This window comes from Nostoc sp. JL34, assembly GCF_017114945.1.
In the GTDB taxonomy this organism is placed as follows: Bacteria; Cyanobacteriota; Cyanobacteriia; order Cyanobacteriales; family Nostocaceae; genus Nostoc.
Map to the genome: position 1 here is coordinate 1 of NZ_JABXKQ010000022.1, position 57,671 is coordinate 57,671.

42 protein-coding genes (1 of these 42 running past the window's edge) are annotated in these 57,671 nt (G+C 42.0%); 21 read left to right on the forward strand and 21 right to left on the reverse strand.

Annotation, left to right across the window (positions count from 1 at the left end; translation table 11 throughout):
* Window positions 1-162 precede the first annotated feature (162 nt).
* Together HWQ44_RS03345 and HWQ44_RS03350 are read right to left on the reverse strand one after the other, a co-directional pair.
* Window positions 163-3,285, reverse strand: coding sequence for an efflux RND transporter permease subunit (locus HWQ44_RS03345; protein ID WP_292714774.1), 3,123 nt, complete (start codon window positions 3,283-3,285; stop codon window positions 163-165).
* A gap of 79 nt (window positions 3,286-3,364) precedes the next feature.
* Window positions 3,365-4,822 carry an efflux RND transporter periplasmic adaptor subunit gene (locus HWQ44_RS03350; protein WP_292714778.1) on the reverse strand — a complete coding sequence of 486 codons (1,458 nt, stop codon included), beginning with the start codon at window positions 4,820-4,822 and terminating at the stop codon, window positions 3,365-3,367.
* 558 nt (window positions 4,823-5,380) lie between these two features.
* Here HWQ44_RS03350 and HWQ44_RS03355 point away from each other — a divergent pair.
* Together HWQ44_RS03355 and HWQ44_RS03360 are read left to right on the forward strand one after the other, a co-directional pair.
* A complete protein-coding gene (locus HWQ44_RS03355) occupies window positions 5,381-6,262 on the forward strand; it encodes an Npun_R2479 family HD domain-containing metalloprotein (protein WP_292714781.1) in 882 nt (293 codons plus the stop codon).
* Window positions 6,263-6,417: 155 nt separating this feature from the next.
* A complete protein-coding gene (locus HWQ44_RS03360) occupies window positions 6,418-7,533 on the forward strand; it encodes an ABC transporter permease (protein ID WP_292714784.1) in 1,116 nt (371 codons plus the stop codon).
* A 359-nt stretch (window positions 7,534-7,892) separates the two neighbouring features.
* Here HWQ44_RS03360 and HWQ44_RS03365 read toward each other — a convergent pair whose 3' ends face one another.
* Both HWQ44_RS03365 and HWQ44_RS03370 read right to left on the reverse strand, forming a co-directional pair.
* Window positions 7,893-9,668 carry an ATP-binding protein gene (locus tag HWQ44_RS03365; RefSeq protein ID WP_292714786.1) on the reverse strand — a complete coding sequence of 592 codons (1,776 nt, stop codon included), beginning with the start codon at window positions 9,666-9,668 and terminating at the stop codon, window positions 7,893-7,895.
* Window positions 9,669-10,552: 884 nt separating this feature from the next.
* Window positions 10,553-11,620, reverse strand: a complete 1,068-nt coding sequence (locus HWQ44_RS03370; protein WP_292714789.1) for an ATP-binding protein — start codon at window positions 11,618-11,620, stop codon at window positions 10,553-10,555.
* 191 nt (window positions 11,621-11,811) lie between these two features.
* Between HWQ44_RS03370 and HWQ44_RS03375 the strand changes: the two genes are divergently transcribed.
* On the forward strand, window positions 11,812-12,354 hold the full coding sequence (locus tag HWQ44_RS03375; RefSeq protein ID WP_292714791.1) for a hypothetical protein: 543 nt from the start codon (window positions 11,812-11,814) through the stop codon (window positions 12,352-12,354).
* A gap of 41 nt (window positions 12,355-12,395) precedes the next feature.
* On the forward strand, window positions 12,396-13,001 hold the full coding sequence (locus tag HWQ44_RS03380) for a hypothetical protein (protein WP_292714794.1): 606 nt from the start codon (window positions 12,396-12,398) through the stop codon (window positions 12,999-13,001).
* Between the two features lie 16 nt (window positions 13,002-13,017).
* Here the strand turns inward: HWQ44_RS03380 and HWQ44_RS03385 are convergent, their stop codons facing one another.
* Both HWQ44_RS03385 and HWQ44_RS03390 read right to left on the reverse strand, forming a co-directional pair.
* Window positions 13,018-14,043: an ABC transporter permease gene (locus HWQ44_RS03385; protein WP_292714796.1), complete on the reverse strand. Its 1,026-nt coding sequence runs from the start codon at window positions 14,041-14,043 to the stop codon at window positions 13,018-13,020.
* A 142-nt stretch (window positions 14,044-14,185) separates the two neighbouring features.
* Window positions 14,186-15,838 carry an ABC transporter substrate-binding protein gene (locus HWQ44_RS03390; RefSeq protein WP_292714798.1) on the reverse strand — a complete coding sequence of 551 codons (1,653 nt, stop codon included), beginning with the start codon at window positions 15,836-15,838 and terminating at the stop codon, window positions 14,186-14,188.
* Between the two features lie 615 nt (window positions 15,839-16,453).
* On the opposite strand from HWQ44_RS03390, the gene HWQ44_RS03395 reads away from it, so the two are divergent.
* The 5 genes from HWQ44_RS03395 (at window position 16,454) to HWQ44_RS03415 (ending at window position 21,341) form a co-directional block, all read left to right on the forward strand.
* Window positions 16,454-16,780 carry a hypothetical protein gene (locus HWQ44_RS03395; protein ID WP_292714801.1) on the forward strand — a complete coding sequence of 109 codons (327 nt, stop codon included), beginning with the start codon at window positions 16,454-16,456 and terminating at the stop codon, window positions 16,778-16,780.
* 494 nt (window positions 16,781-17,274) lie between these two features.
* Window positions 17,275-18,804: a photosystem II chlorophyll-binding protein CP47 gene (gene psbB, locus HWQ44_RS03400; RefSeq protein ID WP_292714805.1), complete on the forward strand. Its 1,530-nt coding sequence runs from the start codon at window positions 17,275-17,277 to the stop codon at window positions 18,802-18,804.
* Window positions 18,805-18,910: 106 nt separating this feature from the next.
* On the forward strand, window positions 18,911-19,018 hold the full coding sequence (locus tag HWQ44_RS03405; RefSeq protein ID WP_084227385.1) for a photosystem II reaction center protein T: 108 nt from the start codon (window positions 18,911-18,913) through the stop codon (window positions 19,016-19,018).
* A gap of 299 nt (window positions 19,019-19,317) precedes the next feature.
* On the forward strand, window positions 19,318-20,475 hold the full coding sequence (locus HWQ44_RS03410) for a S1 RNA-binding domain-containing protein (RefSeq protein WP_292714808.1): 1,158 nt from the start codon (window positions 19,318-19,320) through the stop codon (window positions 20,473-20,475).
* Between the two features lie 131 nt (window positions 20,476-20,606).
* Window positions 20,607-21,341: an HAD family hydrolase gene (locus HWQ44_RS03415; protein ID WP_292714811.1), complete on the forward strand. Its 735-nt coding sequence runs from the start codon at window positions 20,607-20,609 to the stop codon at window positions 21,339-21,341.
* 595 nt (window positions 21,342-21,936) lie between these two features.
* Here the strand turns inward: HWQ44_RS03415 and HWQ44_RS03420 are convergent.
* The 5 genes from HWQ44_RS03420 to HWQ44_RS03440 form a co-directional block, all read right to left on the reverse strand.
* Complete coding sequence (locus HWQ44_RS03420; protein WP_292714813.1) at window positions 21,937-22,539, reverse strand: DUF4231 domain-containing protein; 603 nt, start codon at window positions 22,537-22,539, stop codon at window positions 21,937-21,939.
* 9 nt (window positions 22,540-22,548) lie between these two features.
* On the reverse strand, window positions 22,549-23,295 hold the full coding sequence (locus tag HWQ44_RS03425) for a hypothetical protein (RefSeq protein WP_292714816.1): 747 nt from the start codon (window positions 23,293-23,295) through the stop codon (window positions 22,549-22,551).
* Between the two features lie 386 nt (window positions 23,296-23,681).
* Window positions 23,682-24,785: an AI-2E family transporter gene (locus tag HWQ44_RS03430; protein ID WP_292714819.1), complete on the reverse strand. Its 1,104-nt coding sequence runs from the start codon at window positions 24,783-24,785 to the stop codon at window positions 23,682-23,684.
* A gap of 154 nt (window positions 24,786-24,939) precedes the next feature.
* Window positions 24,940-25,374, reverse strand: coding sequence for an NUDIX hydrolase (locus tag HWQ44_RS03435; protein ID WP_292714821.1), 435 nt, complete (start codon window positions 25,372-25,374; stop codon window positions 24,940-24,942).
* 21 nt (window positions 25,375-25,395) lie between these two features.
* Window positions 25,396-25,812 (reverse strand): hypothetical protein, encoded by a 417-nt coding sequence (locus tag HWQ44_RS03440; RefSeq protein WP_292714824.1) that lies wholly within the window; start codon window positions 25,810-25,812, stop codon window positions 25,396-25,398.
* A gap of 314 nt (window positions 25,813-26,126) precedes the next feature.
* Here HWQ44_RS03440 and folD point away from each other — a divergent pair, with 314 nt between their 5' ends.
* From folD to HWQ44_RS03455, 3 genes are all read left to right on the forward strand, one after another.
* Window positions 26,127-27,005: a bifunctional methylenetetrahydrofolate dehydrogenase/methenyltetrahydrofolate cyclohydrolase FolD gene (gene folD / locus HWQ44_RS03445; RefSeq protein ID WP_292714827.1), complete on the forward strand. Its 879-nt coding sequence runs from the start codon at window positions 26,127-26,129 to the stop codon at window positions 27,003-27,005.
* A 139-nt stretch (window positions 27,006-27,144) separates the two neighbouring features.
* Window positions 27,145-28,077 (forward strand): geranylgeranyl diphosphate synthase CrtE, encoded by a 933-nt coding sequence (crtE, locus tag HWQ44_RS03450; protein ID WP_292714830.1) that lies wholly within the window; start codon window positions 27,145-27,147, stop codon window positions 28,075-28,077.
* Window positions 28,078-28,349: 272 nt separating this feature from the next.
* Window positions 28,350-28,805: a divergent PAP2 family protein gene (locus HWQ44_RS03455; RefSeq protein ID WP_292714833.1), complete on the forward strand. Its 456-nt coding sequence runs from the start codon at window positions 28,350-28,352 to the stop codon at window positions 28,803-28,805.
* Between the two features lie 57 nt (window positions 28,806-28,862).
* On the opposite strand, the gene HWQ44_RS03460 is transcribed toward HWQ44_RS03455, so the two are convergent.
* The 4 genes from HWQ44_RS03460 to HWQ44_RS03475 all read right to left on the reverse strand — a co-directional run bounded on the left by HWQ44_RS03460 (window position 28,863) and on the right by HWQ44_RS03475 (window position 31,916).
* Entirely contained in the window at window positions 28,863-29,543 is a 681-nt protein-coding gene (locus tag HWQ44_RS03460; RefSeq protein WP_292714836.1) for a hypothetical protein, read from the reverse strand.
* 354 nt (window positions 29,544-29,897) lie between these two features.
* Window positions 29,898-30,227 (reverse strand): MgPME-cyclase complex family protein, encoded by a 330-nt coding sequence (locus HWQ44_RS03465; RefSeq protein WP_292714839.1) that lies wholly within the window; start codon window positions 30,225-30,227, stop codon window positions 29,898-29,900.
* A gap of 61 nt (window positions 30,228-30,288) precedes the next feature.
* Window positions 30,289-31,008: a SnoaL-like polyketide cyclase gene (locus tag HWQ44_RS03470; RefSeq protein WP_292714842.1), complete on the reverse strand. Its 720-nt coding sequence runs from the start codon at window positions 31,006-31,008 to the stop codon at window positions 30,289-30,291.
* A 188-nt stretch (window positions 31,009-31,196) separates the two neighbouring features.
* Window positions 31,197-31,916: a pyridoxine 5'-phosphate synthase gene (locus HWQ44_RS03475; RefSeq protein WP_292714845.1), complete on the reverse strand. Its 720-nt coding sequence runs from the start codon at window positions 31,914-31,916 to the stop codon at window positions 31,197-31,199.
* A 212-nt stretch (window positions 31,917-32,128) separates the two neighbouring features.
* Here HWQ44_RS03475 and HWQ44_RS03480 point away from each other — a divergent pair, with 212 nt between their 5' ends.
* Together HWQ44_RS03480 and HWQ44_RS03485 are read left to right on the forward strand one after the other, a co-directional pair.
* Window positions 32,129-37,993, forward strand: coding sequence for an AAA family ATPase (locus HWQ44_RS03480; RefSeq protein ID WP_292714847.1), 5,865 nt, complete (start codon window positions 32,129-32,131; stop codon window positions 37,991-37,993).
* Between the two features lie 213 nt (window positions 37,994-38,206).
* Window positions 38,207-40,126 carry an ATP-binding protein gene (locus HWQ44_RS03485; RefSeq protein ID WP_292714849.1) on the forward strand — a complete coding sequence of 640 codons (1,920 nt, stop codon included), beginning with the start codon at window positions 38,207-38,209 and terminating at the stop codon, window positions 40,124-40,126.
* Window positions 40,127-40,267: 141 nt separating this feature from the next.
* Here the strand turns inward: HWQ44_RS03485 and HWQ44_RS03490 are convergent, their stop codons facing one another.
* The gene (locus HWQ44_RS03490; RefSeq protein ID WP_292714851.1) at window positions 40,268-41,284 is read right to left on the reverse strand and encodes a TrkA family potassium uptake protein; all 1,017 of its coding nucleotides are present in this window, start codon (window positions 41,282-41,284) and stop codon (window positions 40,268-40,270) included.
* A 603-nt stretch (window positions 41,285-41,887) separates the two neighbouring features.
* Here HWQ44_RS03490 and HWQ44_RS03495 point away from each other — a divergent pair.
* From HWQ44_RS03495 to HWQ44_RS03510, 4 genes are all read left to right on the forward strand, one after another.
* The gene (locus HWQ44_RS03495) at window positions 41,888-42,169 is read left to right on the forward strand and encodes a hypothetical protein (RefSeq protein ID WP_292714853.1); all 282 of its coding nucleotides are present in this window, start codon (window positions 41,888-41,890) and stop codon (window positions 42,167-42,169) included.
* A gap of 104 nt (window positions 42,170-42,273) precedes the next feature.
* Complete coding sequence (locus tag HWQ44_RS03500) at window positions 42,274-43,461, forward strand: TRC40/GET3/ArsA family transport-energizing ATPase (RefSeq protein ID WP_292714855.1); 1,188 nt, start codon at window positions 42,274-42,276, stop codon at window positions 43,459-43,461.
* 258 nt (window positions 43,462-43,719) lie between these two features.
* On the forward strand, window positions 43,720-47,025 hold the full coding sequence (locus tag HWQ44_RS03505; RefSeq protein ID WP_292714858.1) for a GAF domain-containing protein: 3,306 nt from the start codon (window positions 43,720-43,722) through the stop codon (window positions 47,023-47,025).
* A gap of 204 nt (window positions 47,026-47,229) precedes the next feature.
* Window positions 47,230-47,553 (forward strand): hypothetical protein, encoded by a 324-nt coding sequence (locus HWQ44_RS03510; protein ID WP_292714861.1) that lies wholly within the window; start codon window positions 47,230-47,232, stop codon window positions 47,551-47,553.
* A gap of 70 nt (window positions 47,554-47,623) precedes the next feature.
* On the opposite strand, the gene dnaN is transcribed toward HWQ44_RS03510, so the two are convergent.
* Entirely contained in the window at window positions 47,624-48,787 is a 1,164-nt protein-coding gene (gene dnaN / locus HWQ44_RS03515; RefSeq protein WP_292714864.1) for a DNA polymerase III subunit beta, read from the reverse strand.
* A 550-nt stretch (window positions 48,788-49,337) separates the two neighbouring features.
* On the opposite strand from dnaN, the gene HWQ44_RS03520 reads away from it, so the two are divergent.
* Window positions 49,338-49,778, forward strand: a complete 441-nt coding sequence (locus HWQ44_RS03520) for a hypothetical protein (RefSeq protein WP_292714867.1) — start codon at window positions 49,338-49,340, stop codon at window positions 49,776-49,778.
* A gap of 117 nt (window positions 49,779-49,895) precedes the next feature.
* Here HWQ44_RS03520 and HWQ44_RS03525 read toward each other — a convergent pair whose 3' ends face one another.
* The 3 genes from HWQ44_RS03525 to dnaA all read right to left on the reverse strand — a co-directional run bounded on the left by HWQ44_RS03525 (window position 49,896) and on the right by dnaA (window position 54,528).
* The gene (locus tag HWQ44_RS03525; protein ID WP_292714871.1) at window positions 49,896-51,371 is read right to left on the reverse strand and encodes a hypothetical protein; all 1,476 of its coding nucleotides are present in this window, start codon (window positions 51,369-51,371) and stop codon (window positions 49,896-49,898) included.
* The gene (locus HWQ44_RS03530; protein ID WP_292714874.1) at window positions 51,361-52,722 is read right to left on the reverse strand and encodes a DUF4365 domain-containing protein; all 1,362 of its coding nucleotides are present in this window, start codon (window positions 52,720-52,722) and stop codon (window positions 51,361-51,363) included. The genes HWQ44_RS03525 and HWQ44_RS03530 overlap by 11 nt, the downstream gene beginning before the upstream one ends.
* Before the next feature lie 423 nt (window positions 52,723-53,145).
* Complete coding sequence (gene dnaA, locus HWQ44_RS03535) at window positions 53,146-54,528, reverse strand: chromosomal replication initiator protein DnaA (protein ID WP_292714877.1); 1,383 nt, start codon at window positions 54,526-54,528, stop codon at window positions 53,146-53,148.
* Window positions 54,529-54,844: 316 nt separating this feature from the next.
* On the opposite strand from dnaA, the gene HWQ44_RS03540 reads away from it, so the two are divergent.
* Window positions 54,845-56,107, forward strand: coding sequence for an HhoA/HhoB/HtrA family serine endopeptidase (locus HWQ44_RS03540; RefSeq protein ID WP_292714879.1), 1,263 nt, complete (start codon window positions 54,845-54,847; stop codon window positions 56,105-56,107).
* Between the two features lie 75 nt (window positions 56,108-56,182).
* A complete protein-coding gene (def, locus tag HWQ44_RS03545) occupies window positions 56,183-56,713 on the forward strand; it encodes a peptide deformylase (protein ID WP_292714883.1) in 531 nt (176 codons plus the stop codon).
* A 208-nt stretch (window positions 56,714-56,921) separates the two neighbouring features.
* On the opposite strand, the gene HWQ44_RS03550 is transcribed toward def, so the two are convergent.
* Window positions 56,922-57,671, reverse strand: partial view of an NAD-binding protein gene (locus HWQ44_RS03550; protein ID WP_292714886.1) — the 3' end only. The gene runs 945 nt beyond the window's last position; 750 of the gene's 1,695 nt are visible here — the last part of the coding sequence; its start codon lies off the right edge, out of view; its stop codon occupies window positions 56,922-56,924.

Genomic DNA, 57,671 nt, shown 5'->3' on the forward strand with positions numbered 1-57,671 from the left:
TGGCGCTCGGTGCGGCTGCGCCGCACCATCGCTTGTGACAGTTGCGTAAGTCCTGTGTTTGTTATGATTCCCACTGGTAAATGCGATCGCACAATAGGCACAGAGGCACAAGCAATACGGTTCGGTTAAGGAGACGCGATAAATCGCCGTCTCTACAATTATTTATTGGCGCGATGGTTTCTTACCAAAGCCATAACGCAATGTATGCATAATCCAAGTTTGGAAATTGTCGATGTAGCTAAATATCACTGGCACTACCACCAGTGTCAACAGAGTAGAAGTTGTGAAACCGCCCATAATGGCAATTCCCATTGGTTGGCGAACTTCAGATCCCGCGCCAATTCCTAATGCTAAAGGTAGAGTCCCTGCGATCGTTGCTAGAGAAGTCATTAAAATCGGGCGCAGACGTGACACACCCGATTCTACGAGGGCCTGACGTTGGGTTTTGCCTTCTTGCATGTTGATGATTGTATAGTCAACTAACAGAATCGAGTTTTTGGTGACAATCCCCAACAGCAACACCACACCAATTAGGGCATATAGTCCCAAGGGCTTTTGGGCAACCATCAACGCTACCAATGCGCCGCCTAAACAAAAGGGCAAGGCTGCCATAATCGATAATGGATGGAGGAAGTTGTTATACAGCAGCACCAGAATTGCATAGATACACATTAATGCCAGCCCTAATGCACCGCCAAAGCGACCGAAAATCTCTTGCATAATTTTGGCACTGCCTGAAGGTTGCTGTACTACTCCCGGTGGTAAGTTTTGCATCACAGGTAGTTTGTTGATCGTTTCTACGGCCTGTCCCAAAGAAAGCCCTTGCAAATTGGCTTCTACGGCAACTTGACGGGCGCGATCGTAGCGGTTAATGGTAGCAGGACCACTGCCAAAGCGGATATCTGCCACTGCCACAAGGGGAATCAATCTACCATTTTGACTGGGGACTTGGAGATTGGTGATTGTATTAATGTCAACTCGCGCTTTCGGATCGATTTGCACACGAATGGGGATTTGGCGATCGCTTAAATTAAATTTTGCCAAGTTGGCCTCATTATCGCCGATGGTGGCAAGAGAAGCAGTCCGAGCGATCGCTTGCACTGTCACCCCCAAATCTGCTGCCCGTTGCAGGTTGGGAATTACCAAAATCTCTGGTTTGACTAAACTCGCAGTAGAAGACACTTCTACTAATCCAGCTATGGATCGCATCTGCTTTTCTAGAGCATCAGCAGCTTGATTCAATGCTTGGGGATTTTCACTTCTGAGGACAATTGACAAACCTTTGCCAGTGTCACCAGGCGACTGACTTTTGAAACTAATTCTAGCTCCTGGTATTTGCCCAAAGTCAGGCCGCACTTGTTCCTCAAACTGTTTTTGGGAAATATTCCGTTCTTCTCTGGGTTTGAGATTAATGGTAAGGGTTGCAGAATTGATCTCTTCCGTTGCTAATACACGTTCAACTAGTGGGTTTTGGCGGATGATGTCAGTGGTTTGTGTGACTACCTTGTTAACGTCTGCCAAAGTGGAACCAGGAGGTAATTCTATAGATACGTTGGAAATCCCAAAGTCGCCATCATCAACGAAACCCTTGGGAATTAAGGGAACCAGCGTCAGACTAGCAATAAAAAAAGCTAAAGCGATCGCCATTGTGGTCAATCTATGGCGTAACGCCCACTCTAAGAGCGATCTATAAGGTTGAAAACCCCGACGCTTTTCAGTTGTGAGTTTTCTACTTCCGTTCCCGCTACCTGGAAGTGTAAATTTGAAATTAAATAATTTTATTACTCCCCCTGCCCCTCTATTCTGCTCCTGTAAAAGATACGCCCCCATCATCGGCGTAACCATCCGCGCGACAAGAGTTGAGAAAATTGTGGAAACGGCAACGGTAACACCAAATGGTTGGAAAAACTGCCCCGGAATTCCACCCATGAAGGCAACGGGCAGAAACACTGCAATAATCGTCGCTGAACTGGCGATTACCGCTAATCCTACTTCGTCGGAAGAGTCAAAAGCAGCTTCCCAAGCTGATTTGCCCATAGCCATATGCCGTTCCATGTTTTCAATTTCCACAACGGCATCATCTACCAAGTTGCCCACCGCCAGCGCTAATGCCAACAAAGTCATGTTGTTGAGGGTGTAACCAAGGGCTTGCTGCACTGCAAAAGTGGGAATTATTGATAGGGGTAAGGCAACAGCGGTAATTAATGTTGCTCGCCAGTCCCGCAAAAACACTAAAATAACGATGACCGCCAGCACCGAAGCTTGAATCAATTCATCAATGGTGCTTTGGTAGGATTGACGGACAATATCGGCTCTAGTAAAAATTAAATCTAGCTTGACATCTGCGGGAAGTGTTTTTTCCAGTTGTTTGATTGCTGCTTTCACTCCTTCTTCCACTGTCACCAGAACGCTACCAGTACTACGCAACACTTGGAAAGCTACCACGGGTTGATTATTCAAACTGGCGGATTGACGCACGTCGCCAAATTTATCTTCTACGGTTCCCAAGCTGGATAAGGGTACGGAACCACCTTGTGGTAAGAGGATTTCGTAGGTTTTCAAAATATCCACACTGGTAGCACTTCCAAGTGTGCGGATACTTTGTTCGCTACCACCAACTTCGGCGCGTCCGCCAGGTAAGTTAATGTTCAAAGCGCGGATTTGGTCGTTTACCTGGGTGGCGGTGATCGCTAGAGCTTGTAAGCGGTCTGGATTAAGATTAATCCGAATTTCTCGGTCAACTCCACCCACGCGCTGAATTTGTGCCACACCACGGACTCCCAATAAGGCGCGGCTAATGGTTTGGTCTACGAGATTGCTTAATTCTTCTACAGAACGCTGATCTGATTTAACTGCGTAGGTAATCACCGGGCCGCCGGAAAATTCCAGACGTTCCACAATGGGGTCGTTGATATCTTGGGGTAAATCTTGGCGAATTTGAGCGATCGCATTTCTCACATCATTGGTAGCGCGATCGGTATCTGTACCCAAAACAAAGTTGATTGTTGTCTTAGAATTCCCATCACTGACGGTGGAAATCATAAAATCGATATTGCCCAACCCTGCGACGGCATCTTCAATTTTTTTCGTCACTTGGGATTCTAGTTCTGCTGGGCCTGCACCCGGTTGGGTGACTTTGATCAAAACTGTTGGTACATCAATATTTGGGTTAGTATCAATCCCCAAGGATATAAAGGAGAACCAACCCACAACCGTCAAAATTAAAAATAAAACTATCGTGGGAACAGGTTTTTTAATCGACCAGGCTGAGATATTAAAAGACATTGGGAAATTTTAGATTTTAGATTTTGGATTTGTCATTGGTCATTGGTCATTTGTCATTGGTTATTTTTCCCCACTTTCTTCAATTTGCGACTCGAACCTTATCGCCATCTTTGAGATATCCGGCACCATCAACTACGACGCGATCGCCTAACTCCAACCCACTTTTAATTTCCACTGTGTCGTCATTACCAGGATCTCCTAACTCTACTTTCTGGCTGCGGACTACATCTCCACTCGATAAGGTAAATACAATTACACTTGCGTCTGCTTGGGACTGCACTGCTTTTTGCGGCACCACCATTCTCATCCCTGAGTTTGTAGTAATTGCAGCACTAGCAAACATCCCTGGTTTGAGTAAAGTTGTTGGTGGTAAGTCAATTTTTACTGTAGCCTCACGTCTTTGATCGTTTACTTGTGGTTGGATGTCTCTGACTCGTCCCTGCGATCGCACGCGCTTATCCACATCTGAAGTAATTTGCACGGATGCGCCAATTTTCACTTGAGTTAGTTGAGTTTCGGGCACTTTCGCCTGAAGTTCTAGCTTTTCATCTCGGATGATAGAAAATAGCTTTTGTGTGCCACCAATCACAGTTCCCACCTGGGTTTGCGGCGGCACACCAGTGACATCACCGACTCTGGCCAGTTTTTCAGCGATGACTCCAGAAACCGGCGCACGCACCACAGTTTGTCCTAACTGAGTTTGCAGTTGTTGCACCTTAGCAGCACTGCTGCGGACATCGGCTTTGGCTTTGTTGATAATAGCTTGGGCGTTACCAATATTAGCTTGGGCACTGCCGATATTAGCCTGGGCACTACGCACATTTTCTTGGGACAGGTTCACAACTTGGATGGCAGTTTTCACATTGTAGGAACGAGTATCGAGTTCCTGCTTACTAATCGTTCCAGAGTCAGCAAGTTGTTGATAGCGCTGATAATTCTTGCCTGCTTCCTCTAGCTTTGCCTTAGCTTGAGCTAAATCGGCTTGTTTTTGCTGGACTATTGCTTTATTAGATGCCAAATCGGCTTGTTTCGATACCAAATCTGCTTGTTTAGATTCCACATCTGCTTGTTTAGATTCCACATCTGCTTTTGCTTGACTAATTTGGCTTTGCAGTATGGAACCATCCAACACCGCCAACACTTGACCTTGTTTGACAAAAGCTCCTTCTTTGATATTTTCGGGGATGCTTTTGATTAGTAAGCCGTTTGTCTGCGGTAGCACCGGAATTAAATCACGCGCTGCTACAGTCCCAGTGGTTTTGAGGGTACGGACAACGCGAGCGGTTTCTACAGTGGCGATGGTGACTGTCATCGCTGGGTTCACTTTTTTATCCGCTACTGCACTTTGTTGACGGGATGGAAGACGACTGAATACACCCATCCCAGCAAAGGCGATCGCGATTCCTAAACCAGCACCCAACAATAATGGTTTCAACCATACCCTGGTTGGTTTTTGATCTGATTTGCTCAAAAAGCTAGCATCTTCAGAGGTTACAGGTTTTTTCACCTCGACTTCTGAAACACTTTCATCGCTCACAGTCCCACCTCCACTTTCTGTCTATGCATACCAATCTTGGTATTTTCTTAAGAAAACTTGAAATTTATTTACTTCATATCAACTATGACGCATTTCGTAGTAAATGTCTTTCCTGAGCAACAGTATATAACAGAACAATCTTACTAAGAGAAATTACTAACAAGAAATGCTTAAGAATTTTATCTAGATTAAGCTACTCTAGGTCACACACCAGATGTATTTAGATCACCGCCAACCAAGGCTTAGATATGAAAAACTAATGAAGTGAATCAAGATTTATCTAATTAAAATCTGAAATATTTATGTATCTTGGTACACTAGTAAATTCTTTATTCTACGCAACCCATAATTCCTCTAAAGCCTTTGTGTTGCTAGGAAGCCATCTACTACCATCTAATCCAGGCATAGGTTAAGCTAGCGTCCACAGCTACACGTGAGTTACAAAGGAGCAAACAAACTCCATTGCCCTAAATTCCAGCAAGGGTGGCCCTGATTATGGAGTTTGGAAGTCAATCAATCAAATCAATAAATAATTGGTATTTACCAGAGTAACCAGATATGTTCAATGCCACTGAAATTTTAATTGATGCCTTTGTAGATGAAATTCGAGAAGGTTACCGTCGCACTTATGGCTGCTTCAAAAATGATTATCAGGACATTATCGCCTGGGCTGGTAACATGGCTTTGGAAAACATTGCCAATAGCGATGCTCTTTATCACAATGTTGAACACACTGTCCTAGTCGCCCTGGTGGGGCAAGAAATTTTACGTGGTAAACACATCAGGGAAGGCGGTGTTTCCAGTGAAGACTGGTTGCATTGTATTATTTCTTTAGTGTGTCATGATATTGGCTACGTTAAGGGAGTTTGTCGGCAAGACCGAGAAACAGCAAACTTATATGCCACAGGTAAAAATGGCAGAATGATTTCTGTGGCTGCTGGCGCTTCTGATGCTAGTCTGACGCCCTATCATGTTGATCGAGCCAAGCTTTTTATTGATGAGCGTTTTGGAGGTCACAAGTTAATAGATGCTGAGGCAATTAAGAGCAATATTGAATTGACTAGATTTCCCGTACCTGCGGCAGAAGATCATCAAGATACAAAGTGCTTTGCAGGATTAGTCCGTGCTGCTGATTTAATTGGTCAACTCAGCGATCCGCGTTACTTGAAAAAAATTACTTCTTTATTTTACGAGTTTGAAGAAACTGGTGTAAATAAAGTTTTGGGCTATAAAACCCCTGCCGATTTACGTAATAACTACGCTAAGTTTTACTGGAATGGCGTCTATCCCTATATTCAAGAAGGGCTGCATTACCTATCATTGACACAACAGGGAAAACAAATTCTTGCTAATCTCTACTCAAATGTGTTTGTTGTAGAACATGAAAAACAACAGGAAGAACAGCAGCGATATTTAGAGAAGTTAGCAGTTGGGAGTTAGGAGTTATTCAATTTGGGATTTTAGATTTTTCCTTGAATCTAAAATTCAAAATCCCAAATTGGCAGAGTTGGGAGTTAAGAATTATTAATGATGAATTATGAATTAAGATAAAAGCTTAATAACTCATAACTCCTAACTTATAACTCCTAACTATTATGGATTGGTGGCGACGACTGAAGAAAAATCCTTTGGCACGATTTGGGGCAATTTTGCTGTTAATTTTCTACATAGGAGTAATTGCAGCGGATTTCGTAGCTCCTTATGACCCCTATGCTTCACAGCCTAATGGTTCACTACTGCCACCAACTAAGATCCACTGGGTTTCTCAATCAGGGCAGTTTATCGGGCCTTATGTTTATCCAACGACTCAGGGAGATACGAATTTAGAAACAGGCGATCGCAAACTTATTGTAGACTCGAAAAAGCCCTCACCCCTGCGTCTATTTGTCTCTGGGCCAGAATACCGCTTGTTGCAGATGAGTTTGCCATTACCTCCGAAATGGGATGAAGTCACAATCTTTCCTGGTATCCCCTTAAATTGGCATTTATTTGGCACAACAAGTGGCACAAAAGTCAATATTTTGGGCACTGACGACCAAGGCCGCGACCAATTTAGTCGCCTGCTGCATGGCGGTCGCATCAGTATGTTTATCGGGATTTTTGGCATTATCATTACCTATCCCCTCGGTTTGCTCATCGGGGGAATTTCCGGCTATTTCGGCGGTGTGACTGATAGCGTCATTATGCGCTTGGCAGAAGTGCTAATGACTTTCCCTAGTATTTATCTTTTGGTGACATTGGGCGCAGTCTTACCAGCAGGTTTAAGTAGTACCCAGCGCTTTTTGCTGATTGTGGTGATTACTTCAGTTATTAGCTGGGCTGGTTTAGCACGGGTCATTCGGGGACAAGTACTATCACTTAAAGAGCGAGAATTTGTCCAAGCAGCGCGGGCAATGGGTGCAAACCCACTTTATATTATCCTCCGCCACGTTTTGCCGCAAACGGCTAGTTATGTAGTTATCTCTGCAACTCTTGCAATTCCCAGCTTTATTGGTGCAGAGGCGATACTGAGTCTCATCGGCTTAGGAATTCAACAACCAGACCCCTCTTGGGGAAATATGCTTTCTCTGGCTAGCAATGCTTCAATTTTGGTGTTGCAACCTTGGTTAATCTGGCCGCCTGCTGTGCTGATTATCCTCACAGTGCTGGCATTCAACTTACTCGGTGATGGGCTGAGAGATGCACTTGACCCGCGCAGTTTAAGAAGATAAGCCTTCAATAATAGCAAATGCGAACGCTGAAATAACAAATGCGTACTCCGAAATAACAAATGCGAACCCCGAAATAGCAAATGCGAACGCCGAAATAGCAAATGCGATCGCCGAAATAACAAATGCGTACTCTGAAATAGCAAATGCGAACACCAAAGTAACAAATGCGAACGCTGAAATAGCAAATGCGATCGCCGAAATAACAAATGCGATCGCCGAAATAGCAAATGCGAACGCTGAAGTAACTAATGGAGTCGCCGAAGTAACAAATGCGAACGCCAAAGTAACAAATGCGAACGCCGATATAGCAAACAAATGCCAAATGCGTAGACGTAGCCAGCCGTAGGCATTGCTCTACTCTACTGCTGCAAAACCCAACGGCGAAACAGTTCTACGATAATCCGCCAGCTTCCCTGAGTTTCTTCAACAACATCATGACGCTTCAGAGTATTCAGCGCTTCCTGTAAATCGGCGTTGTTCATATTTGTAGATTGAGCTAAGGCATCCAAACTTAACCCCTCCGTGTGAGGTGCAAGTACCCGTAGAATTGCTTGTTGACCCTCAACACTCCGTGCTGCCTGACCCCAAACCCCAGTAAAATAGTAGCGTCCCTGCTTGAAAAACCCAGGTTCATTGATAACTACTTCCACATCTTCTAGCGTGAAAACTGAGTCACGGGGTCTTCCTTGCTCAAAAACAAAGTTATTGTAGCGGCGCACTAGCTGAAAACCCAGCAGTTGTACTAAATATGGTTGACCGTGTGTTAGGGCGTAGATTTCATCTAAAGCTTCTAAAGTGTAGTCGAGGGGGAAGTCATCACCTGGGTTAGCTAAAATTTGGCGAGTAGCTGCGCGTTCTTGAAAGCCAACATGGATGGGGATGACACTGGCAAAGAATGGTTGGAAGTAATCTGTTGTCATTTCTTCTAAGGTATGCAAACCAGCAAAAGCAAAAGCGATTTTAGAACTCATTTGCACTAACCCTCGCAGAAAACCCATAAAATCCACAGGGATTTTTTTCGCTTCAATCAAATCTTCAATTTTCTCGAATTCGTCTAAGGCGATGATTAACCCACCATCTAGTTGTGCTTCAACCTGTTTTAAATAGCGTTCAAAAGTCCGGTAGGGGAGATTTAGTAAATCAGCGTCAGATGGCGGTGGAAGTTTTACAGTTTGAGAAATTTCATCACAAATTGCCATCAGCACCTCACCAACTCCTTGGGGGCTATCTCCCAAACGTAGAAGGTTAACATAAGCTAGCTGTATTTGTGACTCTAAACGGTTAGCAACGTTAACTAAAATAGAGGTTTTGCCCATGCGCCTGTGACCGTAGAGAACTACAGATTGGAGTTGATGCTCCATAATCCATAATTCCTCTAGCTGTCTCATCACGTCTTCACGCCCAACAAACCGCTTGCCCTCAACTGGATTACCTACAATGTAGGGATTGCGTACATGCTCAGTAATTGAATTCTCCTTTAACTTCTCAGCTACTCGTAGCAAAGATTTCTCCCAAGAACTGGCAATTAACTGTACTATTCTTATATCAGCATATTGAAGTAAACTATTAGTCTTTTCTGAAAGAGTTTTTAACTTCTGTAAAGCTTGGTTAAGAGCAAAAGAACGGGATACAGGAGATGCACTTCTTTGGATGGTACGAGCATCCTGAATGATTGAAACAAGATAATCAAGAGCTTCCCAAGTAGGATGCCGGAGTAGAGGTGCTGGAGGAATTGTTGGTGATTGAAGCATAGCAATAGTTACTAATTCATCAGCATCCAAAAAAGCAGCAAGGGTTTGAGTTAAAGTAAACATTTCCTCGCCGTAAAGACAATAACGAACTTCATAAAAAGCTTTAATTGCCTCTTGGAGATATCCCTTTTCTCTATATTCTTCACCCCTATAGTCATTAATTTTATACAGTTTCCAAAAACCATATAAAGCAGCGTGATATTGAGTATCAAAACGGATGCTTGAATATGACTCTAGATTTCCCTCCCAAGTATAGCGGAGTTCTTCCAGATGTTCAGATGATAACTGGGATAAGCGTAATAAAAGTTGTTCTGGAGGTGTTTGTGCCAGGGCGCGATTAATAGCCTCGGTAACGGCGAACAATTGGAGACTGTAAGCTAACACTTGATTGATGTTGTAAAGCCCACTTTCCCAATCATGCAGCAGCCAGTTTGTTAATTGAGATGATAAGTAAGGAAGTCTGAGTGAAGTTATATGAGCAAATAGCCTATTTTTTCTGCTAGGAATAAGTTGAGATAGAAGAATATTAATCAGCCAATCATCTAGCCTATATCTTGCTAAGTCATTTGCTATAAAAAATGCTATAAAAAAATATATTATTAAACCTATGGCAATAATATTTAAGAGATATAATCTAAGAAAAAATGTTATTACAATAACAAAAACTACACGTTTAGCCCAAAGATTTAGTGATATTTCGCTAGAAGTAAATTCATTATCATTTTTTTTATAAGCTAGACTTCTAATAACACCATTTATAAGACCAAATAATATACCCAAAGATACACTGTTTTTGGCCATGAAGGATAAATAAATTTTAATTATATCTTCATCAATTGGAACAGTTATGTTTTCAGTAAGTACATTTAAAATATAGGCCAATATTATATTAAAACCTATAAAACTTCCAAGCCAGTGTACTTTGCCTATTTCATTATCTAAGTCAGAAAAAAAGTTACCTAAGTAACCTATACTAAAAAATACACTTATTATGACACTCTGCCAATGAATTGGAAATTTTGTATTTTTAAGAAGAATATTTAGAAAATAGTTACTAAATATTACTAATAGCCAACTCTGTATAGCCAACTGAAGTTGAATATGATTATAACGTTGTTGACTTCTGAAGGTATCCACGTACCACTGCAAAGCTTGCGGGAAGAAAAACACCCAGTACAGTAGCCGCAAATAGTCCAACGGATTCCATAAAGATAAAGGTTGTCTAAGATTAGGAGCTAAGTTTAAGCGAGGAACAGAGTGGTTTTGGCTCATCGTAGATTCTCTACATATTGGGCATAAGTTTGATGGCAGAGTTGCATCAATCGTTGGGGATGACCATCGCTTTTTTGTACAAGTTGATTTATTTCTTCCCTAGTAAAACTTACAGAAGTCATACTCAGACGAGATGCAATAAAAGTACGGGCAGTATTTTCGTCCCAAGGTTCAATATTTTCCTCTTGACAAATACCTTCTAGTGGTGATGTATTACCTTGATTGTGACTATCGTTAAACAATTCATTCAATGGTACACGAGCAGCAAGAATCAACCGGAAAAAAGGATCACTCCCCTCAGCTAAACCGCGCAGTTGTTCAAACACATGACGAGAAAAGCCTTTTGAGGTGATATTGCCTACATTATCTGTAGCTAGAATAACTCTACAATTTCGTAAATTGCGGGCTAGCATATGGCCTTTACTGTTAGGAATACCAATTTCGTTACATAAAGCACTGTAGAAGTCATCTTCATCATCAATCAAATTCAAGTCTAAAAATACTGCTTGACAAGGCGATTCAACAAAAGTTTTTACTTGTTGGCAAATTCTCCATAGCAGAGAGGATTTACCTAGACCCTTCTTGCCTATAAGAGCAATACTACTACCACTGTTAAATGCTTCAAATATGCGTCGCATTTCTCGTTCTCGTGCAAAGAACTGCTGCGGATTTACTCTGCCTTGTAGCGGAATAAAAGGATTATAATTTTGCTGTGGAAGGGAAGTAGGCTCTGATTCATATTGTTGAGCTAGATTAGTTGGTTCTGCAATTGATTTTTGTAAAGATAAAACTTGTGCATAAAGCTGTTGATATTGATGTTCTATTGGGTTTTTAAAATTTCTCTTACTAACTTTTATTCCTATCTCTTCTGTAATCTTTTTGCATAAGTTTGCACCTGCCTCTCTCAAATGTTGTTCGCTGTAATCAACCTGACTAGCAATATCTTTGTAACTCTTATGCTGCCACATTCCTAAAAAGAGGCTGGTTTCCAAGTCATTTAAGACTTGCTTATTCTTTTGTACAAACATATTATTAATGAATTCCAATGCTTCTTTTGAGTTCATTCGACTGACTTGAACTGGCAGAGTAAATTTTAAAATTAGCTATTAGCGTAATACTTTACCCTACAAACCTACATTTGCCTACTTTCCCTTACAACAATTTAATCACTCAAACTTCCTACTAGCGCCTACCTATAGAGCCTGTGTCTCAAGTGATGATGGTGTTACAGCACAAAAGTTGAGGAGTTTGAGAAATGACAACTTTTACACAACAGCTTGCACTTGCTCTTATCGCTGCCACTGCCGCCATATTAGCTGCCGGAGTACCTGCCATAATGGGGCTTGGGAACAAATCTTCCCTAGAGTTACCCTCTGTCACCGCCACTTCTACAACGTGTGATAAAGTTACTGTGGCTAAAGTATGCGTTGATAATCTTACAGTGCAGTTTAATAGCAACGAACCTCAGCAAGTCAAAAATAGCGATCGCATACCTCTAAAAGCCGGAGATACTCTAAGATTATCAAATCTAATCTATTGCATACCATCTAAAGCTCCGGTCAATCGAGTAGAAGTAAAAGTTTATCTATTTCCAAATGGAGTTGAGAGTTATAAAAATGGACTTTTCACTCCTAGTAACTTCCCGATTAATGCTGTTTGTCATCATATTGGTAATTTTCAACAAATTTGGAAGCTTGAACCAGGACAGCACCGAGTTAGCATACCCATTATCAAATATGTTGGCAGCAACAGAATTGTTGACAGTAGTTTCTACTTTAACTTGGATGTTGGAAGGTAATTTCAGTCTTCTATTTAAAAGCGAAAGAGAGTAATAGTTTTATGGCTTACAGCGAGTTTAGTTTAGCTAAAGCAAAACAAGACTTTAGTTTAAGCACATTAGAGAAACGCAATATCTTCGCTGGTGTTTCTGAATTAACAGCGAGTAATTTACTTGTAGAAACACTCAATTATAACCTGGATATCGCTTTAGGTAGTAATAGTGAAAAAGCTCGTTCTGAGTTAATTATTGCTCCCATCTTAGTTGATTTACGCCGACAATTACACGAACAAGTTAGTTTATTTTCTGGAGTAGATTTTACTGTCGATAATAGCAAAGGATTAAACGGCACTTGCGATTTTATTATTACTAAATCTCCAGAAATTCTCATTTTGACAGCACCAGTAATTACAGTTGTAGAAGCTAAAAAAGAAAATATTAATGGGGGTTTGGGTCAGTGTGCAGCGGAAATGGTAGCAGCCCAAATTTTTAATGAGCAAGCTGCAAGTGAGATTAAAACAATTTACGGCGCAGTTACAACGGGCAGTATTTGGCAATTCCTCAAACTAGAAGCACAAACATTAACTATTGATTTAAGCGAATATTATCTCAAAGATGTGAACAAAATTCTTGGGATTTTAGCCAATGGTATTTCTCAAGAAATTTAACAAAATGTCCAACAGCTTAATATCGAATTCGCGGATCTACATAAGCATTTAAAATATCAATTAAAATGCTGGCACTCACAACGATCGCACCAAAAAAGACTAGCACTCCCTGAACTGTGGGATAATCGCGATCGGCGATCGCTTGATAAAGTCGATTAGCTAACCCAGGCCAAGAAAATGTTACCTCTGTCAAAATCGCCCCACCCAACAGAGATGCAAAGGTTAATCCCAAGACTGTAATTACTGGAATTAACGCATTTTTTAAAGCGTGGGAAGCTAAAATCTTATTTTCACCAATACCTCTGGCTCTAGCGGCTTCTACATAATCTGCTTGCAAGGTTTGCTTTAAATTCACTCGCACAATTCGCTCAAAAATCCCACTGAGCAAAATTCCTAGTGTAAGACTCGGTAGAGCCAGATGGTGCAAGGATGTGAAAAACTGAGTGAAATTTCCACCGAGTAAGCTATCAATTGTATACAATCCCGTCACAGGAGTAGGAGCCGGCAGATTGGGCGGAAAGCGGTTTGAATTAGGAAACCAACCCAATTGGACTGAGAAAATCAACTGCAAAAGCATTCCCGCCCAAAACATAGGGAGTGCGTAGGTGATGATCCCAAATAAGCGCCCACCGACATCAAAATATGTCCCAGGACGAGAAGCCGAAAGAGTCCCAACCGCAATTCCAACGATGAGTGCAACCGCCATACTACATACTGCTAACTCCACTGTCGCCGGGAAATATTGCCCAATTATGTCCCAAACATTTTGTCCGCGACTCATTAAAGAAGTTCCCAAGTCAAAGCGTAGTATGCTTCCCAAATAATTGAGATATTGTAGCCACAAAGGAAGGTTTAAACCGAGTTGTTTTCGCAATTCTTCTTTAGCTGCTTCTGGCGCACGTCCACCAAGAATTGCATCAGCTGGATCTCCTGGCGTTGCTCTTAATAAGAGAAATACAATGGTGATAATCGTTAATAGCTGAAGTGGCGCAAGAAGCAACCGAGAAACAATGTAATATTGTAAAGCTTTAGAACGAGACATAAGCAATTTAAAGTTTAAAATTCAAAATGCATTTTTGGAACCTATTTTAGCTATCAACTACATATATATTGAACAAGAAGTTTTTATTGAATAGTCAAAAGTCAATGGTCAACATTTATGACTAATGACTAATGACTAATGACTATTTTTTAAGTGTCTGGTAAACCAGAATTTGAGTAGGGTTAAGTTGTACGCTACTAACACCTTTTTGGGCAAATACATAGTCTTTGTTTTGCCATAAGGGAACGTAAGGTACATCAGTAGTTACTTGCGTTTGAATTTCTGTAAAAATTTTCTGACGCGCTGCGGGGTTTTGTTCTTTACGTTGTTGATCAATCAGTTTATTTATGGCTTCGCTATAGTAGAACGAACCCTGAGTTTGACTGCCTCCATCTTCGCATCCTTTAGCCACAGAACCTTTGTCACAAGACAAAAATGGCTGGACGTAATTATCTGGATCTAAAAAGTCTGGATACCAATCAAGTAAAGCTGCTGGATATAAACCCTTGGCAATATCTTTAAAAAAGGCTGGCCCTTCCGCTTGGGTGACTTCAAATTGCAGTATTCCATCCATTTTGACATCAACAAGTGATTTGAGTGTCTGTGCTGCCAAACTACGAGTAGGTGAACTAGAAGGATACCAAACTTGCACTTTTGCAGGATTTTCTTTGGAAAAGCCAGCAGTAGTTAACAATTTTTTAGCTTGATCGAAGTTAGCATCGCCATACTTATCTTTGAATAATGGCACAGAAACATTAAACGTCGTGGGAATCATGCTATAAAGCGGATCTGCTTGACCAAGTAACACTCGCTCGTTTAAAAGTGGACGGTCAATTATGGATGCGATCGCTTGTCTTACCTCTAATTTATCTAAAGGCTTTTGATTCCGGTTTAATACCAGATAACTTACTACACTACCTTCAGCTGCGATCGCTTGCCAATCTCCTTTTTTCCCACCTTCTTCCAAACTCCGATTTTGATCTGGCTGTAGTGACAGATAAGCTACATCCACTGCGCCTGTACGGAAGGCATTAAACAAATTAACCGGACTAGTTTGAATTTGGAGATTAACACCCTTGTTAGCTGGTTTTTCTCCCCAATACTTATCAAACACATCAAATCGGATGGAATCAGTACCATACTGTCCTAATTTGTAAGGGCCAGTCCCCACAAAAATATTCGGCTTGAATTTACCAGCACCGAGTTCGTAAGCTTTTGGTGAAACTGCACACACCCCAGGAAATGCCAGCAGTGAGGGGAACGCTGAAAAGGGTTTTTTCAGCTTGATAGTCAACTCATACTCACTTGTAGGTTTTATCGAATCTACTATATCAGCTAGTAAAAATGAGGGTTTTCCTTTATTTTCAATAAAGCGCTGGATGGTAAAAGCCATTGCTTGAGCGTTGAAGGGAGTCCCATCGTGAAAAACTACTCCCTGACGTAAGGGAATCGTATAAGTTAAACCGTCTTGACTGATTTTGGGTAACGCTGTAGCTAGCTGGGGCTTAATTTCTGTGCTTCCTGGTTCGTAGGTGTAGAGGCGATCGCTCATATTAAACACCAAACCTAAAGATGCTAACTCATAAGCATCAGCCGGATCAAGTGTTCTTGGCTTGGCTGTTGTACCGATAGTAATACGACCATCACCTGTAGGGGTATTTACAGAACCAGATGGTGGCGTAGAAGAGTTAGGACGAGGAGCGCAACTAACAACCAAAAATAAACATAGACAGAACAAAGATAGGAATTGTGTAATCCGACCCCACCGTTTCACGGACAAGGAAAACCAGGTCATAGGAATAATATATTTGAGACCAGCGGTCAGCAATTTTACTACATTTGTGACTCTTGTGCTGAATCTTCACAATTTATAGCGGTTGTTGTTTCGATGAAACACGCGCTTTAATTAGCAATGCTCATGGCTAAGTATATACGTATAAAAAACAGAACTTATACAGCAAAATCAAAGAAAACTTGTTCTAAATTATGACTCTGTAGCCGTTTAAATCAAAAATTTGTGGCAGATACTCAAGTTCATGGTTAAGTTAATTGCTACTGGGCGATGTCTACGACGGGCTACACCTAAGCACTATTTTGTTACAAAAAATCATTGACAAAAATACAGAGTTTGATATTTGTTAAGCACTGAAAAATTTTGATTTAATTAAGATTTTCGACATTGGCTAAATTTATCGTAAATTCATAGTAACTAAGAAGTTAAGCTTTGACCTTAGCTTAAGTAGTGTACATAAAGACTTTGCCTGTTGCTGCTTGGAAACAGACAGCGATAAAGCGATTTATCGTCAAGATCGGCTGTATTGTCAAAAAGAAGAGTGTTTGAACATCAGCGACTAAAGCGATCGCGATATCGTTAACAGCAGATTGAAAGTCTAATAGTGAGACTAAGACCGTGAAGTATTTCTTTCTATCTGAGGGATGGGCAGTTGCAAGAGTCTGGGCATCTGATGGACTCTGGCAAATAACTGCATGGCGACGCCAACCAGATATTCAGCGAATGAATATTTGTTTAGTCGAACAAAATGAATTGCTCTGGCTTTATCGAGTTGAAGAAGCCATTTTAACTGTGGAAGTAAAGCCAACAACACCAGTAATTGGCAGCCAGACCATCGGTCAAGTAGTACTCAAGCGTCTAATGAGTGCCGAACAGGTAATCGAACGCCTGGGTACAGCCGAGGCGAAGTGTCAATTGCAAAATATCCAGTTGGTGGTTCAGTAAATATGGGGCATGGGGCATGGGGCATTGAAAAGAGGCAGAGGGGCGGGGTGCAGGGGGCGGAGGGGAAAACTCTTCTCTCTTGCTCCCTTCTCCCTTGCTTCTTCCCCAGTCCCCAGTCCCCAGTCCCCGCCTCCTCGTAAAGAAAAGATAAGTAAATTTAATCCTCGACGCTTATTGGTAGCGAAAAAACTGGGACATGCTACGCGATCGCATCAATTTACACGCTTGCAAACAATTCCATCAATAGTTACACTTTTTAAAACATTCTCATTTTTGCTTGGCGATGGCTACCCTACAAGGTAAACCTCCCGAAGCGAGTAAGCATTGCCTCATCTCCCACGCTGTCTGACTTATTAAGACTAAGCTGTGGTGATACTCTGGCTCTGGCAATAACAAAAAACAAGAGAGAGTTTTATGAGTGGCGATTTTCGTCTCTCATAACCTCAGTAAGAAAATTGCTTTGTAAACTAACTCATCGAGGAGGAGCGTAGTCGATGGGACTACCCTGGTACCGAGTACATACAGTCGTTCTGAATGATCCAGGGCGACTGATTTCTGTACATCTAATGCACACAGCCTTAGTAGCAGGCTGGGCTGGTTCGATGGCACTCTACGAACTAGCTGTTTTTGACCCTAGCGATCCGGTTCTCAACCCGATGTGGCGTCAAGGGATGTTCGTCCTACCCTTCATGTCACGTTTGGGCGTTACCCAATCTTGGGGTGGTTGGAACGTTACTGGTGGCCCATCCAGTGATCCTGGCTTCTGGTCATTTGAAGGTGTTGCTGCCGCTCATATTGTTCTTTCCGGTCTGCTATTCCTAGCCGCCGTATGGCACTGGGTTTACTGGGATTTGGAACTCTTTAGAGATCCCCGCACTGGTGAACCGGCTCTCGACTTGCCAAAAATGTTTGGCATTCACCTGTTCTTATCTGGTCTACTTTGTTTTGGATTTGGTGCTTTTCACGTCACCGGACTATTTGGGCCGGGGATATGGGTTTCTGACGCTTATGGTATAACTGGCGCTGCCCAGGCAGTAGCACCAGAATGGGGACCAGATGGTTTTAACCCCTATAACCCTGGTGGCATTGCGGCTCACCACATTGCTGCTGGTGTTGTTGGTATTATTGCAGGCTTATTCCACCTCACAGTTAGACCCCCCGAACGGCTCTACAAAGCCCTACGGATGGGGAACATTGAAACAGTACTTTCTAGCAGTATTGCAGCAGTCTTCTTCGCTGCTTTCGTTGTTGCTGGTACTATGTGGTACGGTAACGCCGCCACTCCCATCGAATTGTTTGGCCCTACCCGCTATCAATGGGATCAAAGCTACTTCCGTCAAGAAATTCAGCGCCGCGTTCAAACTAGCGTTGGTCAAGGTGCAACCCTCGATCAAGCTTGGTCGCAGATTCCTGAAAAATTGGCTTTCTATGATTATGTCGGTAATAGCCCCGCAAAAGGTGGTCTATTCCGTACAGGGCCGATGGTGAAAGGTGATGGCATTGCCCAGTCTTGGCAAGGTCACGCCGTATTCAAAGATTCTGAAGGACGCGAATTGAACGTGCGTCGTCTCCCCAACTTCTTTGAAACCTTCCCAGTGATTTTGACCGATGCAGATGGAATTGTCCGCGCTGACATTCCCTTCCGTCGGGCAGAATCTAAGTATAGCTTCGAGCAATCTGGTGTTACCGTTAGTTTCTACGGTGGTAATCTGAATGGTAAGACCTTTACAGAACCAGCTGATGTGAAGAAGTATGCCCGTAAGGCTCAAGGCGGTGAAATCTTTGAATTTGACCGGGAAACCTTGAACTCTGATGGTGTATTCCGCACCAGTCCTAGAGGTTGGTTTACCTTTGGACACGCCGTATTTGCTCTGCTGTTCTTCTTTGGTCATCTCTGGCATGGCGCTCGGACAATCTACCGAGACGTATTTGCTGGTGTTGATGCGGATCTTGAAGAGCAAGTTGAGTGGGGTCTGTTCCAGAAAGTGGGTGACAAGTCAACTCGCCGGAAGGAAGCCCTTTAATTTCAGTGCTGAGTGCTGAGTTCTGAGTTAAAGCTCTGACTCAGCACTCAGGTAACTCAGCATTAAAAACTTTAATTACTGGCTGGATAAAGAGGAAATCGTAATAATGGAAAGCGTTGCGTACATCTTGATTTTTACTCTGTGTATAGGTACTCTCTTTTTTGCGATCGCATTTCGCGAACCCCCTCGTTTTGAGAAACCAAAAGATAAGTAGATCCTAATTAACAGACCTTTAAGCTGATTTCAAGAAGTTAGTATCCGTTGCTACCACATTTAGTAGCAGCGGATATTATTATGTTTGTCCTTTGTTGGTTTTCACTACTAAGTAAATAACTAAATCATTTTTATATTGTGATATAATTTCCAATCTTGGGAGTAGATATGTGTTAATACTAGCTTTTCTACGCTAGGATGAAAAAGGATGTTTTGTGTAAGCTGCCATAGAACTGCTTGCACAGCACATCGCGCTTGTCGCACAACCTTTACGGAGACTAGAACCAGGAACAAATCAGCATGGTCAATCAGAATTTAACCGCTACAGAAATTGGATTCACTCACGAAGATTTCGCTGCTCTACTTGACAAATACGATTATCATTTTAGCCCTGGCGATGTTGTGCCAGGAACAGTTTTCAGTATAGAGCCGCGCGGCGCTCTGATTGACATTGGTGCTAAAACCGCAGCATATATACCTATACAAGAAATGTCTATTAACCGGGTGGATAGCCCGGAAGAAGTTTTACAATCAAACGAAACGCGGGAGTTTTTCATCCTTACCGATGAAAACGAAGATGGTCAATTAACCCTTTCCATTCGCCGTATTGAATATATGCGGGCTTGGGAACGCGTGCGACAGTTGCAAGCAGAAGATGCTACTGTCCGTTCTGGCGTATTTGCAACCAATCGCGGTGGAGCATTGGTACGGATTGAAGGATTACGTGGCTTTATCCCAGGTTCCCACATCAGTACCCGTAAACCTAAAGAAGAATTGGTAGGCGAGGATCTACCGTTGAAATTCCTAGAGGTGGACGAAGAACGTAATCGCCTAGTTCTATCTCATCGTCGAGCGCTGGTTGAGCGCAAGATGAATCGCCTAGAAGTCGGCGAAGTAGTAATTGGTACTGTTCGTGGTATCAAGCCCTACGGTGCTTTCATCGACATTGGCGGCGTCAGTGGTCTACTGCATATTTCAGAGATTTCTCACGAACATATTGATACACCTCATAGCGTGTTCAATGTCAATGATGAAGTGAAAGTTATGATCATTGACTTGGATGCAGAAAGGGGTCGGATTTCCCTATCTACCAAGCAGCTAGAACCCGAACCCGGCGACATGATTAAGAACCGGGATTTGGTCTACGATAAGGCGGAAGAAATGGCTGCTAAGTATCGTGAACAACTACTAGCCAAGCAGCAAGGTGCTACTGCTGCATCGGCTGCGCCTGCGGAAGTTGTAGCAGACGAAGAGATTCCACCAGCAGCAGAGCTTGAAGAAGAGATTCCACCAGCAGCAGAACTTGAAGAAGAGATTCCACCAGCAGCGGAACTTGAAGAAGAAATTCCACCAGCAGCAGAACTTGAAGAAGAAATTCCAGTAGTTGCGGAAATTGAAAAGGAGATTCCAGCAGCAACGGAAACTGAAGAGGAAATTCCAGCAGCTATTGAAGAGTAATAGGTTTTTTAAAGTTTTACTTCTCTTTAAGTAAGAGGATCAAATCATTTTATAAAGAGGGTTTTTCCCTCTTTTTTTATGTGGAAAATCGATAAAAGTGAAGAGTTAGGAGTAGTTAGAAGTTAAATATTATGGCAACCATTAAATGTAGAAATATCACTTTTGATAATATTCAGGCAATTTTATTTGATAAAAACGGTACTCTAGAAGATTCAGAAACGTGTTTGCGATCGCTAGCACAAAAGGCAGCAAGATTAATAGATGCTCAAATCCCTGGAACTGGGGAACCCCTATTAATGGCATTTGGCGTCAATGGCAATCTTCTAGATCCCGCAGGTTTAATATCAGTAGCAAGCCGCCGCGAAACAGAAGTAGGAGCAGCAGCATATATAGCCGAAACAGGAAGAGGATGGTTTGAGTCGTTAAAAATAGCCCGTCAAGCTTTGGATGAAGCGGAAAAATACATTGGACAAACTCCTTCACCACTGTTTGTGGGTAGCTTAGAAATTTTGAAATCCCTGTGGGAAGGCGGACTAAAACTCGGTATCCTCTCAGCTGCGACAACTGAAGAAGTACGTAAGTTTGTAGCTAATCACCAATTAAGTGATTATATCCAGTTGGAAATGGGAGTAGATGAGGGGCCGAGTAAACCAGATCCAATCCTATTTTTGCAAGCTTGCCAAGCCTTGGGAGTTGAACCGGGCGCTACATTAATGGTGGGTGATTCAGTTGGTGATATGCAAATGGCGCGTGATGCTAAAGCAGCAGGTTGTATTGGTATCACTTGGGTAGGTAAGTCAGATCATGTCCGAGGTGCGGATGTGGTGATTAATCAACTTGATGAAATCCAGATTTTAGAGGATTGATTGATATCACAATCCTGAATCAAACGCGCAAAAACAAGATCCCCGACTTCTTAAAAGTGGTTGGGGATCAGCGCGTTGCAATTCTCAGAAATCAAATAGGATTGCTTGCTATGGCAATTTTTAATTGCGTGAAGTACAGCAGGCGTAAATCCAGCTATCATCTCAATTCTGGGAACCTGAGCAATGCACGGGCTTGCGTACACCATGTTCTAATTATTTCCGCTTACATACTTATAAGTTTTGTATTTTGCATCAAATTCACCTTATGGTGCTAAGAAATACATACCTGAACATATTCAAGAAGTATTTATCTACCTAACGGAGGAATTGATAAAAACAGTATCAAGACAAAATAAACAGATATTCCGATCACCTGACGAACTTTAACTCATATTTCCCCATTTCTATCTAGCAATGGGGTTTTTTTTCAACTGATACCAACATAGAATTCAAATGAGATATTTATCTGTCTTAAGGAGGAATAAGATCAAGTCAATAAATAATAAAAACTTAAGTAGCCCGATTACCCTACCGGATTTTAGTTTTAGCTCTCCTCATGTTTTTATCTAACGGAGGAGAGTTTATTTAATCAATTTTATTCTTCCTTTTTCTTTTCTTCTGAATTAGTTATCTTTGTATTTTGCGGAAAGATATGGTCTTCCTGATTCTGTTTTTCTTCTTTCTTTTCTTGGACAACTTGAGTGGCATATATTTCCACATCTCGCTGAATAATATCTTCTACATGACCTGCGAACAGATTAAATGCCTGTTCGTGGCTTGCATAATTGTAATAAGGGCCTGTCAACTGCGAGAATTGCCATCCTTGGGTTTTCAAAGATTCGACTGTACGGCGATAGTGTCGCCAGCGTTCTCCATAGTGAAAAAACTCTTCAATGGCAGCACTAATAGCAACTATTTGGCTCAAACCAAAAGTTGACCAGATAATGATATCCCTTTTCGGAGTAGTGTTAATGTTTAGACTTACCAATGCCGGGAGAATTACACCACCAACAATAGTTGTGATCCGTAAAAAATAATGGCGATCGCGCGATGAATTTGCCTTAGCTTCCATCCAGAGTACTTGGTCTAACCAGCGCGATCGCAAAAAATGTTTTTGCACATCACCTAAGTTAATACCTGCAAATAATTTGTTAAAATCTTCTTTTAAAAATTCCTGATAACTATCTTTTTTTGCCATTTTTTACTCCTAATTAGAAAGTAACCCTTTAATTACTTTGCCTAAATTTTCAACTCCTTTCTCTATGTCGAGTAAGTCGATGTATTGTAATGTACCAGATTTAGCTAGCTTTTTGGCTCGTTCATCACTAGCCTTTCCACGCAAGGCATCTGCAAGTATATCTGCGGTTCTACCACTACCAGCAATCACAATAACTAATCTTCCACTATCAACGCTAGAAAACGCATCCTTAAAGGTAATTTCGCCACCGTTCAAGAGTAGTGTCATCGAAGGTGCATCATTAGCCAGCATAGTCGCAACACAAGATATCCAAGGAGACTCGTCGCCCCAATTATTACCAGGAACTAGCACGAAATGAGTATGGTTTGGCTCTAAGGGTATTAAATCAGCAGCAGTTTCCGAATGATTAGGTAAAGCCACTTTGCTTTCGGGTGTCACACCAACCAAAGCAAACTTAGCACCTATCTGGGTACGAGCCGCACCCATCATCCGCATAATTCCTACATCCGTACCTCCATCCACGACATAAGCCCCTAAAGTTTCGGCAATGGGGGCTAAAACTTCCACAAACAACCGTTGAATTCGGAGAAAATCAGCTTCACTGATGTTACTTGCACCCCCCACTACTACTAAAACAGGACGCGAACCGCCAAGCCCTATTTCCACAAGAGCATTTGCCAATTCTGCTTGCTGTTCAACTTGAGTAGCTAATGCTGTTTGCCCATTGTCAAAGGTAAGCTTTAAACAACTTTTCATTTTTTAAAAATACTGACTGCTTAGGTTTCCCAGCGTAGTGCTTCACAGTCATTTTCGGCAAGTGTTGTATTCCGTTTTCACCTGAAGAATAAGGAATTTTATGATGCTTTTGTAGGGGTTGATCGTTGATTGATGTGCTACCAGATTTCCTCTTATATGTAAATGTCGATCCTGCTGTGGTAACAGAGCTTTGTTGTTTGCGTAGTATCTCGTAGAGAAGTACAGACTACATTTACACTGAAGTTTTTTACGATTATTTTGCTTACTGGAAAATTTTTGATGCACAAAGTAATAAGCTTCTTGTTTGTTAGCATCATAAATTATGATTTTGCAGTTTATTTATGGGCAAAATCGCCAGTTTTTAAGTTAATTTGAATGATTTGATTTTAACTATAAGTTCCTGCTCTATCACTTATTACCGTAACAGGTTCTGACTCTATATCCTCTATCTTATTAAACTCTCCAGCCCGCCAGCTATCTGTTGTATCTTTGATAAAACTGGCAATCGGGATCGCAATTAACAAACCCAGTACTCCTCCCAACTTTGCGCCTAGCAATAAAGAAATTACAACCCATACAGGATTTAAGCCAGTCAAATTGCTGAGAATTCGAGGTGCAATAATATTAGAATTAACTTGGTCGATCGCAACAGCTACACCTAAGACTTCCACCCCTAACCAAAAATTTTGCAACGCTACCAACAAACTGACTATGGCGATACCGACTCCTGTACCAAAGGGGAAAAGTGAAAATAAGCCAATACCAATACCAAACAATAGAGCTAAGGGAACTTGCAGCGCCAAAAACACCAGAGTAATTGTCACCCCTAATACAGCTCCTAATGTTGCTTGACCGATGAAGTAATTGTGGAAATCCTCTCGCAGTAATTCCCGTACTCTTGACCCAATATTAGGGGGAAACCACTGAAAAATTCCGTCCCAAAGACGTTCACCATTCAATATTAGGTAGATAGTCAGCACTACCGCCAGCAGCACATTCAGAACAATACCAATGGTATCGACGGCAAAACCAAGAATTCTACCAGTGAAGGACTGAAGTTGATTAGATAATCTTTCCAGAACTTGGGTAAATAAACCACTTAAATTAATCGGAAGTTGCTGTTGACTTAACGCCCAATCTTGAAAAGCTTGCAGTTGCTGAGTACCAGAATCAATCCAACTAGGCAAAATATTAGCCAGTTCAACCAGCTGTTGAATAATCAGGGGAACCAAGGTGATGCCTAAAGCTACTAAAACCACCAGAGTCAAAAGCAACACTCCCCCGATCGCTAAGTTGGTTTTCACCCCTTGCTCTTGAAGAAACTGGATTGGATAGTTCAAGACAAAAGCCAGTAGGATGGCTGCGGCGATAATGCTAACTAAGGGTTGAAAATACTGTATAACCTGGAGCAATAGCCAGCCGTTGAGAATGGCAATGGGAAATGCCAATCCTATAGTTAACCATCGCGGCAGTTTGTTTGCTGATTGCATTAGTGATGATCCCATAAGAGTTCTAACTTTATTTTGGCTTCTACTAGGGACGTGGGGAGTAGAGAGCAGGGGAAAAGTAATTTGCAGTAAATCTTTCCCCTCTGCCTCTTGTGCCCAATGACAAATGACAAATGACAAATGACTTATCCCCAAATTATGTTAGATTTTTCTCAATAAAATCCAACATAATTCTCTGATGCATTGCCCCCAAAGGTCGGACTTCGCCAGCATTTTGTGAATAATAGTTACCTTGGCGAATATCTTCTGGCGTAAATAACGCCATATCCCAGCCCTCGTTCAGAACCAGTTGATTTAATTCCACCAAGAGTGGTGCATGAAAGACATGACGGACAACTCTTTCGTTGGGATAACAGCCAAATTCAACAAAGGGTGGTAAATTATAGCCGATTTCTTCTAAGATTTCTCGTTTTACCGCTACATCCGGCGTTTCACCAGGTTCGATGTGACCGCCAAACAGCGCCCAGTAACCAGGGTAGAGAATACCGGGGATGTTGTCGCGCAGTTGCATGAGAAACTTGTTTTTCTGGTAGAGAATTGCGATCGCTACATGCACCTGTTGATTGTTCATATCTTCATTTTTAATTGCTGATTACTCTTCTTCTAAATAAACTTCCCCCAATTCTTTGCCAGCTAAAGGAATACTTCGGTAGCGAACTTTACCCTTAATTACAACTTGTGAACCTTCACCCAGATTCTTTTGATTGGTGACAACCCAAATTTTGCCAGTTGAGTCTTTAATTTTATAAGCCCACTGTTTCATCAGCGGAGCTTGCTTTTCTACCTGACCTTGGATGTAAACTATAGCCTGATTGTCTTGTTTTGGTTTAATTTCTCTAATTGGAGTGACATTTGTACCAATTTTTAAGCCAGTCCCACTCAAGCTAGGCGATGTCAAGTTACCACAACTAGAAAGTGCTGCTATCAGGAAAAAAGTCAACCCCAAGCGGTAAGGAACAATATTGTGTCCGTACAAGAATGAAAGGAAAAGATTTCTCGTTTGTCGCATTAAAGCCACCGATTTATTTATTTTGGGCATAGGGCATGGGAAGAGGCAGAGGGGAGGGGTGCGGGGTGCAGAGGGGAAAACTCTTTTCCCTTGCTCCCTGCTCCCTGCTCCCCTTGCTCCCTCATCTCCCCACTTCCCAATTCTTTATTCTTCAGATGATGTCCTTGATCTGAGAAAATAAACATTATGGATTTACTGTGAGAAAAACTCTACGACATCAAACAGCAACACAATAATAGTCGAAAGTCAAGACTCAAGAATCAATATTTTCATTTTGGACTTTGGACAACAAGCGAACATAGCTGGGAATTTTCATGGAAATAAAAACTGCCAAACTCCTTGATGGTAAAGCAATAGCAGCAAAAATTCAGCAAGAACTTTCTGTTGCGATTACGCAATTACAACCACAGATTGGACGACCCCCTGGTTTAGCAGTATTGATGGTTGGTGATAACCCAGCGTCAGCCGCTTATGTACGCAATAAAGAAAAAGCCTGCGCTAAAGTTGGGATCGCTTCTTTTGGTAAGCATTTTCCTGCCCAAACTACTCTTGGCGAGTTAGAAGAGGTAATTGCTGCACTCAACCACGATGAACGGGTGGATGGCATTCTTGTACAGTTGCCATTACCTAACCACTTGGATGCTGTGACTCTGCTACATCAAATCGATCCCGATAAAGATGCTGATGGACTGCACCCAGTTAACTTGGGGCGACTAGTCCGGGGAGAAAGCGGTTTACGTAGCTGCACGCCGGCTGGTGTGATGCGGCTTTTACAAGAATATGAGATTCCTTTGCAGGGAAAACAGGCAGTAGTGGTGGGACGCAGTATTTTGGTGGGTAAACCTATGGCGTTGATGCTATTAGAAGCTGATGCCACAGTCACGATCGCTCACTCGCGATCGCATAACCTGAAAACCATCACCCAAAATGCTGATATTCTAATTGCAGCAGTAGGTCGTCCTGGACTAATCTCTGCTGACATGGTGAAACCGGGCGCTGTTGTGGTAGATGTGGGGATGAATCGCGTCACCGATGCTAATGGCAAAAGTCGCCTCATTGGCGATGTGCATTTTGAATCAACCGCTGATGTAGCAGGATTTATCACCCCAGTTCCTGGTGGTGTTGGCCCTATGACTGTTGCCATATTGTTGGAAAATACATTTATCAGCTATTCCAAGGCGGTAAAAGGTTGAGGAGTGATGAGTTAAAAGTTAAGAATTATTATTGCTAACTCTTAACTCCTAACTGCTAACTCTTCATTTTTTTCAGTCCCACAGCACCTTAAAATTGTGATGTATCAGACAAAAATCCCAAAATGTCAGGAATTAAAGAATGGTAGCAACTGATAACGTTCAAAAGACACCACCAGAGGAAGCCACCTTTAACTTAGCAGCCTATCTAAAAGAGCGACAAAGGCTTTGTGATAATGCTTTGGATCGGGCTATCCCCATCATTTATCCAGAAAAGATTTATGAGTCGATGCGCTACTCGTTATTAGCTGGAGGTAAGCGTGTACGTCCCATTCTTTGCCTTGCTACCTGTGAAATGATGGGTGGAACCATCGAGATGGCCATGCCAACAGCTTGTGCTGTAGAGATGATCCACACAATGTCGTTGATTCATGACGACCTCCCAGCAATGGATAATGACGATTACCGTCGGGGGAAGCTGACGAATCATAAAGTCTATGGCGAAGATGTGGCAATTTTGGCTGGGGATGGCTTGTTAGCTCTCGCTTTTGAGTTTGTTGCCATTCAAACCCCCCAAAACGTTAAGAGAGAGGTAGTCTTGCAGGTCATTGCCCGTCTTGGTCGGGCGTTGGGAGCAGGTGGTCTGGTTGGCGGTCAAGTTGTCGATTTAGAGTCGGAAGGTAAATCTGATATTTCCCTAGAAACGCTAAATTTCATTCATAAACACAAAACAGCCGCCCTTTTGGAAGCTTGCGTAGTTTGTGGCGGGCTGATAACGAATGCATCACCTGAAGATGTGCAGCGACTGACCCGTTATGCTCAAAATATTGGGCTAGCATTCCAAATCATCGATGATATTTTGGATATCACTTCTACCCAAGAGCAATTAGGTAAAACGGCTGGCAAAGACCAAAAAGCCCAGAAAGTAACCTATCCCAGCCTTTGGGGACTTGAGGAATCGCGATCAATTGCCCAAGAGCTAGTTAAAGCAGCTTGTGTAGAATTAGAACCATTTGGAGACAGAGCTAAACCACTCCAAGCCATCGCTCATTTTATTACCAGCCGCAATAATTAGTAATGCTCTGGGAAATTCGTAATTCCTATACCACAAGCGATTGATTGGAAATGGGTGGTTGATTGACGCTATGCTCTACTACACCGCCCAACGGAATTCAAAATTCACTGATTCAAAATTAAAAAAGCTTATCAAGTAAGCTTTTAGGTTATTTTGAATGGTCTGTCTGTTTCCACCGTGATGTACTAGGTTAATTTTGGATTTTGGGTTGAATCTAAATGTTTCCTCAACCGACAACTGCTGCTAATATTTACTAACCTAACCAAAATACCATGCAGGACATAGGCAACATTTTAGACAACCGGGTGCTGCTGGTTGCTCTGGTCGCTTGTTTAATTGCTCAAGCACTAAAGCTCGTAATTGAGATCATCAAACATCGCAAACTGAATGTGCGTGTTTTGGTGACAACTGGAGGTATGCCCAGTGCCCATTCGGCTCTGGTTACGGCTCTAGCCGCTGGTGTAGGGCAAACACTGGGTTGGGCATCTCCTGATTTTGCCGTTGCGATCGTTTTTGCCATCATCGTCATGTATGATGCAGCCGGAGTTCGCCAAGCGGCTGGTAAGCAAGCTCGTATTCTCAATCAAATGATTGATGAATTATTTCATGAAAAACCAGACTTTAGCCAAGATCGCCTGAAGGAATTACTCGGACATACACCAGTTCAAGTAATCGCTGGGTCGGCTTTGGGTATAACCATCTATTGGTTAGCTAGGTCTGCTTATTAGTCAATAGTCTACAGTCTACAGTTTATTAACCAATGACTAATGACTAATGACTAATGACTACAATCGCACTGTTGAGCGCAGAAGAATCACCTTACGACTATCTACTATGCTGGCAACAAAACCACCATTGTTCAGCTTCTGCAATGTGTTGTACGCTTCACTTTGGTTAGTGGTATAAACTGCCAGCAAGTAAGGGCGTTGTCCATAAGAAACAAAACCGACGTTACCTCCCACTAGTTGCTGCACACTATTTACTAGTTCTGGACGGTTGTAATAATCTACCAGCACTGCATAGCCCTCTCCTAAAGCTTGAGGATTATAGCTGACTGTCTGTTGAGGTGATTGTAGCTGTGCCTGTGGCTGTGGCTGCACATTTGCCGTTGTTGTTGGTCGAGTGGTAATTATGGCAGACAAACCAACAATATTGCTGACATATCTTGCCCAACGATTGGCATCGTCAATTTTGTTAAAGCCCCCGACTCGCGTCACAGTTTCGTTGAGATATTTACAGGTGATAGTTTTAAGTTCGGGTGGTAAGGCACTACGTAACTGCTTTTGATTATTTGCTGTGGGACTGACTACTAATAAAAGATACTCACCCGCATTAGGTGGTTGACAAAGGGGAATGGCTTGTTGGGCAAAGGCAGAACTCATGCCACCAATTAACCCTGCGGAAGCGAAGCTCATCGTAGATATCGCTAATCCTAAAACACTTGGTAAAGTCTGAAATCTATGCACAAAAGTTAGATTATGTAAATTAAGGTGTCTTAGAAGATTTTATAAAAATATATTTTGTTCCCCCAAAATAATATAGCACTTGTGTCTACATAGTGATTGATTAGCGATCGCCCTTTGAGGAAACTTTTGCGGCTAGGGAATTGGTGCATCCTAACCCCCGAACAAGTATGCAGCAATTACTCCTGATGCTGTCAGCAATAAATACATTAATCAAGCGAAATGGGGAATGGGGAATGGGGAAGAAGCAAGGGAGAAGGGAGCAAGGGAGAAGAGTTTTCCCCTCCGCCCCCTGCACCCCGCCCCTCTGCCTCTTTTCAATGCCCAATGCCCAATGCCCAATGCCCCATACCCAGATTAGGAAACAGTAGCAAGCGATGCCAATGCATCGGGTATTGCCTCAGAAGGAGCCTGGAATTCTCCAGTGATAACGTACTCTAAACGCAGTTTTAACCAAGTAATAAATTGGGGATTTGTAGAAATAATTGCCACAGATGGTTGAGGACACTTTGCCTTTAACTCTGTAAACTGCGGTGCTTCCAAGAAAGCTGGTTGCTCAACTAACCAAAAATCTATTTGTTTTTCTTGTTCGTGGTAGTGACGGGTACGTTCTTTGATAACTTCGTGTATCGGTTCTTCTTGCAGAAGAAAACGTTGACTAGCCAAAACGTAATAGTATGTTTGCATTTTCATCCTTTGGTTGCTATGTGAATAAATTAAGGGCACAGTGACTCTGTACCCTTAAAAACTAACTTTTGTGGGATTTCTTGAACCAAGAACTGAACGGACAAGCACTTTTCTGGTTTTCAGCATTTGTCTGTTTGCCACCAGATGTTAGCTTTTCCAAGAACAGACTATTGTCAAAGTAGTGTTCTAAGGAAACAACCTTCAAGTCATCGGTAACTTTTGCAATAGTCATGCCGATAATTTCTACTGTCTCTCCAGTAGGTGCATGGCCTTTATATTCTCCGTTAAAATGTCCCCAATGCCGCCATTTGAATGTGACATTTGGTGGCCCTGAGTAAACTTCCAGTACTTCCCAAGGAAATCCTTGGGGAAATGTTGTGTGGAAGAGTTTTGCGGATGATTCAAAGCTTTCTTCTGAAGCCTTGTAATGCTCTGAATCAGCCATAAATAGATTGTAAGTACCTTGGGCTGATAAATCTGCTGCGGTGTACTCTACTCCGCCGTTGGTACTGACGCGAAACTTGTCATTCACAATAGATAACCACTGTTGTGGGTTAGATTTGAAGGATACCTCCATCTCTAAGGTTCGCACTAAGTTTTGCACGATCGCTTCTAATGTACCTTCAAGATGATTGTGGATACTTTCTTGAGCGAGATTCTCTTTTGAACGGGAATAATCAGGCGATGTCTGATAGCGCCACTCGACATCAGTGCTTTCTGCTATCACCTGATCTCGATCCTGTACCCAAAGCGGCAGCTTGTTAGATTGTGTTGCGCTCATAGAAGTTTTTGCTGAAGATTTGATGCCAATTTCTAGATTTCGCAGTGACAACCCCTCTTTTAAGACAAGGGAATGGGGATTGGGGGAGATGAGGGAGCAAGGGGAGCAGGGAGCAAGGGAAAAGAGTTTTCCCCTCTGCACCCCGCACCCCGCCCCTCTGCCTCTTCCCATGCCCCATGCCCAATGCCCTATTCCCTCTTAATAGCTTCTTTCATCTCACGGACTGCCCTTTCTATACCTACCAATGCAGCTCTACTGATGATAGTATGACCAATATTCAGTTCTTCCATGCCTGGAAGCGCAGCCACAGGATAGACGTTCCAGTAGGTGAGTCCGTGTCCAGCGTTGACTCGCAATCCAGCTTGAATCGCTTGTTCACACCCTTTAGCTAATATGGCTAATTCTCGCTGGCGATTTGTTTCATCCTTAGCCTCAGCATATTGTCCAGTGTGCAATTCAATAAACTGCGCCTGTACCTTGACAGATGCTTCGATTTGTGAAGTTTCTGCATCGATAAATAAACTAACTGGAATGTTAGCGCTTTGCAATTTATCGACTATCTCACCTATTCTAGCAATTTTCCCGATAATATCTAATCCGCCTTCTGTTGTGACTTCTTCGCGCTTTTCGGGGACTAAAGTCACGTAATCTGGTTTGATATCAAGAGCGATCGCGAGCATTTCATCTGTAGCGGCCATTTCTAAATTAAGATGCGATCGCACTGTTTGCCGCAATATCCGCACATCCCGATCTTGGATATGCCGCCGATCTTCGCGCAGATGCACTGTAATTCCATCTGCACCCCCTAATTCTGCCAGCACCGCCGCTGCCACAGGGTCTGGTTCCACCGTCCGCCGTGCTTGCCGGATGGTGGCGATGTGGTCAATGTTAACGCCAAGTGTAGGCACCCCAAATTTCCCCCAAATCCACAGTCCTCAGAACTTGATTTTACCGGAAATAGTGAGAGTTTTGCTTGAGAAGCTCAAGACAGATCGTACAGGTTAACTGCGATGTCTACGACGGGCTGTTTGGTGTCCCCCAAAAGAAAACTGAGTTAGAAAAAGCTGATTTTTGGGCAGACTACTTTAAATAAATAGCTGATTTCACAAGAGTTGAGCCAATGGACAAGCTTTTTAACTATCGAATTAGCGAGCAACTTTATGCAGGCTCTAGAACCAAGGTTTACCGTGCAATTCGAGAGGTTGATCAACTTCCGGTTGTCATCAAACTGCTTCAGCAGGAGTATCCCACCTTCAACGAACTGCTGCTGTTCCGTAATCAGTATACGATCGCTAAAAATCTTGACTTACCTGGTATTGTTCGTCCTTACAGTCTGGAACCTTACTGCAACAGCTATGCTTTGGTGATGGAGGACTTTGGCGGCATTTCCCTCAGAGATTGGATGAACCAAAAAATGGGGAGCAACCAATATACTCTGACAGAGTTTTTGGACATTGCGATCGCTCTGAGCAATATTCTTGACGGACTCTATCGCCATCGGGTTATCCACAAAGATATCAAACCTGCCAACATCCTTATTAACCCAGAAACCAAGCAAGTTAAGTTAATTGACTTTAGCATTGCCTCTCTTTTACCTAGAGAAAGTCGGGAAATTCACAGTCCTAATGTTTTAGAAGGGACTCTGGCCTACCTTTCCCCGGAACAAACTGGGCGGATGAATCGCGGAATTGATTATCGCAGTGATTACTACTCTCTCGGTGTTACCTTCTTTGAACTGCTTACCGGCCAGCTACCCTTCCAGTCTAATGATCCGATGGAGTTGGTTCACTGTCATATTGCCAAGCAACCAGAACAATTAAGAGGCAGGAGGGAAGAAGAAATTCCTCAAGTTCTTTGTGACATTGTGATGAAATTGATGGCGAAAAATGCTGAGGAGCGCTATCAGAGTGCATTAGGGCTAAAGTATGATTTAGAAAAATGTTTAGAGCGACTGAAGAACACGAGTAGAATTGAGAATTTCCCAATTGCACAAAAGGATATTTGCGATCGCTTTATCATCCCAGAAAAACTTTACGGTCGCCAAGCCGAAGTTCAAAGCTTACTGGATGTCTTTGAGAGAGTCAGTCAAGGAAGCACTGAAATTATTTTGGTAGCAGGGTTCTCTGGGATTGGCAAAACTGCTGTGGTTAACGAAGTCCACAAGCCAATTGTGCGGCAACGAGGTTATTTCATTAAAGGTAAATTTGACCAGTTCCAGCGCAACATCCCCTTTTCTGCCTTTGTGCAAGCTTTTCGCGACTTAATCCGGCAACTGCTGAGTGAAACTGACGCTCAATTTGAGCAGTGGAAGTGCAAAATTCTCTCTGCTTTGGGTGAGAACGGACAAGTGATGATTGAGGTGATTCCAGAACTGGAAAGTATGATTGGTAAACAGCCTCCTGCGCCGGAACTCTCTGGGAGTGCGGCACAAAATCGCTTCAATTCGCTGTTTTTAAAGTTCACTCAAGTCTTCACTGCACTAAAACATCCATTGGTAATTTTTATTGATGATTTGCAATGGGCAGATTCTGCTTCTTTAAAGTTAATGCACTTATTAATGAGCGAAGCTGACATCGGCTATCTACTATTAATTGGTGCTTATCGAGATAACGAAGTCAACCCAGTACATCCACTGATGCTGACCTTAGAAGAGATTCAGAACTTCGGCGCTACAGTCAATACAATTACCTTAGCTCCCCTCGATCAAATATCCGTTAATCATTTGGTTGCAGATACATTGAGTTGCTCTTTAGCTTTAGCCGCACCTTTAACAGAGTTGGTATTGAGCAAAACCAAAGGAAATCCTTTCTTTAGTACCCAGTTTCTCAAAGCCCTACATCAAGATCGACTAATTACATTTAATTTTGACGGTGGTTATTGGGAATGTGATATTGCTCAGGTGCGATCGAGCGCTCGCACCGATGATGTCGTAGAGTTTATGGCAATTCAGCTTGAAAAGTTGTCAACCGAAACTCAAGAAGTTTTGAAATTAGCGGCTTGTGTAGGAAACTCTTTTGATTTAGCCACATTAGCGATCGTTTATGAACAGTCTGAGGCAACAACGGCAGATGAATTATGGAAAGCACTCCAAGAAGGATTTATCATTCCTACCAGTGATGTTTACAAGTTTTATCAACAGCATTCTTTGGTAAATAGCCAGAATGACTATGGACAAATAACCATCACCTACAAATTTCTTCACGATCGCATTCAGCAAGCTGCCTATTCACTAATTCCTGACAATCAAAAGCAAGTTACTCACCTGCACATTGGGCGTTTGCTGCAACAAGCGACGACTGCAAATGAACGAGATGAGAAAATTTTTGCGATCGTCAACCACCTCAATCAAGGGGCCGCTTTGATTAGTGATGAGCAGGAGAAAGAGGAACTCGCGCAGTTAAACTTGGCGGCTGGGCATAAAGCCAAGGGTGCAACAGCTTATGCAGCAGCTTTGGACTATTTCAACATAGCTATTGCGATGCTAACGAGTAATTGCTGGCACAGCCAATACAATCTCGCCCTCATCTTGTATGAAGGAGCAACAGAATCAGCTTACCTCTGCACCAATTTTGAACAGATGGAACAGTTAACTGAAGTTGTGCTGAATCATGCCCAATCCTGGCTAGTTCGGGCAAATATCTACAACATTAAAATCCAAGCTTGCATTGCCCAAAATCAGCAGCTAGAAGCCTTGCGACTAGCACGGGAAGTGCTAAAGCATCTGGGAGTGCATCTGCCAGAGCAACCCACCCCAGCAGACATCGGACAAGCACTTAAGAATACCCAAATCTTACTCAACGATAGGTCAATCGAATCTTTCCTGGAATTACCCCAAATGACCGCACCGGACAAAAAAGCGGCAATGGTCATTCTATCCACCGTTCTTTCTGCTGCCTATCAAGCTGCACCAGACTTGTTACCTCTGCTCATCCTTGCTCACATCGATTTATCCGTGCAATATGGGAATGCACCAGAATCGACTCATGGCTATGTGATGTACGGGTTGACATTGCTCGTTGTGTTGGGAGATATTGACGCGGGCTATCGGTTTGGACAACTGGGGATGAACCTGCTGCAACATATCCATGCCCCTGAGTTAACCGCTAAAACCATTTTTGCCTTCAACAACTTCCTCAGACATTGGCAAGAACCTGCGAAAGATACTTTGGAAGGGTATCTAAAAGCCTATTCTAGTGGATTAGAAATCGGTGATATTCAATATGTCGCCCTAAGTCTTCTTAGTTATAGCTTCACTGCCTATTTCAGCAGTCAGGAACTATTTTCTCTCAGACAAACAATGGAAGCTCATCGCCAGGTGATGCAGCAACTGCGCCAAGATACTTATCTCCACAAGCAAAGTATCTACTATCAAGCTGTACTCAATCTGCTGGAGACTACGGCTGAACCCGATCGGTTGCATAGCGAACACTATAATGAGCATGAAATGATTCAGCTTCACCTCAAAACCAATGATGTGACAGCACTATTTCAGATTTATGCCAATAAAATGCTCCTCTCCTACCTGTTCCAACGCTATGAACAGGCATTAGAAAACGCTACCCTAACGGAACAGTATTTAGGTGCAGGGAAAGGACTCATGCACGTTCCAATCTTCTATTTCTACGATGCACTAGTTCGATTAGCGGTTTACCCAACTGCTAGTGAGACAGAGCAAACAGCCATTATAAAGCGGGTAACAGATCATCAAGAAAAACTCAGGAACTGGGCGGATCATGCACCAAGTAATCAGGCTCACCGCTATGCTTTAGTTGTTGCAGAAAAATGTCGAATCTTGGGGACGAAAGCAGAGGCAATTGAGTATTACGATCGCGCCATTGTCAAAGCCAGAGAAAACGAATACCTGAATGAAGAAGCTCTCGCCAACGAACTTGCAGCCAAGTTTTATTTAGAATGGGGCAAAGAACGCATTGCCCAAGAGTATTTGATTAATGCTTACTATTGTTACACTCGCTGGGGCGCTAAAGCCAAAGTCGATGATTTAGAACAGCGTTATCCACAATTGCTGGCCCCAATTTTACAACAAACGCGTTCACGAAGTGACTCTGAAAGAGTATCGCTACTCATGCCTAGTCAGACGATCACAAATATTGATAGTATTGCTACCTTACACCCAAGTATCAGCAAATTAGTAACTTCTAGCAGCAATACATCAGTAATGCTAGATTTGGCAACAGTTCTCAAAGCCTCTCAGACTCTCTCCAGTGAAATCGAACTGGATAAATTACTTACGAAATTGCTACAAGTGGTGATTGAAAATGCTGGAGCAGATAAATGTGCATTACTACTGCTCAAAGAAGGTAGATTGGTAATTGAGGCGACTGCTAAAGTTGGGCAGCAATCAACCCTGCTACAGTCCATTTTTGTAGAAGATAGCGCAGACGTTCCCCATAGCCTGATTTACGCCGTCAAACGCAACCTGCAACCTACCGTTATTATTAATGCAACAGTACATCCGGTGCTGATAGCTGATCCCTACATCATGCTTCAGCAACCTAAAAGCTTGCTGTGTACGCCGATTCTGTATCAAGGCAAACTGTTGGGGATTTTATATTTAGAAAACAATCTTACCACTGGAGCTTTTTCGAGCGATCGCGTTGAAATTCTCAATCTGTTATGTACTCAAGCTGCCATCTCCCTGGAAAACGCCCGACTTTATCAGCAAGCACAAGATACTCTCGAAAATCTTGGGCAGACTGAACAATGCTTGCGGTTAATTATCAACAATATCCCCCAGTATGTTTTCTGGAAAGACCGCAATAGTGTTTATTTAGGATGTAACCAGAAATTTGCTCAAATTTCTGGTGTAGGAGTGCCAGAAAATGTTATTGGTAAAACAGACTACGACCTTCCCTGGATTCGGGGAAAATCAGATTATTATGTAGAGCGCGATCGCCGCATTCTGGAGTTTGGACAAGCTGAACTCAACATTATTGAAACCATCGATAAAGTAGACGAAAAACAAACATGGTCGAATACAAATAAAATTCCCTTACGAGATAGAGAAGGAAATATTTTTGGCATCCTTGGCACGTCTGAAGATATCACCGAACGCCATGAAGCACAACAATTGCTACAACAGCAAAAGCAACAATTAGAAGAAGCGTTACAAGAACTCCAAACGATGCAATTGCAATTAGTGCAAGGTGAAAAAATGTCTGCCCTTGGTAATTTGGTAGCAGGTGTTGCCCATGAAATTAACAATCCTGTTGGCTTCATTGCTGGCAATTTAGAACCAGCCAAAGACTATGTTAAGGATTTGTTTGGACTAATTAACCTTTATCAACAGAAATTTCCCAATCCCGGCTCAGATATTGAAGATGAAATTAATGCCATCGATCTGAATTATTTACGCGAAGATTTACCTAAATTGCTGGATTCGATGAAATTGGGTGTTAGCCGTATCCGCAGCATCAGTACCAGTTTGCGAACTTTCTCCAGAGCAGATAAGGATTATAAAGTTCCTTTTGATATTCACGAAGGGATTGACAGCACTATTCTAATTCTCAGACACCGTTTAAAAGCTAATGAAAACCGTCCAGCAATTGAGGTGGTGAAGAATTATGGCAAATTACCTCTAGTGGAATGCTTTGCTGGTCAACTTAATCAAGTGTTTATGAACTTGTTAGCAAATGCCATTGATGCACTTGAACAATACAATACAGAGCATAGTCTGGAAGCCATTCTCACCAACCCCAATTGCATCACCATTCAAACCCGTGTAGCCGAATCAGGTCAGCACGTTTTAATTAAGATTGCCGACAATGGTGTGGGAATGTCACCGGAGGTGAAACAAAAAGTATTTGACCATTTATTCACCACCAAACCTGTAGGAAAAGGCACAGGATTAGGATTAGCGATCGCTCGTCAAATTGTTGTCGAAGCACATGGCGGTTCGCTCTCTTGCACTTCTGAACTTGGAAAGGGCACAGAGTTTGTCATTCAAATCTCTACTCAACAACGATAAGGATTGCTGAGTAAAGTAGAAATTATATCAAGTCCGGTTAATTACTTATGATTACCGCATCCGTGCAAAAATCAGGAAAACCTCTTTCTCCCTGCACCCTGCACCCTGCTCCCTGCACCCCTGCGGTCTAAATGATAAGTCTTTACCCGAACATGATATTACTCAGCACTCTTCATTTTTGCTTTTGAAATTTTAACTTGGAGTCAAGCGACGATGATGCTTAAATTACGTAAAATTTGGCTGAAAATCAACCCCCGATGGTATGCCTCAACCCCAAAAAAATACTACTCATTTAAATGGCGATCGCGAAACCTACTATTGTTAGCAATTGTGGTAATTCTGTCCATTAGTATTAGTGCCACAGCCATCACTAGTTACAAGATTGTTAAGGGGTTGTTGCTCGCTAGTCTCAAAGAACAAGTACTGTTAGAAACACACCAAGGTCAGAATGATATTGATAACTGGTTAGCCATTCGGAAGACAGAAATTAAGACTTTGGCAAATTCTGTTGTGGTGCGATCGCTAAATTGGTCTGTGATGGAACCTTATTTACAATCTGAGGTGAAGCGGCTGCAAACGTTTTTGCTTATGGGGTTGACCACACCGGATGGTACATTAATTAATACTCATGGTGATCGGCTCAATGTTAAAGATCGAGAATTTTTTCAGCGGAGTATAGTGGGTGAAACGGTAGCTGCCGATCCAATTATTGGACGCACAACTAAACAGTTACAGATTCAAATTAGTTCGCCGATTCCTGCCGAAACAGGTACAAAGCCAGCAGGTGTTTTAATGGGAGGAATTCCGATTAATCGGGTAGTTGAGGCGATCGGCAATTTACATCAAGGTAAGGGGAGCTATGCCTTTGCGCTGAATTCTCAAGGAGTTCCTATCGCCCATCACAACAGGGAACTAATTGGTACACCTGAAAAAGCCGCTCAGAGTTTCCTCAACTCTACCAATCCCAGGTTAGTTGAAATTACTCAACAAATGGTAACTAAACGCACAAACATTGAATTGGCTCGACTGGATGGTAAGTGGAGCTATGTTGCTTACACTCCCCTTAGAGAAACAAATTGGTCTGTAGCTTTAGTTGTACCACGAGAAAATATTGAATCGCCATTGCAGGCATTGAATCTGTTAGCTACAGTTTTGGGAGGATTGCTGGTGGTTGGGTTGATCGGTGCATGGCGACAGGTGCAACTATATGAACAGATTCGCGATCGCGCCTTTGTTTCCAGCCAGCAAGCGCAGGAACTCAGCAAAACTTTGAAAGAATTGCAAAATACTCAAGCTCAACTCATCCAAACCGAAAAAATGTCTAGCCTAGGACAACTGGTTGCTGGGGTGGCACACGAAATCAATAATCCTGCCAATTTTATTCATGCCAACCTCAACCATGCAAGCGTTTACAGCCAAGACATCCTCGATTTGCTCAAGCTTTATCAACATACCTACCCAAATCCTACACTCGAAATTAGCGATCGCGCCCAAGACCTTGATATTGAGTTTCTAGCAGAAGATTTACCCAAACTAATGACATCAATGCAAATGGGAACCAAGCGCATTCGTCAAATTGTGCTGTCGCTGCGTAATTTCTCGCGCCTTGATGAAGCAGATATGAAATTTGTAGACATTCATGAAGGATTAGACAATACTCTGATGATTCTGAACCATCGCCTGACAGCTACTCCTAATCAATCAGAAATTCAGATCATTAAGAAATACGGTGATTTACCTCTAGTAGAATGCTACGCAGGGCAACTCAATCAAGCGTTTATGAATGTTTTAGTGAATGCGATCGATGCACTAGAAGAAGCCAGCCAAAAACAAAGTTTTGAGGATCTTAAAACTAACCCTAGTCAAATTCGGCTCCAAACCCAAATTGACAAATCAAATGATTACGTGATGGTTCAAATTTATGACAATGGTATTGGGATGTGTGAGGATGTCAAGCATCGAGTATTTGACCACATGTTTACTACTAAACCTGTGGGCAAAGGAATCGGATTAGGAATGGCGATCGCCTATCAAATTGTTGTAGACAAACATCGAGGAACTATTGAAGTTGATTCTACCCCAGAATGTGGGACAGAGTTTACCATCCGTATTCCTTTAATAAGTAAAAGTTAATCGTAGTCAATTTCGGTGCAAAAATTGTGGCGATGCTTAATGAAAGTTTTGTTGCATGATATTATCCTTGGAATTTATGCAATTACACTGGATAAAAGTTATTTAAACTTAGTATAAAAAAGTAATTAAGTAAAAGTAAAATCAGGTATTTTTCGGTCGCCGCAGTTGCTTGGAATTAATCGGGCCGAGAATTTGGTTAAGGCCACGCAACTGTTCTGCTGTACCCATACCAATTAGCCGATCTCCCGACATTAAAACCGTATCGCCAGTGGGGCCACCGATTAAAGTTCCATCAAGGCGGCGAATTGCCAGGACTAATGCCCCAGATTGCGATCGCAATCTCGCTTTTTGTAAAGTTTGACCTACAAAGGGACAGAAAGCCGGGTCGAGTAAAAATTCTTCCATATACAACTGACGGTCTGCACCTGTCAAAATCCCGTCTACAAAGTCCAAAACTTGGGGTCTAAGAGCCGCAGCAGCCATCCGCTTCCCACCAGTAATATAGGGGGATATCACTTCATCTGCGCCACCGCGTTGTAACTTCTGCAAAGCTTCTTCTGTACTTGCCCGTGCGATCGCCCGAATTCCTGAATTCAGTGTTTTAGCTGACAAGACAATGTATAAATTTTCTGCATCGGAAGGAAGGGCTGCAACAATACAAATCGCCCGTTCAATACCAACTTTCAGGAGTGTGTCATCTAATGTAGCGTCACCTTGGTATGCTGTGTAACCTTCAGTCTGGGCCCTTTGTACTGATTCCATCTCCGAATCAATTACCACAAAAGGTACACCTTCTGCCTGAAATTCCTTGGCAATTTGACGACCAGTCCGACTAAATCCACAGATGATGTAGTGTTCTGTTAAGGATTCCATTAACCGCCTCTGTTGTTGTAGCCGAATTCCTTGTTGAAAGTAACCTTGAATAATCGCTTCTGTAAATCTGTTGACAATGTAACCGATATTGACTACACCCAACAAAATCAGGGCAATTGTAAACAACCGTCCTCGGCTACCGAGTGGATGCGTCTCTCCGTATCCCACAGTCGCTAAAGTGATGACTGTCATGTAAGCTGCATCTTCCCATGACCAGCCCTCCACTAGCCAATACCACAAAGTACCAATAAAGAAAACACCGCCAAGAGCGATCGCCCCAGCCATTAACTCCTTTTGGATGCGTTGATATTTTTGCTCAAGTGTTGAGAATGACGTAACAATAGTACTTCTAGCCTAATTTTTCTAGTTTTTGCTAACTTTAAAGTTATTTATAACCAATAGTCTAATAACTCAGGACTACTTACCTTTTTCTTGTCTAGTGCTTCTTGGATAGTACGTCTACAGAATTATGGGGGTCATCTTGTGTTTTCACCTCTTGCTTCATATCCTTAGTAACCCGGAAACTGAGATTATCGGTTAACTCTCTACTTGGTTGAGATGATTCAAAATGTTGAGGGTTACCCCTTTTCAGTATATTGGCGCAGCGATAGATGAGATGAGTTGACTTACAGATGAGCAAATAGTACTGATTCGGCTAACGCCAGAAGGTAGGAGAATGACTTACCCAGATATATATGAACAGGAAAAACTGTTGAACTTGCACAAGACTAAGATGCTTGTTGAGCCAGTCAACAGCCCTGATAGTAATTTTCAGGTAATTCAAACCATAGTGTAGGTTAGCACAGTTATGCTACTTACCAGGGATTGAAACAAAATCCCTCAATACTTTAGAGTGAATAATAAACTCAACTCCAAACTGCGATCGCAATGACTGATAAAGAACTCAAACATCTAATTGAGAGTAACGCTAAAACAGTCCAAGCTATGTTAGATGAAATGGCGGAAGCACGTCAGGAACGCCAAGAACTCCGAGAAGGAATGCTCCAAATCCAGAATGCAGTAGCGCAATTAACGAACATCCAAGAGAGAATAACCAATTTACTAATTTCTCTTGATGGCGATCGTCCCACAATTCTCAAAAAACTCTCAGCCCTGGAAACTAAGCTCGATCAGTTATTGCAGCAAAACTCAACTGATGAGTTAGTGTAAATACTCATAATAATGCCTAGACGTGTTGAAACGACATTTATTTTCCTTAAACAGTCGATAATGTAAATAAATGTAAAAAATCCTCAGGCAGGATAGAAGCATCTATGCGTGTAATTTTGATGACCGGTAAAGGCGGCGTGGGCAAAACTTCCGTCGCTGCTGCAACTGGACTCCGTTGTGCGGAACTAGGCTATCAGACATTGGTTTTAAGTACAGATCCCGCCCACTCCCTAGCAGACAGTTTTGATATGGAACTGGGACATACACCCCGAAAAATTCGCCCAAATCTGTGGGGTGCAGAACTAGATGCGCTGCAAGAACTGGAGGGAAACTGGGGGGCTGTGAAACGTTATATTACCCAAGTTTTACAGGCAAGGGGTTTAGACGGCGTACAGGCGGAAGAATTGGCAATTTTACCAGGCATGGATGAGATTTTTGGCTTGGTAAGGATGAAGCGCCATTACGATGAAGGTGAGTTTGATGTCTTAATTATCGACTCAGCCCCCACTGGCACAGCACTACGCTTGCTGAGTTTACCTGAAGTCGGTGGCTGGTATATGCGCCGCTTTTACAAACCATTTCAAAACATCTCGGTGGCACTCCGACCCCTGGTTGAACCTTTTTTTAGACCGATTGCTGGTTTTTCGCTACCCGATAAAGAGGTAATGGATGCACCTTATGAGTTTTATGAACAAATTGAAGCTCTGGAAAAAGTATTAACAGATAATACTCAAACTTCAGTGCGTCTGGTCACTAATCCTGAAAAGATGGTGATTAAGGAGTCTCTTCGTGCCCATGCTTATCTGAGTTTGTATAATGTTGCAACAGATTTAGTCGTGGCGAATCGGATTATTCCAAGCGTTGTCCAAGACCCATTTTTTCAACGTTGGAAGGAAAGTCAGGAGCAATATCGTCAGGAAATTCATAATGATTTTCACCCTCTCCCTGTGAAAGAGGTTCCCCTATTTGCTGAGGAAATGTGCGGATTAGCTTCATTAGAACGCCTGAAAGAAACCCTTTATAAAGATGAAGATCCAACTCAGGTTTATTACAAAGAAACAACTCTGAGAGTAGTGCAAGAGGAAAACCAATACAGCTTAGAACTTTACTTACCTGGTATTCCTAAAGACCAAGTTCAACTAAGTAAAACCGGAGACGAATTAAACATTACTATTGGCAACCATCGTCGTAACTTAGTTTTGCCACAAGCCTTAGCAGCACTACAACCAGCCGGAGCAAAGATGGAGGATGACTATCTAAAAATCCGCTTTGCTGACAATACAAGAGTTTAATTTTGTTGAACGTTTCTCTGTCAACAAAAAGTTAAAACTAAAATGCAAGAACTTTCTCTTGTAGCTAGTACAGACGCAACTTTTTTCGCGTCTGTTTTCATGATTTTTTGGTGAATTTTGATAAAAGGCAAATAAATATTTTCACTAGTAATTTGACCGTAGTTTTACTGAAGACAAATTGATGAAAAAAAATTCAAAATGTCTTTAGATTTAATTATGTTTCAGTTTTCAAATTATTAATTTATTTTCCTATAAACAATGACCTCTAATCCTGAACAAGATTTGCCCTTATCTCGCCATGAAGAAAGTTTTCTACGCCGGATTACAAACAGAATCCGACGCAGCTTAGAGTTAGAAGAAATTATCACAGTCACAACGGCAGAGGTGCGATCGCTATTAAAAACTGACCGAGTGATGATTTACAAATTTCATCCCGATGGTAGTGGTCAAGTGATTGCTGAGTCAATTTACGAAAACCGTTTACCATCACTACTAGGACTGAATTTTCCTGCTGATGACATTCCACCCACCGCCCGTGAACTATTTATCAAATCACGGGTGCGTTCTGTTGTGAATGTTGATATTCAAGAAATTGGTCAAATTCACCTGCGTGACTTGGATAATGGAGAAACTATATCAGAGGAAATCCGTTACCGCCCTGTAGACTCCTGTCATATTGAATATTTGAGGGCAATGGGGGTAAAGTCCTCTGTAGTAGCGCCTATTCTCTATCAAGATGAACTCTGGGGGCTGCTAGCCTCTCATAATTCGGAAGCGCGTTTGATTTCAGAATATGAACTAGAAGCAGTACAGATGGTAGTCGATCAACTGTCAGTAGCGATCGCTCAAAGTACCCTTCTTACTCAAGTCCGCAAAACAGCCGAACAGGAAGCGATCGTTAACCGCATTGCTAGCCTACTACATTCACTACCCACGATTGTCTTACAACCAGCCCTAGAAGCGGCTGTTGCTGCCTTTAATGGTGTTGGTGGCAGGCTTTGCATTAGAAATGAAGCTTTAGATTTCCACAATGGCAACGTGACCAGCTTAACAGAATGCTTAATACCAGGAAATACTTGTATCAAGCTTTATATCTGTGGACAGCAACCTGTGATGCCAGAACAAACTATATATCCACTGATAGAGCAGTATAGTGTCTGGCAGGAACACTACAAGTTTACTAACTATGATGTTTGGGCGATTTCAGATATATATAACACTCCTGGCTTGCGAAGTTTGCAAGTTGCTTTTCAACCAACTAAAATTCGCGGCGTGTTGATGATCCCACTCCAGTATCGTCAGCAATTGCTGGGCTACTTAAGTATTTTCCGCAAGGAAATAGATACAGAAACTCTATGGGCGGGGCAGTATGACAGCGATCAAAGGCAACTGTATCCCCGACAATCCTTTGAGGTTTGGCGCGAATCTAAAAAAGCACAAGCTCAAAAATGGACGGTTGAAGAGATTGAACTGGCTAGAAATCTCGGTAAACACTTTGCTTCAGCAATTCAGCAGTATGAATTGTACCAACAAGTACAAGTCTTCAATGAAAATTTAGAAAAACAAGTTAAAAGACGCACAGTTGAGTTGCAACGGACATCTGAACAAGAACAGGCTGTGTTTAAAGTTATTGCCGAGATTCGGGAATCTCTAGACACAAATACGATTTTTCAAACCACAACTAAAGAAGTTTGTCAATTAATCAAAGCCGATCGTGTTTCTGTTTATCGTTTCGATTCTAATTGGGGTGGTGAATTTGTCGGAGATTTCGAGGCTGCTAGTCCATACTGGTCGAATGAGTCCGAACTAGGTATTAATACAATTTGGAATGACACTTTCTTACAAGACACACAGGGAGGACGTTACCGCCACAATGAAACATTTGCAGTCGATGACATCTACAAAATGGGGTTTGCTCGGTGTCATATCGACAATTTAGAGCAGTTTCAAATTCACGCTTTTGTGCTGGCGCCGATTTTTGTTGGGCAAAAACTTTGGGGTTTGCTGGCAACTTATCAACACACTGGCCCTCGGCAATGGAAAGCCTCTGAAGTTAACTTTCTCAGTCAGATTGCGGCTCAAATGGGGGTAGCCCTCCAGCAAGCTGATTTACTCACTCAGACACGAGAACAGACGTTAGATTTGCAACAAGCAGCAGAACAACAACGGGTATTGTTTGAAGTTGTTGCAAAAGTTAGAGAATCTTTGGACTTAGATGCGATTTTTCAGACAACTACCCAAGAAATCTGTAAATCACTAGAAGCGGATCGAGTTGCAGTTTACCGCTTCCAGGCTGATTGGAGTGGTGAATATATCGCCGAGTTTGTGGGCGATCGCTGGTTAAAGCTAGTAAGTTCTGATACCAAGACAGTTTGGCAAGATAGCTATTTGCAGGAAACCCAAGGTGGGCGATATCGTCACAATGAAACCTTTGCAGTTGATGATATCTATGAAGCTGGACACTCTCAATGCCATGTTGCAGTTCTAGAGCAAATTCAAGCAAGAGCCTATGCGATCGCACCTATATTTATTGGGCAACAGCTATGGGGCTTGCTAGCAGCTTACCAGAATTCTGCACCCCGCCATTGGGAAGCCTCGGAAATTAAGTTTATTACTCAAATTGCTAATCAACTTGGGGTTGCACTCCAACAAGCTCAATTACATAATCAAACCAAAGAGCAGACAGAAAAACTGGCTAAAGCTTTGCATGATTTACAGCAAACTCAAACCCAACTGATCCAAACTGAGAAAATGTCCTCATTAGGTCAATTGGTAGCTGGTGTTGCTCACGAAATTAATAACCCCGTGAACTTCATTTATGGCAACATCAATCATGTCAACGATTACGCCCAAGATTTACTCAGTATACTAGACCTCTATTTGCAAGACTCCCCTAATCCCAGCCCTGAGATTCGCGATCGCGCCTTTGAGATAGACTTAGAATTTCTTATGGAAGATTTGCCCAAAACTCTATCTTCTATGAAAGTTGGCATTGATCGTATCCGGCAAATTGTCTTGGGTTTAAGGAATTTCTCTCGCCTCGATCAGGCAGAAAAAAAGCCAGTTGATATTCACGAGGGCATTGATAGCACCTTGCTAATTTTGCAGCATCGCTTGAAAGCAAAACCAGAAAGTCCGGCGATTAAATTAGTTAAAGAATACAGTCATCTTCCCTTAGTTGAGTGCTATGCCGGGCCACTAAATCAGGTATTTATGAATGTTTTAAGCAATGCGATTGATGCTCTAGAAGATTACAGAGAATCTCAATCAAATCCTCATACCAGTCAAATTACAATTCGTACTGCTCCTGGAGAGCTTGAAGGTAATGTCAAGAGTGTAGTAATTCGCATAAGAGACAATGGCCCAGGAATACCGGAAGCTCTGAGAGCAAGAATCTGCGATCCATTTTTCACTACTAAGCCAGTGGGAAAAGGCACTGGCTTGGGGTTGTCAATTAGTTATCAGATTGTCGTAGATAAACACGGTGGTGTGTTGAGATGTGATTCTCAACCGGGATTAGGTACAGAATTTTGGATTGAAATTCCGATTAAACAAATCAATTAATCATAGAAACAAAAAATCAACTTGTGTAGTGCAGATTATTCCTGGTTTGGAAATGAAGAATGCAAAGTTATGTAATAATTTTGATTTTCTGCAAAAAATTTGAGTTTTGGGGTGAAAGCATAGTAGCTTGATTGACAAGTGATAGATAGCTAGTGACCGGATTTATACTTGACTAGGGTTTAACGCTTAGGAGGATACATGATTATGAATTCGATAAATCCCTCTGAAAACGTCATTAGTTGTTTTCAGACTATCTTGGATGCCACGGCTACGGGAAATTACGATCTTTTTCTTACAGTAGGTGATTCAGACTACAGAACTGATATTACCAAAGAAAATTTTGACCAAGTTAGTTCCCCACTAATTCCACGTATGTCTGAGGGCTATACAACTACTTACTTCGGTCATCTCAAACAAGGAGAAACTCAGACCTATTTGTGGAAGCTGAGTTTTGCTGATGATGGACATGAATTTATAGTACGTGTGGGGATGAAGGGGGACAAAGTTAATCTGATATGGATTACTTAATATATATGCATATCTGCTGTGGAAAAAAATACGCTGTAGGGTAGCAAAGATGTGCTACCTTACAATTTTTTTAACTTCTAAGTTGCACCGGCATAGCTAAATAAGTCATTTTCAAACCACTCAATGGTGTAAAAATCACTGGAGTTAGGCTTTGATTTAAATGCATTTGAATTTCTGAAGATGGTAACTCTTTCAAGCCTTCCATCAAATATTTAATGTTAAAGGCAATCTCAATATTTTCCCCAGAAATCTGGGCCGGCATTGACTCTCTACCACTGCCGACATCTTGAGCTTCACATGACAAGGTAATTTCTTGAGCTTCGCTATCAATACTGAGCTTGACAATATTATTTTTCTGATCGGCTAACACAGCAATCCGTTCCAAAGTGCTGACAAATTGTCGCCGTTCAATTGTTACTTGTCGCTCAAATTGGCGCGGAATTAATTGTCGATATGCAGGATATTGCCCTTCTAATGTGCGACTAGTCAAGCGTTGATTTTGCCATGCAAACACAACTTGACCTTGATCGAAATATAAAGCTACGGGTTCATCTGATGAGGCGCTATGAGCTAGCATTCGTTGGAGTTCGCGTAATGCTCTAGCTGGTACTGTCACTTCTAGTTGACTAGTTCCGCCTAAAGGACGTTCGTTGCTAGTTTCTACTACTGCAAGGCGATGTCCATCGGTAGCTGCAAATTCTAGGGTATCTTGTTTAACTGTTAAATGGACTCCGGTGAGTACTTGCTTGGTTTCATCACTACTTGTTGCAAACAATGAACCGCGTAATCCCTCAATTAATGCAGTGGTGGTAAGATGGATTACTTCTGTATTTTCAATTACAGGTAGTTCGGGAAATTCTTCCGGCCCCATTGCTCGGACTTGGTAATGTCCACTCTTGGGTGTGAGTGTAACAATTAAACCTTCTCCACCAGATGCTGCACCTGTAAGGGCTGATTCATCATCTAAAGTGATTTCGCCCTCTGGAAGACGAGAGGTGATGTCTACAAGTAACTTAGCAGGAAGTGCGATCGCACCACTTTGCCATACCTCTGCGTTAAAACTGGTGCGGATTCCCAAGCTGAGATCGAAGGCTGTTAAGCTGACTTGGTTAGTTTCAGCATCCGCTTGCAACAGCACATTAGCAAGTACTGGATGAGTTGGTCGTGAAGGGACTGCACGACTAACGAGTGAGAGATTTGTACTGAGATCGCTTTGGGAGCAAACTAATTTCATAAGTCAGATGCAGCTTGTGAAAGATATCCTAACATCCTTATGTTTATAGGCGATCGCTGACGAAGTTGTTTAAAGGTAAAAAACTTGTTGAAACGGTTTGATGGCTCTGCTTTATCCGCAGCGATCGCATCTACGCTTCAAACTATAAAAATTTAACCCTTTGCAACAAATGCTCTTTCATGTATAAGAAACACTTAAGTATTTCTTGCAAATGTATAAGTCGTTGCAACAAATGCTTAATACTTTGCAACAAACGTTCTTCCATATATAAGAAAGGCTTAAGCATTTCTTATATATGTATAAGCAATTGCAGCAAACATTTAATGCTTTGCAACAAACATTCTTCCATTTATAAGAAATGCTTAAATCATTGCAGCATTTGTTGTAATGAACTTATAAATCTATTTACTACCTGAAATTAAATATAGTCTAAGTGAAATTAACTAAAGCTTTAGAAGCATGAGTGCAACTGATTTGCTATATTTTCCCATGACAATTAACAAAACTTTGGTATAAAACAGTACTATAACCCTAGTAGCAGAGATGCATTATGGCACGTCGCAAAAGAAATTCCAGCGTTTTAGAACGAGCCGATCGCCGGATTGAAAGTTTACAATCTATCAGCGTAGAACTTGACTTTGGCCAAGGATTGACTATAGAAGCTTATAATACGACAATTAACGATCTCCGATCTAAGCTTGCTGCTTACAACACTGCGTTATCTACAATTGACAAACTCACTGATGACGTGAAGAACGCAGAACAGGTTGTAATAGCTATGTCAGAAAAAATGTTACTAGGAGTTGCCAGCCGTTACGGTAAAATCAGCCAGGAATACGAGATGGCGGGTGGTGCTAGACGAGGTAATACTAAGAAGAAGCGAAGCGTATTAGGCAATTCCAAAGTCACCAATCCTTTAGCAGCCGATTCTGTTCAGCCTTCTTCTGTAAATGGATCTATGAATGGGGTGTCGGGTGCGATCGTCAGCTAGCTAAGATCCAATAGGGAATGGCACTCAGTTAAGATACAGCCCTTCCCCTAAGTGCTTCCCAGTTTGGGAGGGCTGCCGCGTCCAAAGGCTTGACGTTCCATTCTTATTCGTACATTTTTACATATAAAAGCGGTAATGGAACTCTAGTGGATCATTTTTACCCACATATTTCAGGATATGTCCCACTTGCCTCGCTGCTCGAATGGTGATGGGTTCTCCCCGATCGAACTGTGTATTGTTCCAGTTCATCTTCGTCAATGCCAAAATTTCCTGTGCCAGCGCTTTGGGCGTTTCTTCTACGCTTTCACACCGAAACTTTAAGGGGCGTGGCACATACATCCCTGGATAAGTGGAAAAAAAATCTACACTACCCCGCGTGTATAAAACGTGGGTATAATTATCCAAACTTAACAGCGTTCCTCGTAAAGGAGGATACTTTCCATAACGGAATAGTCTAGTTCCACCTCTATTGTCGAAGCTGATAAACTCAGCTGTATCAATACCATGTTTATCCAACGCATCCTGAAATCCCTCAAACTCCTCTGGTATAAATCGAGAAGTTTTATGCAGTACAACTCTTGCGGGTAAATTACGATGTTCTCGGCGATACATTGCTAAGGCATTAGAAAGCAATTCGGATGCATCTGATGCTGGAAGATAAGGTTGGCGATCGTCTTTTGATAATTCAGCTTGCCCTCCACGCAAAATAACTCCTTCTCCCCGCTCGTTGAAAATTTGAGCAGTGCTGGTTAGTAATTTTGAGCGATCAAGTGTTTTATAGAAGCTAATACCTACGTAGCATGTAGTCAAATCTCGTGAATCTCTGACCAGTCGCCAGGGTGTTCCCAAAGCTTTGTAATATAAAGCAGTATAGAAATTCCAAGCACGGGTTGCCTCATCCTGGATTGTCTGAGCTTTCTGTTTGTGCTTGTTCTTACTTATCTTTGACTTCTTTTTTGCGGCGTTATAGGTTGAGGGTAAGATAATTTGTGTTGGCTTTCTTAATGCCATTGCTTTCGCTTTAAATAAATCACGAAAATCTAACTCTACTTCTTTTTGATTATTTTCATTATTAGAAGTCGGTTGATTATTACTGTCAGTATTTTCTTCATCTACAGACATTTTTTCTAATAATGATTCTGGTAATGCACATACTAAAACATCTGGACTAGTTTTCTCATCGATATACCGTAACTCCTCGATAAAAAATTTGACTGTTTCACTAATAAGTGTATTTACATCTTGAATCTGAAGAAGTTTGTCAATATCTTTATTCGATATAACTGCATTCCGTCTAGAATCCACCCTGATAGGCGCAGGTAAATTGTTTTCTTCTCCAAAGCCTGGAAATTCTGGAAAAAGGTATGGCTGTTTACTTTTCTTTGCCTCAATTCCCTGGCTGCATTTTTCGAGCCATATTTCTAAACCCTCGACTGTTTCGGATGAACCAACAATCCCTAATTTGATTTCCTTTGGGGCAGATGTGCTGTCATAGTCAAGTGGTTTATAGTGCATCATCCCAAAGCGAATATCAATGTGTCGTCCACCATTGCCAAACTCTAGTTCTGGTTCTTGTAAAAATTCAATCTTCATTATTCATTTTAAATAAAGGTAAATCGTTTAAAGATTCTTCTAACAATGCCGTAGTTTCATCGTCTTCATTCCTTAACCAAATATCATCATCGATACCAACTTCAATCTCAAATTCTTCAAGCTGGTCAAAAAACTGTAGAAACGGGTAATTTGGAATAAATAAATCACCTTGAGCAGGCGTAATCAAATACTCTGCCCACATTATAAGTTGACCAAATACCGCAGGATTCTTTTCAAGACGTTTTATTCCTGAAAGATGTTCTTTTTCAAACTTCTCTCTTGTGTAACCGTCCCTAGTAAAAAAATAAGTTGGTGTGATTTCTAGAAACCAGTCTGAATCGACACGTATAAACTGTCCTTCAAAAGCAGAATGTCTGTAGTATGCTACTTCTGTGGAATTTTTCTTTAAGTAAGATTGAAAAACATCTCGATGTGTTTTCTTGGAGAGACTTCGATAATAGTATCGACGTGCTGATAAGTCGTTAGTAGGTTTGAAATAGTAGCACTTTTTCTTTTGGTCGAATGATAAGTCTTCCTTAACTTTCTCGCGCAGCACTTTATTGAGCAACCACACAAATTCCTGTTGTCGTTCAAGCTGATTTGATCGCGACCATTCGTCTACGCCATGCTGCTCAACAGTTCCTAAATCGCAGATTTCCGTCCAAGGTGCTTGGCGCAAGTCGTGGAAACTAAGTACGAAATTTTCTTTCAGCAACCATTCTTGTCCCAAATTTCGACCAACTTTCTGAAGCGCTGAATAAGCTTTAGATTCATCCTCTGTAAAGGTGTAAGCAGTGTAGAGATGTTCTGCAAGCTGAGATACTCGCAGCAGATTTGAGTATAATTTCTCTAACTTTGGTCGTGGTGCAAGGTAAAGTCCTGAGTTTTGGGGAACAGCCAGCTTAATTAGCGCATCTCTGGCGTTGACATCAAAACGATTAAAACGCTTATCAAATGTAACTTTTTTAGATTGCCGTCGCTTGGCATCGCAGAAGTAATCCTTTACAGCAACCCAAAAAGCTTCTTTAGTTGAAGTTTTGACAATAATCAGAATAACTGGAGCATTGCCTTGTAGCCAGTAATCAATATCTCTTTCCTGACATCGATACTCAAAGCTGTTTTCATTTTCTGCCTGGAGAAGAGTCTTTTGAGTAGCTTTACTTTGAACTTGAAGGATACAGTTTGTGACTTCGCCTGTCTGGAAATCACGGATTTCAATTATGCCGTCAATACCTGCTTCCACACCTCCAGTCGCATACCAGAGGAATCCCATGCTCAGGATGACTTCTTCAATAATATTGATGCCTTGCTGTCCGATTATGTCAGATTGACCAATTTTCTTTCTAGGCACTTGACTACTTTGAAATAGACAAAATAATACATAAGTACCATATCATAACCTAATAATTTCCGTAAGCAAGGTATCCAACTTTTATTTTTTATATAGGAATCCAACTTGAATTTTGCTAATTATACTGAATAATCGCTATATTATTCATACTTCAGTCTGCTTTTTTCCAAGGCAATAGCTGTGGAAATTGTGGAAAACTTGTGGAAAAACTCAAGTATTTTTCCACCAGGTAATTATACTTAATCAAGTTTTACCAGCAAAATCTCAAGCTTTCCCCAGATTTATCGACAAAAAGTAAGATTTACTCGACAAATTAAGTGAAATTTAATCAATTTTTATACGATACTTAATATTCTCGACTAATTATTCAGGCATCAATGCTAATTATTAGAGTGCTGGTTGTGGAAAACTTAAAATAAATCTTCAGGATGGTTTTTGAGAACGGCTAGTCATATTGATGCGATCGCTCAGTTGGCGGATTGTTTGTGCTAAAGTGCGATCGCTCTCTTGGAGTTGATTAATTTTATCGCAACTATAGATTACCGTTGTATGGTCTTTACCACCAAACTCCTCACCAATTCTCGGCAAACTCAGAGAGGTGTGTTGGCGCATGAGATACATCCCTAATTGACGCGCCCAGCTAATCTCTCTTCGTCGCGAGTTACTTTTCAGGTCATCTATTGAAACATCAAAGTTATCCGCCACAACCTTTAAAATTGCTTCTGGGGTAGCTGCCATTTTTTCGTTAGGCGGTTCTAAAACTGGTGTGATATTTTCCACCGTCATCGGTAAACCCCAAATAGAAATATAAGCCACTGCCCGAATTAAAGCTCCTTCTAATTCTCGAATATTAGAAGTGTAGTTAGAAGCAATATACTCAATCACGTCGCGGGGAAGACTAATATTTTCATCCTCAGCTTTCTTCTGCAAAATTGCCATTCTCGTTTCTAAATCCGGCTTTTGGATATCGGCAATTAAGCCCATAGAAAACCGAGAACAAAGACGTTCTTGCAAGCTAGGAATTTGGTTAGGTGGACGGTCGGAAGCAATGACAACTTGTTTACCAGCTTCATGTAGAGTATTAAAAGTATAAAAGAATTCCTCTTGAGTATATTCCTTCCCTTCAAGAAACTGAATATCATCAACTAATAATAGATCGGCAGCTCGGTAATGTTCTCGGAAACTTTGCATACTATCCTTACGGATGGCTGTAATTAAATCATTAGTAAACTGCTCAGTAGAAACATAAAATATTTTACAATTAGGAGAAATTGCATAGCGATAATGACCAATAGCTTGCATCAGATGAGTTTTACCCAAGCCGACACCACCGCATAAAAACAAAGGGTTAAACTCTTTACCTGGAGATTCTGCAACTGCCAAAGAAGCAGCATGAGCCATGCGATTGTTAGCACCAACTACAAATCGCGAAAAGACGTATTTAGAGTTTAAGTCAGTAGTTTTATGATTATGATTAGGGACAGCTTCAGAAAGACTGCTGGAATTTGGTGATTCCCAAGCAACCTCTCGTTCACTAAAATGAGAAACCTCATCACCTTGAGCAACGGTAATGTAAATACCCACGGGATGACCGAGAATATCTTGGACTACATGAGCAATGGTATTGATGTAATACTTCTGTAACCAATTACGAGCAAATGGGTTAGGAGTGCGGATAACCAAACAATTATTTTCTAATCGCTCTGCACTAGCAGTTTTGATCCAAGTTTCAAAGGTAGGTCGGGATAGTTCAAGCTTTAGGCGCTCTAGTACCTGACTCCACAGACTTTCTATGGGAATTTCCATTATCCACCACCTTTGCTGCTAATCGTCACAATAGAAGAGAAAGCACTAATTTAGCATTGAGACACGCTAGACCTAGAATAAACTTTTAAGTTGTAATCATTTTGGGACTACCCAGTAGGCAAGATCCTAACACCCACTGGCTGAGTTAAAAGTGCTGAGTGCTGAGTAAAATAAAATTTCTCAGAGCTTTTGTACCCAGTATATGCATCGTTTTCTATTATCAGCGGTCTTTTAACTCAGCACGGGCTAAACGCCCCGCTATCGCTAACAGCACTTTTAACTCAGCACTCTCATTGACACGGAGAAGCAACGACACATGAAGACAACAAACCATCACTCAGCGCCCAAAAAGATTAATACCAGACATTTGTCCCACAGATGGGGGGTAGATAATATTCTGGGGATGCTCTCATTCGGGGTAGCAGTGGTGTTCTTGGGGAGCTGCTCTCTTTTACCTGCTAAGAATTTTGAGGCTCGACAAAACGAGACTCAAGCCCAAAAAACAATAGAACCTAATCCGGCAATTGTCCCCCCGCCGATTTTCTCTTCGTCTGGAGATCCTAATTTTGTAGTGAAAGTAGTGCAACAGGTGGGGCCTGCGGTAGTTCGCATTGATTCTTCCCGAACAATTACTTCTCGCGTACCAGACGAATTTAATAGCGATCCATTTTTCCGGCGGTTTTTTGGAGAGGGAACCCCACAGACTAGACAACGCGTAGAGCGGGGTAGTGGCTCTGGATTTATTATTAATTCTTCAGGTCAAATTGTGACCAATTCCCATGTGGTAGACGGTGCTGATAGAGTGACTGTCACACTTAAAGATGGGCGGACTTTTGATGGTAAAGTTTTGGGTGAAGACCCGGTAACGGATGTGGCTACGATCAAAATTAATGCTAGTAATCTGCCAACTCTATCTGTGGGTAACTCTGATGCCTTACAACCAGGAGAAGCAGTAATTGCCATTGGTAATCCATTAGGCTTGAATAATACCGTCACTTCTGGAATTATTAGTGCTACAGGTCGTTCTAGTAGCGATATCGGCGCTAGTGACAAGCGGGTTGATTACATCCAAACGGATGCTGCGATTAACCCTGGTAATTCTGGTGGCCCATTGCTAAATGCGCGTGGCCAAGTGATTGCGATGAATACAGCGATTATCCGAGGCGCTCAAGGTTTAGGATTTGCTATCCCCATTAACACTGTGCAAAAAATTGCCCAGGAATTAATTGCTACAGGCAAGGTAGATCATCCTTATTTGGGTGTTCAGATGGTGACATTGACACCAGAAAATAAAGAAAGAATCAAAAATGTAGCTGGCGATCGCTTAAATCTGACAGCAGATGATGGCGTTTTGTTGGTTGAGATTGTGCCGCGATCGCCTGCATCTGTAGCTGGACTACGAGTTGGTGATGTGATTAAAAGCATTAATAATCAGCCTGTTACTAAAATTGAAGAAGTCCAAAAGCTAGTAGAAAAGAGCAAAATCGGTACAAAGTTACCAATAGAAGTGGAACGCAATGGGCAAATTGTCAAACTAGGAGTCCAACCTGCTCCTTTGCCCGTAAGACGTGAAGGATAATGTTTGTCATTTGTCATTTGAAAAACAACTGACATACTCTACTCCCTACTCCCCATTACTTAAAGAGGTTTTATCATGACTGAATTAACCCCAATCATTCAATTAGGCAATCCAATATTGCGCCAAAAAGCTGCTTGGGTTGAGAATATTCAAGATGAGCAGATCCAAAAATTAATTGAAGACTTAATCGCCACTGTTGCTAAGGCTAATGGTGTGGGAATTGCTGCACCTCAAGTAGCACAATCCTATCGTTTATTTATTGTGGCTTCCCGTCCTAATGCCAGGTATCCCAACGCCCCGGAAATGGAACCTACTGCTATGATTAATCCTAAAATCATTGCTCATTCAACTGAAGTTGTCAAAGATTGGGAAGGTTGTTTAAGTGTTCCAGGAATTAGGGGGTTAGTTCCCCGCTATAAATCTATTGAAGTGGAATACACTGACTCTCAAGGCAACTTACAAAAGCAAGAATTAACCGATTTTATCGCTCGGATTTTTCAACACGAGTACGATCATCTCAACGGTATCGTATTTGTTGATCGCATAGAGAACACTCTTGATATGATTACTGAGCAGGAATATCAACAACGAGTAGTTAACAAATAAATGGGAGTGGGGACAATACGGTTCGGTTGAGGTTTTTTGATGAAAATTTTAGATCGCTAAAGATACGATAAATCATCACAAAGACGCGATGAATCGCCGTCTCTATAAAAGACTGGTTATTGTAGAGACGGCAATTTATCGCGTCTCTACAATAACCGAACAGTATTGGGAGTGGAGAGTGGGAAGTAGTATATTAATTACGAATTATTTAAGCGTGTGATTCGTCGCAAACTCGTTCACCCCGCCACAATTGATATAGCCGCGTTGCTGGCATAGTCATATATAAAACATCACCAGCACTGAGGTGTGTTTCTAATAAATCCCAGCCGTGAAGGCTTTGGTGGTTTGTCTCTACGTACAAAGGTACACAGTCAGTAGACATAGCTACATCTTTCACCCACTGACCGCAAAAGGCATGTGAAGGTGTAATCACAGTGGCAAAAGCTACCCAAAGACTATCGGCTGTGATGCCATTGCCGAGGATGCGTCCCCCTAGTGCCGCGGCGGCAAAAGCTGGGGCTGCTAGTTCAGCCGGACTCAGTACGGCCTCGAAGCCAAATAGCTGTTGCGCTATGCCAGCAAAATCGGGATCGGCATAATGAACAATTACCGGAATGCTGGATGTCAAGCCTTTGGCTTTGAGGGCAATTTCCAGATTGGTAGCATCATTGCTAGTAACAGCAAGCACTGCGGCGGCAGACTCTATATTGCTGGCTTTGAGTATTGTGCGGAAGCTGGCATCGCCTTGAATGACGGGGATACCCAGTTCACGAGCGGTGTTGATATATTTGTTGTTGGAGTCGGGTTCAACTACTACAACTTCATATCCGCTGGCGTGGAGTTGCTGGACAATTCTCACCCCAATACCACTCAAGCCACAAACAATGTAGTGATATCGCTGAGGAATTCGGGCTGCATCCCAAAATTGCTTAAAGCGGCTTCCTAAGACAAAATCGGT

What these genes read in the sequence shown, in the direction of transcription:
- HWQ44_RS03490 (WP_292714851.1), bottom strand. Translation starts at nt 41,284, where the DNA reads ATGGCTGGGGCGATCGCTCTTGGCGGTGTTTTCTTTATTGGTACTTTG.
- HWQ44_RS03380 (WP_292714794.1), top strand. Translation starts at nt 12,396, where the DNA reads ATGGCTTACAGCGAGTTTAGTTTAGCTAAAGCAAAACAAGACTTTAGT.
- HWQ44_RS03415 (WP_292714811.1), top strand. Translation starts at nt 20,607, where the DNA reads ATGGCAACCATTAAATGTAGAAATATCACTTTTGATAATATTCAGGCA.
- HWQ44_RS03345 (WP_292714774.1), bottom strand. Translation starts at nt 3,285, where the DNA reads ATGTCTTTTAATATCTCAGCCTGGTCGATTAAAAAACCTGTTCCCACG.
- HWQ44_RS03495 (WP_292714853.1), top strand. Translation starts at nt 41,888, where the DNA reads ATGACTGATAAAGAACTCAAACATCTAATTGAGAGTAACGCTAAAACA.
- HWQ44_RS03375 (WP_292714791.1), top strand. Translation starts at nt 11,812, where the DNA reads ATGACAACTTTTACACAACAGCTTGCACTTGCTCTTATCGCTGCCACT.
- def (WP_292714883.1), top strand. Translation starts at nt 56,183, where the DNA reads ATGACTGAATTAACCCCAATCATTCAATTAGGCAATCCAATATTGCGC.
- HWQ44_RS03360 (WP_292714784.1), top strand. Translation starts at nt 6,418, where the DNA reads ATGGATTGGTGGCGACGACTGAAGAAAAATCCTTTGGCACGATTTGGG.
- HWQ44_RS03420 (WP_292714813.1), bottom strand. Translation starts at nt 22,539, where the DNA reads ATGGCAAAAAAAGATAGTTATCAGGAATTTTTAAAAGAAGATTTTAAC.
- HWQ44_RS03470 (WP_292714842.1), bottom strand. Translation starts at nt 31,008, where the DNA reads ATGAGCGCAACACAATCTAACAAGCTGCCGCTTTGGGTACAGGATCGA.
- HWQ44_RS03435 (WP_292714821.1), bottom strand. Translation starts at nt 25,374, where the DNA reads ATGAACAATCAACAGGTGCATGTAGCGATCGCAATTCTCTACCAGAAA.
- HWQ44_RS03480 (WP_292714847.1), top strand. Translation starts at nt 32,129, where the DNA reads ATGGACAAGCTTTTTAACTATCGAATTAGCGAGCAACTTTATGCAGGC.
- HWQ44_RS03410 (WP_292714808.1), top strand. Translation starts at nt 19,318, where the DNA reads ATGGTCAATCAGAATTTAACCGCTACAGAAATTGGATTCACTCACGAA.
- HWQ44_RS03510 (WP_292714861.1), top strand. Translation starts at nt 47,230, where the DNA reads ATGAATTCGATAAATCCCTCTGAAAACGTCATTAGTTGTTTTCAGACT.
- HWQ44_RS03430 (WP_292714819.1), bottom strand. Translation starts at nt 24,785, where the DNA reads ATGCAATCAGCAAACAAACTGCCGCGATGGTTAACTATAGGATTGGCA.
- HWQ44_RS03525 (WP_292714871.1), bottom strand. Translation starts at nt 51,371, where the DNA reads ATGAAGATTGAATTTTTACAAGAACCAGAACTAGAGTTTGGCAATGGT.
- HWQ44_RS03455 (WP_292714833.1), top strand. Translation starts at nt 28,350, where the DNA reads ATGCAGGACATAGGCAACATTTTAGACAACCGGGTGCTGCTGGTTGCT.
- HWQ44_RS03385 (WP_292714796.1), bottom strand. Translation starts at nt 14,043, where the DNA reads ATGTCTCGTTCTAAAGCTTTACAATATTACATTGTTTCTCGGTTGCTT.
- HWQ44_RS03500 (WP_292714855.1), top strand. Translation starts at nt 42,274, where the DNA reads ATGCGTGTAATTTTGATGACCGGTAAAGGCGGCGTGGGCAAAACTTCC.
- folD (WP_292714827.1), top strand. Translation starts at nt 26,127, where the DNA reads ATGGAAATAAAAACTGCCAAACTCCTTGATGGTAAAGCAATAGCAGCA.
- crtE (WP_292714830.1), top strand. Translation starts at nt 27,145, where the DNA reads ATGGTAGCAACTGATAACGTTCAAAAGACACCACCAGAGGAAGCCACC.
- HWQ44_RS03440 (WP_292714824.1), bottom strand. Translation starts at nt 25,812, where the DNA reads ATGCGACAAACGAGAAATCTTTTCCTTTCATTCTTGTACGGACACAAT.
- HWQ44_RS03405 (WP_084227385.1), top strand. Translation starts at nt 18,911, where the DNA reads ATGGAAAGCGTTGCGTACATCTTGATTTTTACTCTGTGTATAGGTACT.
- HWQ44_RS03505 (WP_292714858.1), top strand. Translation starts at nt 43,720, where the DNA reads ATGACCTCTAATCCTGAACAAGATTTGCCCTTATCTCGCCATGAAGAA.
- HWQ44_RS03355 (WP_292714781.1), top strand. Translation starts at nt 5,381, where the DNA reads ATGTTCAATGCCACTGAAATTTTAATTGATGCCTTTGTAGATGAAATT.
- psbB (WP_292714805.1), top strand. Translation starts at nt 17,275, where the DNA reads ATGGGACTACCCTGGTACCGAGTACATACAGTCGTTCTGAATGATCCA.
- dnaA (WP_292714877.1), bottom strand. Translation starts at nt 54,528, where the DNA reads ATGGAAATTCCCATAGAAAGTCTGTGGAGTCAGGTACTAGAGCGCCTA.
- HWQ44_RS03425 (WP_292714816.1), bottom strand. Translation starts at nt 23,295, where the DNA reads ATGAAAAGTTGTTTAAAGCTTACCTTTGACAATGGGCAAACAGCATTA.
- HWQ44_RS03370 (WP_292714789.1), bottom strand. Translation starts at nt 11,620, where the DNA reads ATGAACTCAAAAGAAGCATTGGAATTCATTAATAATATGTTTGTACAA.
- HWQ44_RS03520 (WP_292714867.1), top strand. Translation starts at nt 49,338, where the DNA reads ATGGCACGTCGCAAAAGAAATTCCAGCGTTTTAGAACGAGCCGATCGC.
- HWQ44_RS03390 (WP_292714798.1), bottom strand. Translation starts at nt 15,838, where the DNA reads ATGACCTGGTTTTCCTTGTCCGTGAAACGGTGGGGTCGGATTACACAA.
- HWQ44_RS03540 (WP_292714879.1), top strand. Translation starts at nt 54,845, where the DNA reads ATGAAGACAACAAACCATCACTCAGCGCCCAAAAAGATTAATACCAGA.
- HWQ44_RS03485 (WP_292714849.1), top strand. Translation starts at nt 38,207, where the DNA reads ATGATGCTTAAATTACGTAAAATTTGGCTGAAAATCAACCCCCGATGG.
- HWQ44_RS03465 (WP_292714839.1), bottom strand. Translation starts at nt 30,227, where the DNA reads ATGCAAACATACTATTACGTTTTGGCTAGTCAACGTTTTCTTCTGCAA.
- dnaN (WP_292714864.1), bottom strand. Translation starts at nt 48,787, where the DNA reads ATGAAATTAGTTTGCTCCCAAAGCGATCTCAGTACAAATCTCTCACTC.